The 56,458-nt window shown below is 54.3% G+C and carries 58 protein-coding genes (2 of these 58 only partly in view); 14 read left to right on the top strand and 44 right to left on the bottom strand.

Translation table 11 applies throughout. The annotated features are described in order from the left end of the window. Nucleotides 1-2,014, bottom strand: the 5' portion of a protein-coding gene (helD, locus tag V4835_RS15645) for a DNA helicase IV (RefSeq protein ID WP_331412748.1). Its footprint begins 41 nt before the window's first position; only the first 2,014 of its 2,055 coding nucleotides appear in the window; it begins with the start codon at nt 2,012-2,014; the stop codon falls past the left edge of the window. Between the two features lie 122 nt (nt 2,015-2,136). Here helD and V4835_RS15650 point away from each other — a divergent pair, with 122 nt between their 5' ends. Together V4835_RS15650 and yccS are read left to right on the top strand one after the other, a co-directional pair. Next, nucleotides 2,137-2,583, top strand: a complete 447-nt coding sequence (locus tag V4835_RS15650; RefSeq protein ID WP_023311032.1) for a YccF domain-containing protein — start codon at nt 2,137-2,139, stop codon at nt 2,581-2,583. 19 nt (nt 2,584-2,602) lie between these two features. Further along, complete coding sequence (yccS, locus tag V4835_RS15655; protein ID WP_331412749.1) at nt 2,603-4,765, top strand: YccS family putative transporter; 2,163 nt, start codon at nt 2,603-2,605, stop codon at nt 4,763-4,765. Here the strand turns inward: yccS and V4835_RS15660 are convergent. Continuing rightward, complete coding sequence (locus tag V4835_RS15660) at nt 4,722-5,348, bottom strand: TfoX/Sxy family DNA transformation protein (RefSeq protein WP_063143981.1); 627 nt, start codon at nt 5,346-5,348, stop codon at nt 4,722-4,724. The two genes, yccS and V4835_RS15660, sit on opposite strands and share 44 nt — an antisense overlap. Before the next feature lie 217 nt (nt 5,349-5,565). On the opposite strand from V4835_RS15660, the gene sulA reads away from it, so the two are divergent. Together sulA and ompA are read left to right on the top strand one after the other, a co-directional pair. Further along, nucleotides 5,566-6,075 carry an SOS-induced cell division inhibitor SulA gene (sulA, locus tag V4835_RS15665; protein WP_032638797.1) on the top strand — a complete coding sequence of 170 codons (510 nt, stop codon included), beginning with the start codon at nt 5,566-5,568 and terminating at the stop codon, nt 6,073-6,075. Nucleotides 6,076-6,429: 354 nt separating this feature from the next. Continuing rightward, the gene (gene ompA / locus V4835_RS15670; protein ID WP_331412751.1) at nt 6,430-7,485 is read left to right on the top strand and encodes a porin OmpA; all 1,056 of its coding nucleotides are present in this window, start codon (nt 6,430-6,432) and stop codon (nt 7,483-7,485) included. Between the two features lie 63 nt (nt 7,486-7,548). Here ompA and matP read toward each other — a convergent pair whose 3' ends face one another. Beyond that, on the bottom strand, nt 7,549-8,001 hold the full coding sequence (matP, locus tag V4835_RS15675; RefSeq protein ID WP_063143983.1) for a macrodomain Ter protein MatP: 453 nt from the start codon (nt 7,999-8,001) through the stop codon (nt 7,549-7,551). A gap of 186 nt (nt 8,002-8,187) precedes the next feature. On the opposite strand from matP, the gene V4835_RS15680 reads away from it, so the two are divergent. After that, nucleotides 8,188-9,948 (top strand): Lon protease family protein, encoded by a 1,761-nt coding sequence (locus V4835_RS15680; protein WP_331412752.1) that lies wholly within the window; start codon nt 8,188-8,190, stop codon nt 9,946-9,948. A gap of 68 nt (nt 9,949-10,016) precedes the next feature. Next, the gene (gene fabA / locus V4835_RS15685; RefSeq protein WP_047347377.1) at nt 10,017-10,535 is read left to right on the top strand and encodes a 3-hydroxyacyl-[acyl-carrier-protein] dehydratase FabA; all 519 of its coding nucleotides are present in this window, start codon (nt 10,017-10,019) and stop codon (nt 10,533-10,535) included. A gap of 71 nt (nt 10,536-10,606) precedes the next feature. On the opposite strand, the gene rmf is transcribed toward fabA, so the two are convergent. The 6 genes from rmf to rlmKL form a co-directional block, all read right to left on the bottom strand. Next, nucleotides 10,607-10,774, bottom strand: coding sequence for a ribosome modulation factor (rmf, locus tag V4835_RS15690; RefSeq protein WP_013097261.1), 168 nt, complete (start codon nt 10,772-10,774; stop codon nt 10,607-10,609). A gap of 255 nt (nt 10,775-11,029) precedes the next feature. Beyond that, nucleotides 11,030-11,596, bottom strand: coding sequence for a membrane integrity-associated transporter subunit PqiC (gene pqiC, locus V4835_RS15695; RefSeq protein WP_063143985.1), 567 nt, complete (start codon nt 11,594-11,596; stop codon nt 11,030-11,032). Continuing rightward, on the bottom strand, nt 11,593-13,233 hold the full coding sequence (pqiB, locus tag V4835_RS15700) for an intermembrane transport protein PqiB (protein ID WP_213328359.1): 1,641 nt from the start codon (nt 13,231-13,233) through the stop codon (nt 11,593-11,595). The genes pqiC and pqiB overlap by 4 nt, the downstream gene beginning before the upstream one ends. Before the next feature lie 4 nt (nt 13,234-13,237). Beyond that, on the bottom strand, nt 13,238-14,491 hold the full coding sequence (pqiA, locus tag V4835_RS15705) for a membrane integrity-associated transporter subunit PqiA (protein ID WP_063143987.1): 1,254 nt from the start codon (nt 14,489-14,491) through the stop codon (nt 13,238-13,240). A gap of 13 nt (nt 14,492-14,504) precedes the next feature. Next, nucleotides 14,505-16,412 (bottom strand): ABC transporter ATP-binding protein, encoded by a 1,908-nt coding sequence (locus V4835_RS15710; protein ID WP_063143988.1) that lies wholly within the window; start codon nt 16,410-16,412, stop codon nt 14,505-14,507. A gap of 12 nt (nt 16,413-16,424) precedes the next feature. Then, complete coding sequence (gene rlmKL / locus V4835_RS15715; protein WP_331412755.1) at nt 16,425-18,533, bottom strand: bifunctional 23S rRNA (guanine(2069)-N(7))-methyltransferase RlmK/23S rRNA (guanine(2445)-N(2))-methyltransferase RlmL; 2,109 nt, start codon at nt 18,531-18,533, stop codon at nt 16,425-16,427. Between the two features lie 98 nt (nt 18,534-18,631). Between rlmKL and V4835_RS15720 the strand changes: the two genes are divergently transcribed. Then, a complete protein-coding gene (locus V4835_RS15720; protein ID WP_331412756.1) occupies nt 18,632-19,741 on the top strand; it encodes a YcbX family protein in 1,110 nt (369 codons plus the stop codon). Here the strand turns inward: V4835_RS15720 and zapC are convergent. Together zapC and pyrD are read right to left on the bottom strand one after the other, a co-directional pair. Beyond that, a complete protein-coding gene (gene zapC, locus V4835_RS15725; RefSeq protein WP_023311020.1) occupies nt 19,738-20,280 on the bottom strand; it encodes a cell division protein ZapC in 543 nt (180 codons plus the stop codon). The two genes, V4835_RS15720 and zapC, sit on opposite strands and share 4 nt — an antisense overlap. 165 nt (nt 20,281-20,445) lie before the next feature. Continuing rightward, on the bottom strand, nt 20,446-21,456 hold the full coding sequence (gene pyrD / locus V4835_RS15730) for a quinone-dependent dihydroorotate dehydrogenase (protein ID WP_063143992.1): 1,011 nt from the start codon (nt 21,454-21,456) through the stop codon (nt 20,446-20,448). Between the two features lie 248 nt (nt 21,457-21,704). Between pyrD and ssuE the strand changes: the two genes are divergently transcribed. The 5 genes from ssuE to ssuB are packed head-to-tail and all read left to right on the top strand — an operon-like array spanning nt 21,705 to nt 25,945. Next, complete coding sequence (ssuE, locus tag V4835_RS15735; protein WP_331412757.1) at nt 21,705-22,280, top strand: NADPH-dependent FMN reductase; 576 nt, start codon at nt 21,705-21,707, stop codon at nt 22,278-22,280. After that, entirely contained in the window at nt 22,273-23,235 is a 963-nt protein-coding gene (locus V4835_RS15740) for a sulfonate ABC transporter substrate-binding protein (protein WP_331412759.1), read from the top strand. Before ssuE ends, V4835_RS15740 begins: the two co-directional genes overlap by 8 nt. Next, entirely contained in the window at nt 23,232-24,377 is a 1,146-nt protein-coding gene (gene ssuD / locus V4835_RS15745) for an FMNH2-dependent alkanesulfonate monooxygenase (RefSeq protein WP_331412761.1), read from the top strand. Before V4835_RS15740 ends, ssuD begins: the two co-directional genes overlap by 4 nt. 9 nt (nt 24,378-24,386) lie before the next feature. After that, entirely contained in the window at nt 24,387-25,178 is a 792-nt protein-coding gene (ssuC, locus tag V4835_RS15750; RefSeq protein ID WP_023311016.1) for an aliphatic sulfonate ABC transporter permease SsuC, read from the top strand. Then, entirely contained in the window at nt 25,175-25,945 is a 771-nt protein-coding gene (gene ssuB / locus V4835_RS15755) for an aliphatic sulfonates ABC transporter ATP-binding protein (RefSeq protein WP_331412763.1), read from the top strand. The genes ssuC and ssuB overlap by 4 nt, the downstream gene beginning before the upstream one ends. A gap of 51 nt (nt 25,946-25,996) precedes the next feature. Here the strand turns inward: ssuB and pepN are convergent, their stop codons facing one another. Continuing rightward, nucleotides 25,997-28,609, bottom strand: coding sequence for an aminopeptidase N (gene pepN / locus V4835_RS15760; protein WP_331412765.1), 2,613 nt, complete (start codon nt 28,607-28,609; stop codon nt 25,997-25,999). A gap of 424 nt (nt 28,610-29,033) precedes the next feature. Between pepN and V4835_RS15765 the strand changes: the two genes are divergently transcribed. After that, nucleotides 29,034-29,300 carry a DinI family protein gene (locus V4835_RS15765; RefSeq protein ID WP_058671334.1) on the top strand — a complete coding sequence of 89 codons (267 nt, stop codon included), beginning with the start codon at nt 29,034-29,036 and terminating at the stop codon, nt 29,298-29,300. A 131-nt stretch (nt 29,301-29,431) separates the two neighbouring features. Here the strand turns inward: V4835_RS15765 and V4835_RS15770 are convergent, their stop codons facing one another. Next, nucleotides 29,432-30,721 carry a tail fiber domain-containing protein gene (locus tag V4835_RS15770; protein ID WP_331412766.1) on the bottom strand — a complete coding sequence of 430 codons (1,290 nt, stop codon included), beginning with the start codon at nt 30,719-30,721 and terminating at the stop codon, nt 29,432-29,434. A gap of 126 nt (nt 30,722-30,847) precedes the next feature. On the opposite strand from V4835_RS15770, the gene V4835_RS15775 reads away from it, so the two are divergent. Beyond that, entirely contained in the window at nt 30,848-31,210 is a 363-nt protein-coding gene (locus V4835_RS15775) for a hypothetical protein (protein WP_331412768.1), read from the top strand. Here V4835_RS15775 and V4835_RS15780 read toward each other — a convergent pair. The 31 genes from V4835_RS15780 to V4835_RS15930 form a co-directional block, all read right to left on the bottom strand. Beyond that, nucleotides 31,175-31,816: a hypothetical protein gene (locus tag V4835_RS15780; protein ID WP_331412770.1), complete on the bottom strand. Its 642-nt coding sequence runs from the start codon at nt 31,814-31,816 to the stop codon at nt 31,175-31,177. The genes V4835_RS15775 and V4835_RS15780 overlap by 36 nt on opposite strands. Further along, nucleotides 31,813-32,115 (bottom strand): hypothetical protein, encoded by a 303-nt coding sequence (locus V4835_RS15785; protein WP_016042153.1) that lies wholly within the window; start codon nt 32,113-32,115, stop codon nt 31,813-31,815. Before V4835_RS15785 ends, V4835_RS15780 begins: the two co-directional genes overlap by 4 nt. Then, nucleotides 32,109-35,645: a host specificity protein J gene (locus V4835_RS15790; RefSeq protein WP_331412772.1), complete on the bottom strand. Its 3,537-nt coding sequence runs from the start codon at nt 35,643-35,645 to the stop codon at nt 32,109-32,111. The genes V4835_RS15785 and V4835_RS15790 overlap by 7 nt, the downstream gene beginning before the upstream one ends. A 52-nt stretch (nt 35,646-35,697) precedes the next feature. Then, complete coding sequence (locus V4835_RS15795; RefSeq protein WP_000005717.1) at nt 35,698-36,297, bottom strand: tail assembly protein; 600 nt, start codon at nt 36,295-36,297, stop codon at nt 35,698-35,700. Nucleotides 36,298-36,352: 55 nt separating this feature from the next. Continuing rightward, nucleotides 36,353-36,688: a hypothetical protein gene (locus V4835_RS15800; RefSeq protein ID WP_139946175.1), complete on the bottom strand. Its 336-nt coding sequence runs from the start codon at nt 36,686-36,688 to the stop codon at nt 36,353-36,355. A 6-nt stretch (nt 36,689-36,694) separates the two neighbouring features. Next, nucleotides 36,695-37,042: a hypothetical protein gene (locus V4835_RS15805; protein ID WP_063132024.1), complete on the bottom strand. Its 348-nt coding sequence runs from the start codon at nt 37,040-37,042 to the stop codon at nt 36,695-36,697. 32 nt (nt 37,043-37,074) lie between these two features. Further along, nucleotides 37,075-37,785, bottom strand: a complete 711-nt coding sequence (locus tag V4835_RS15810; RefSeq protein WP_059290922.1) for a C40 family peptidase — start codon at nt 37,783-37,785, stop codon at nt 37,075-37,077. A 1-nt stretch (nt 37,786) separates the two neighbouring features. Then, nucleotides 37,787-38,545: a phage minor tail protein L gene (locus V4835_RS15815; protein ID WP_045407314.1), complete on the bottom strand. Its 759-nt coding sequence runs from the start codon at nt 38,543-38,545 to the stop codon at nt 37,787-37,789. Beyond that, on the bottom strand, nt 38,542-38,880 hold the full coding sequence (locus V4835_RS15820) for a phage tail protein (RefSeq protein ID WP_331412778.1): 339 nt from the start codon (nt 38,878-38,880) through the stop codon (nt 38,542-38,544). Before V4835_RS15820 ends, V4835_RS15815 begins: the two co-directional genes overlap by 4 nt. 2 nt (nt 38,881-38,882) lie before the next feature. Beyond that, nucleotides 38,883-42,164 (bottom strand): phage tail tape measure protein, encoded by a 3,282-nt coding sequence (locus tag V4835_RS15825; RefSeq protein WP_331412779.1) that lies wholly within the window; start codon nt 42,162-42,164, stop codon nt 38,883-38,885. A gap of 34 nt (nt 42,165-42,198) precedes the next feature. Next, a complete protein-coding gene (locus V4835_RS15830; RefSeq protein ID WP_331412780.1) occupies nt 42,199-42,462 on the bottom strand; it encodes a phage tail assembly protein T in 264 nt (87 codons plus the stop codon). A gap of 23 nt (nt 42,463-42,485) precedes the next feature. Continuing rightward, nucleotides 42,486-42,887, bottom strand: a complete 402-nt coding sequence (locus tag V4835_RS15835) for a phage tail assembly chaperone (RefSeq protein ID WP_001135721.1) — start codon at nt 42,885-42,887, stop codon at nt 42,486-42,488. A gap of 54 nt (nt 42,888-42,941) precedes the next feature. Then, entirely contained in the window at nt 42,942-43,412 is a 471-nt protein-coding gene (locus V4835_RS15840; RefSeq protein WP_000202242.1) for a phage tail tube protein, read from the bottom strand. A 54-nt stretch (nt 43,413-43,466) separates the two neighbouring features. Further along, the gene (gp17, locus tag V4835_RS15845; protein ID WP_331412782.1) at nt 43,467-43,814 is read right to left on the bottom strand and encodes a tail completion protein gp17; all 348 of its coding nucleotides are present in this window, start codon (nt 43,812-43,814) and stop codon (nt 43,467-43,469) included. Beyond that, nucleotides 43,811-44,260 (bottom strand): HK97-gp10 family putative phage morphogenesis protein, encoded by a 450-nt coding sequence (locus V4835_RS15850; protein ID WP_331412783.1) that lies wholly within the window; start codon nt 44,258-44,260, stop codon nt 43,811-43,813. Before V4835_RS15850 ends, gp17 begins: the two co-directional genes overlap by 4 nt. Beyond that, complete coding sequence (locus V4835_RS15855; protein WP_331412785.1) at nt 44,257-44,595, bottom strand: phage head closure protein; 339 nt, start codon at nt 44,593-44,595, stop codon at nt 44,257-44,259. The genes V4835_RS15850 and V4835_RS15855 overlap by 4 nt, the downstream gene beginning before the upstream one ends. A 9-nt stretch (nt 44,596-44,604) precedes the next feature. Then, nucleotides 44,605-44,931: a head-tail connector protein gene (locus tag V4835_RS15860; RefSeq protein WP_331412787.1), complete on the bottom strand. Its 327-nt coding sequence runs from the start codon at nt 44,929-44,931 to the stop codon at nt 44,605-44,607. Then, nucleotides 44,931-45,131, bottom strand: a complete 201-nt coding sequence (locus tag V4835_RS15865; RefSeq protein ID WP_045619486.1) for a DUF7210 family protein — start codon at nt 45,129-45,131, stop codon at nt 44,931-44,933. Before V4835_RS15865 ends, V4835_RS15860 begins: the two co-directional genes overlap by 1 nt. A gap of 40 nt (nt 45,132-45,171) precedes the next feature. After that, a complete protein-coding gene (locus tag V4835_RS15870) occupies nt 45,172-46,383 on the bottom strand; it encodes a phage major capsid protein (protein ID WP_046091695.1) in 1,212 nt (403 codons plus the stop codon). A gap of 9 nt (nt 46,384-46,392) precedes the next feature. Then, nucleotides 46,393-47,241: a head maturation protease, ClpP-related gene (locus V4835_RS15875; RefSeq protein ID WP_063217331.1), complete on the bottom strand. Its 849-nt coding sequence runs from the start codon at nt 47,239-47,241 to the stop codon at nt 46,393-46,395. A gap of 13 nt (nt 47,242-47,254) precedes the next feature. Continuing rightward, nucleotides 47,255-48,559 (bottom strand): phage portal protein, encoded by a 1,305-nt coding sequence (locus V4835_RS15880; protein WP_071283826.1) that lies wholly within the window; start codon nt 48,557-48,559, stop codon nt 47,255-47,257. Beyond that, nucleotides 48,559-50,295, bottom strand: coding sequence for a terminase large subunit (locus V4835_RS15885; RefSeq protein ID WP_069732454.1), 1,737 nt, complete (start codon nt 50,293-50,295; stop codon nt 48,559-48,561). Before V4835_RS15885 ends, V4835_RS15880 begins: the two co-directional genes overlap by 1 nt. Next, complete coding sequence (locus tag V4835_RS15890; protein ID WP_331412794.1) at nt 50,295-50,768, bottom strand: phage terminase small subunit P27 family; 474 nt, start codon at nt 50,766-50,768, stop codon at nt 50,295-50,297. Before V4835_RS15890 ends, V4835_RS15885 begins: the two co-directional genes overlap by 1 nt. Before the next feature lie 156 nt (nt 50,769-50,924). Continuing rightward, nucleotides 50,925-51,275 carry an HNH endonuclease gene (locus tag V4835_RS15895; RefSeq protein ID WP_194386065.1) on the bottom strand — a complete coding sequence of 117 codons (351 nt, stop codon included), beginning with the start codon at nt 51,273-51,275 and terminating at the stop codon, nt 50,925-50,927. Further along, nucleotides 51,275-51,865: a hypothetical protein gene (locus tag V4835_RS15900; protein WP_442877316.1), complete on the bottom strand. Its 591-nt coding sequence runs from the start codon at nt 51,863-51,865 to the stop codon at nt 51,275-51,277. Before V4835_RS15900 ends, V4835_RS15895 begins: the two co-directional genes overlap by 1 nt. Next, nucleotides 51,846-52,358 carry an HNH endonuclease signature motif containing protein gene (locus tag V4835_RS15905; protein ID WP_182931751.1) on the bottom strand — a complete coding sequence of 171 codons (513 nt, stop codon included), beginning with the start codon at nt 52,356-52,358 and terminating at the stop codon, nt 51,846-51,848. The genes V4835_RS15900 and V4835_RS15905 overlap by 20 nt, the downstream gene beginning before the upstream one ends. A 40-nt stretch (nt 52,359-52,398) precedes the next feature. Continuing rightward, a complete protein-coding gene (locus V4835_RS15910) occupies nt 52,399-53,856 on the bottom strand; it encodes a glycosyltransferase family 2 protein (protein WP_331412797.1) in 1,458 nt (485 codons plus the stop codon). Between the two features lie 22 nt (nt 53,857-53,878). Next, complete coding sequence (locus V4835_RS15915) at nt 53,879-54,115, bottom strand: hypothetical protein (protein ID WP_223603701.1); 237 nt, start codon at nt 54,113-54,115, stop codon at nt 53,879-53,881. A gap of 3 nt (nt 54,116-54,118) precedes the next feature. Then, on the bottom strand, nt 54,119-55,981 hold the full coding sequence (locus V4835_RS15920; protein ID WP_318155188.1) for an SGNH/GDSL hydrolase family protein: 1,863 nt from the start codon (nt 55,979-55,981) through the stop codon (nt 54,119-54,121). A 2-nt stretch (nt 55,982-55,983) separates the two neighbouring features. Beyond that, complete coding sequence (locus tag V4835_RS15925) at nt 55,984-56,289, bottom strand: hypothetical protein (RefSeq protein WP_331412801.1); 306 nt, start codon at nt 56,287-56,289, stop codon at nt 55,984-55,986. Beyond that, a protein-coding gene (locus tag V4835_RS15930; RefSeq protein WP_202773277.1) for a hypothetical protein crosses the window boundary here: on the bottom strand, nt 56,286-56,458 show its 3' portion. It continues 49 nt past the right edge of the window; only the last 173 of its 222 coding nucleotides appear in the window; its start codon lies beyond the right edge, outside the window; it ends in the stop codon at nt 56,286-56,288. The genes V4835_RS15925 and V4835_RS15930 overlap by 4 nt, the downstream gene beginning before the upstream one ends.

The raw sequence follows: 56,458 nt of genomic DNA on the forward strand, positions 1-56,458 counted from the left end.
TATCGACAAACACGGATGGCTCCTCTTTATTGAACAGCAGCCACACGCGATGCCGCGCGCGGGTGATGGCCACATACAGCAAACGCCGCTCTTCGGCATCCGGGAAGTCTTCCGGCACCGGCAGTAAGGCCTCTTCCATTACCGACTCGCGGGCCGGGGCCGGGAAACCGTCACTGCCCTCTTTCAGCCCCACCACAATCACATAATCGGCCTGCTGCCCTTTGCTGGCGTGAATGGTCATAAATTCAAGCTGCAGCTTCGGCCAGCGGGTGGCGGCTTTTTCCAGCGCCACAGGTTTAAGGTGATGATAGCGCGCCAGCACCAGAATACGTTCATCGGGCTTTGCATAGCCGCTGAGCTTGTCCAGCAGCGGTTCCAGCTGGTCATCCGCCAGCAGGGTGACCGCTTTTTTATCTCCTGGACGCAGGCTATTGAGCGGCTTTGCCAGCTGATGCGGGTTCTGCTGGATAAAGCGGTTGGCGATCTCACCAATGCGTGAATTGAAGCGGTAGGTGGTGTCCAGATCGCTGCGGTCGCCTTCGCCAAAATAGTGGTGGAACGCGGTCGTCAGGGAGAGCTGCGCCCCGCTGAAGCGATAGATGGCCTGCCAGTCGTCACCCACCGCAAACAGCGACGTATGTTTATTTTGCGCCCGCAGCGCCGAGAGCAGTGCAGCACGCTGCGGTGAGATATCCTGGAACTCATCCACCAGAATATGTTTCCACGGGCTGACAAAACGTCCCTTTTCAAGAATGATGATGGCCTGATGGATTAAACCGGAGAAATCGACGGCATTTTCCTCCTTCAGCGCGGTTTTCCAGGCTTTCAGCAGCGGAGCCATCAGCTTGACCCGCTTCGAAAACAGATCGCGGATCGCCTCCGGCGCGCTTTCAATCATCTCTGCCTGCGTTCCACCGTGCATTCGCATCAGGCTGACCCAGCGGTCAAGGCGCGAACCCAGCCGACGCGCCAGTTTGTCATCTTGCCAGAAGCCGCCCTCTGGCACCTCCCAGTTGAGCTCCTCCTCCAGCCACTGACGCCACCCTTTCGCCTGCGCTTTTTTCTCACTGCACTGCTGGCGCCACGTTTTGATGAACAGCGCCTGACGCGCCTGCGCGTCGTTTTCCAGCTTACTGATGGAAGGCACTTTTTTACTGCCCTGCTGAATAATATGCAGCGCAAGGGCATGGAAGGTTCTGGCCGTGATGTCCCGGGTGTGCAGGCGCTCCTGGATACGCTCGTCCATCTCCTGGGCAGCCTTGCGGCCAAAGGCCAGCAGCAGAATTTGATCGGCTACCGCTTCCCCGGTCGTCAGCAGCCAGCCGGCACGCGCCACCAGCACCGACGTTTTACCGCTACCGGCCCCCGCCAGCACCAGCAGCGACTGCTCGCCGTTGACCACCGCACGCGCCTGGGCCGGATTGAGCGGTGAAGATTCCACCGTACTGAAAAAGTCGGCGTATTGGGTGAGCATGGCATCCGTCCAGGCCTGATTATGGGCGAGACGGCTTTTATCCATATCATTCAGCCAGGCCTGACACTGGCGCCAGGCGTCACGACAATTGTCAAACTCGTCGAGACGCGTCACGGAGAGCGGCAGCGCCGAGAGTGCCTGTCGGATCTTTTGCTGCAGCCCGGCGGTCTGCTGACGGGTCAGCCACGTGTGCTGCGCGTTGCTTTGCGCGATATCGTCCAGCACCTGCTGGAGCACCTGGGCGGCAATCACGCTCATATCCTGGCTCCACTGCTGCCAGAGCGCATTCAGGTGATGATGGAAACGCTGAGTTTCCGCCCACTCGGTGCCGTGAAGACGCACGACTTTATCCTCAGGCAGAACGAACTCCAGTTCGCCCCACACCAGCCCGCGCTTGCAGTGGATAGCCAGAAGCTGGTTAAACGGAATAAGGTATTCGTGGCGTTCCCCGGAGACTTTCACCCCGGCATTAAGGAGAACAACCCTGTCGTAAGGGTGTTGCGCCAGGCGTTTGCCTAACGACGTTGCTTTCAGTTCCATGTTCCGCCAAATCCACGAAGAGATAATTTACCTGACAGTTTAACTGCCAGTTTTAAGGTGCTCCAGCCTAAAAAACGTTACAATCATTAGGCGTTAATTTTATCGAAAGGAAGTGAGAGTTTATGCGTACCGTTCTGAATGTGTTGAATTTTGTGCTGGGCGGTTTTGCCACCACCCTTTCCTGGCTTTTTGCCACGCTGGTGAGCATCGTCCTGATTTTCACGCTTCCCCTGACCCGTTCCTGCTGGGAAATCACAAAACTCTCCTTAATCCCCTACGGGAATGAAGCCATCCACGTTGACGAGCTGAATCCGGAGAGCAAAAACGCCCTGATGAATACGGGCGGAACCCTGCTGAACATTCTGTGGCTGATTTTCTTCGGCTGGTGGCTGTGCATCATGCATATTTTTGCCGGTATTGCACAGTGCATCACGATTATTGGTATTCCGGTGGGGATCGCGAACTTTAAGATCGCCGCCATCGCCCTTTGGCCCGTCGGTCGCAGGGTTGTTCCGGTAGAAGTGGCCCAGGCGGCGCGTGAAGCAAACGCTCGTCGTCGTTTTCAGTAAATAAGGACCGGCCGCGTTTATGCTAAGCCCACTGCTTCGCCGTTATACCTGGAACAGCACCTGGCTATACAACGTCAGGATATTTATCGCGCTTTGCGGCACGGTTGCCCTGCCCTGGTGGCTGAATGATGTCAAGCTCACCATTCCGCTCACGCTGGGGGTGGTGGCCGGGGCGCTGGCGGACCTGGACGATCGTCTGGCCGGGCGTTTACGTAACCTGGTCATTACGCTTGTCTGCTTTTTTATTGCGTCAGCGTCCGTTGAGCTGCTTTTCCCGTGGCCCTGGCTGTTTGCCCTGGGCCTTACGCTCTCAACAAGCGGATTTATTTTGCTGGGCGGCCTTGGGCAGCGCTATGCCACCATCGCTTTTGGGGCATTGCTGATCGCCATCTACACCATGCTGGGCGTTTCCCTGTACGACCAGTGGTACCAGCAGCCGGTTCTGCTGTTGCTGGGTGCCATCTGGTATAACCTGCTGACGCTAACCGGTCATCTGATCTTCCCGGTTCGCCCTCTGCAGGATAACCTTGCCCGCAGCTTTGAGCAGTTAGCCCACTATCTGGAACTGAAGTCCCGGCTGTTCGACCCGGATATAGAGGAAGAAAGCCAGGCTCCGCTCTACGATCTGGCGCTGGCAAACGGCCAACTGGTCGCCACCCTTAACCAGACAAAAGCCTCTCTGCTTACCCGTCTGCGCGGCGATCGCGGTCAGCGCGGAACCCGAAGGACCTTACACTACTATTTTGCCGCCCAGGATATTCATGAACGCGCCAGCTCCTCGCACGTTCAGTATGCTGCCCTGCGCGAGAAGTTCCGCTACAGCGACGTCATGTTCCGCTTCCAGCGCCTGCTGTCCATGCAGTCCCAGGCGTGCCAGCAGCTCTCGCGCTCCATTCTGCTGCGCACGCCCTATCAGCATGACCCCCGCTTTGAACGCGTATTCAGCCATCTTGATGCGGCGCTCGATCGCGTTCAGGCCAGCGGAACGTCACCGGAGCACATCAAAGCGCTGGGCTTTCTGCTGAACAACCTGCGGGCGATTGATGCTCAGCTGGCGACAATTGAGTCCGAACAGGCGATGGCGCTGCCGGGCAGTGAGGTGGAAAATCAGCTTGCTGATGACAGCATGCACAGCGTTAGCGATATGTGGCTACGGCTGAGCCGTAACTTTACGCCTGAGTCGGCTCTCTTTCGCCACGCGGTGAGAATGTCGCTGGTGCTGTGCGTGGGTTATGCCTTTATTCAGATAACCGGGCTGCACCACGGCTACTGGATCCTGCTGACCAGCCTGTTCGTCTGCCAGCCGAACTACAACGCCACCCGACACCGTCTTGCGCTGCGTATTATCGGCACGCTGGTTGGCGTCGCGATCGGCCTTCCGGTGCTCTATTTTGTGCCCTCCGTTGAAGGTCAATTGATCCTGATTGTGATCACCGGCGTGCTGTTCTTCGCGTTTCGCAACGTGCAGTATGCCCACGCCACCATGTTCATCACGCTGCTGGTGCTGCTCTGCTTTAACCTGCTGGGTGAAGGGTTTGAAGTTGCCCTTCCCCGCGTGATCGATACCCTGATTGGCTGCGCGATAGCCTGGGCCGCGGTCAGCTTTATCTGGCCGGACTGGCGTTTCCGCAATTTGCCGCGCGTGGTAGACAGGGCGATGAACGCCAACTGTCGATACCTTGACGCTATCCTGGAGCAGTACCACCAGGGGCGCGATAACCGCCTGGCTTACCGGATAGCACGTCGCGACGCGCACAACAGTGATGCAGAACTGGCTTCCGTTGTCTCTAACATGTCAACGGAGCCTCGCGCCACGGCGGAGATCCGTGAGACCGCGTTCCGCCTGCTCTGCCTGAACCATACGTTCACCAGCTATATTTCGACGCTGGGTGCCCACCGTGAAAAACTCACCAACCCGAGTATTCTCAACCTGCTCGATGACGCGGTCTGTTATGTCGATGACGCACTTCATCACCGACCGGCCGATGAGCCCCGCGTTGAACAGGCGCTGGATGAACTGGCGCAGCGCATTGCGCATCTTGACCCAGGAAACGACAGCAAAGCGCCGCTGGTTCTTCAGCAGATAGGCCTACTTATCGCTCTGCTGCCTGAAATTTGCCGGCTGCAACAGCAAATCGCTACCTGGAGGAGTGATTCTCCTGTGGTTCAGGCAACGCATTAAACCACTCCGTCAGCTCCCGGCGAATACCTGCCGGGAGTGCCGCCTCATGCAGCCCTTCGATAGCCCCTTCCAGCGCAAAGAGAACTTTGATACTGAGCGCTTTGTTTTTTGCCCGCATCTTTAGCCAGCTCGCTCTGGCCCCCAGCGCCCGCAGCGTTTCCTCATTGGTGATGCCAGCTTCTAAGAGCAAGACCTCAAGCTGAAAGGTCAGGTTTGGCAGATCCTTGAGTCGGTTTCGCTGATGGCGCTGATAGCGCTCTTTTCTTGCCGCACTGAGCGCAAACGAGGAGAGCTGAAGCAATCGCTCCCTGTCCTGCCATAATCCGTCATCCACACGATAATAGTTAAGCAGCACCGGTCGGCCTCGCTTCATCAACGTCAAAAATGAAGAGGCATTCTTTACACAGTATTTCGCACTCTCCTCGCAAGCGCGAAGATAAAGCTCGCCATCGGACACCATGGCAAAAACCGCATCATCCACCGCCAGGGTATAGCCTCCAAACAGCGCGCGATGATGTATTTCGCCCAGCGGGGAGAGGTATTCCTGGGATTTATAAATCCGTTCATAAGATATCTTTTTCATGATATTTCCCTTCAAAATCATAAAGTAACAACGAATTTTCTTACTACCGGATCCGTTAGCAGGAAAATAGGCAACTTATCGCCGTTGAGCAAGATGATTTTACGAGGGGCATCAAGATTGAATGAATTTTGCGAGTCGCTTTCCGAAAATGAGGTTGATCTTTATGCATACAGGGGTTACTGTATATCCATACAGTAACTACAGGGCTGGAATGAATATGCACACTTCAGGCTATGCAAATCGCTCAACCTCTCTCTCTTCTACCGCAGGCAATGTCGCGCAGAATTCCGTCGAGCGTGTTTCCACGGGGCTTATCAGTGAAGTGGTTTATCGTGAAGACCAGCCCCTGTTGACGCAACTTCTGTTGTTGCCGTTATTGCAACAGCTTGGTCAGCAATCGCGCTGGCAGCTTTGGCTCACGCCTCAGCAAAAACTAAGCCGTGAGTGGGTTCAGTCCGCTGGCCTTCCACTCACCAAGGTTATGCAAATTAATCAGCTCTCGCCTTGCGATACCGTTGAGTCGATGATCCGCGCGTTACGCACCGGAAATTACAGCGTGGTGATTGGATGGTTATCGGAAGAGTTGACGGAAGAAGAACATTTCCGTCTGACTGAAGCAGCTGAAGAAGGGAATGCGATCGGCTTCATTATGCGTCCGGTTCGATCGGATTCTTACCGCAAAGGACAACATTCTGGGTTAAAAATTCACTCGAATTTGTATCATTGAGTGAAATTAAGATTTTTCCTGGAATTTTTTTTGACCTCAAGATGCGGTTTTAGTTCCCGCCCTTAAAATTGCGGCAAGGCTTGTCTGGTGCGGTTCTCCTTAATTTTATTGCACAAAATTCGTTCAGAAAATGTTAAATAATCGGTATACGGAACTTTTTTTTTCATATGCCTGACGGACTTCACACTTGTAAGTTTTCAGCTACGTTGTAGACTTTACATCGCCAGGGGTGCTCGGCCTAAGCCGAAGATATCGGTAGATTTATATTTGACCACGCCCCCCGGTGAAGGATTTAACCGTGATTCTCTCTTGAGACTTTCATGGCGAATTTTGGATGATAACGAGGCGCAAAAAATGAAAAAGACAGCTATCGCGATTGCAGTGGCACTGGCTGGCTTCGCTACCGTAGCGCAGGCCGCTCCGAAAGATAATACCTGGTATGCAGGTGGTAAACTGGGCTGGTCTCAGTTCCATGACACCGGCTGGTACGACAGCGCAAACAACAATGATGGCCCTACTCACGAGAGCCAGCTTGGTGCAGGTGCGTTCGGTGGCTATCAGGTTAACCCGTATGTTGGTTTTGAAATGGGTTACGACTGGTTAGGTCGTATGCCATACAAAGGCGACAACGTAAACGGCGCTTTCAAAGCACAGGGCGTTCAGCTGACCGCTAAACTGGGTTACCCAGTAACTGACGATCTGGACGTGTACACCCGTCTGGGCGGCATGGTATGGCGCGCTGACTCCAGCAACAGCCGTGCTGGCGACGATCATGATACCGGTGTTTCCCCAGTATTCGCTGGTGGCGTTGAGTGGGCTATGACCCGTGACATCGCTACCCGTCTGGAATACCAGTGGGTTAACAACATCGGCGACGGCAACACCGTTGGTGTTCGTCCAGACAACGGCATGCTGAGCGTAGGTGTTTCCTACCGCTTCGGCCAGCAGGAAGATGCAGCACCAGTTGTTGCTCCAGCGCCGGCTCCAGCTCCAGAAGTACAGACCAAGCACTTCACTCTGAAGTCTGACGTTCTGTTCAACTTCAACAAAGCGACTCTGAAACCAGAAGGTCAGCAGGCACTGGATCAGCTGTACTCTCAGCTGAGCAACCTGGATCCTAAAGACGGTTCTGTAGTGGTTCTGGGCTTCACCGACCGTATCGGTTCAGACGCTTACAACCAGAAACTGTCTGAGAAACGTGCTCAGTCTGTTGTTGATTACCTGATCTCTAAAGGTATCCCAGCTAACAAGATCTCCCCACGTGGTATGGGCGAATCTAACCCAGTTACTGGCAACACCTGTGACAACGTGAAAGCTCGCGCTGCACTGATCGACTGCCTGGCTCCAGATCGTCGCGTAGAGATCGAAGTTAAAGGCATCAAAGACGTTGTAACTCAGCCAGCGGCATAAGTTATCGTCTTATAAAAAAACCCCGCCATGCGGGGTTTTTTATTGTCTGCAGAAAAGAAAAATCTACTTTTTACCCAACAGAGCCTGAAGGTCGTTCTTCAGCGTTGACATCTGATTGGCGTACTTCTCTTTATGTTCGGCATCCTCAATCAACTGTACGATGGTTTCCGAAAGCGTTTTCCCCCGTCGTTGCGCCAGCCCAGCCAGGCGTTGCCAGACGACGAACTCCAGATCGATTGATTTTTTGCGAGTGTGCTGATGCTCAGCATTAAAATGCCGTTTGCGTCGCGCGCGGATAGTTTGCTTCATCCGGTTTAACAACGCGGGATTGATGTGTTTCTCAATCCAGCTGTTAACCTGTACCGGTTCATTTTCGAGGGTCAGCAAAATATCCACGGCTTCTTGCGCAGCGCTGGCTTCGATGTAGCAGGTGATCAGCTCCCCTTCACGGTGCTTTTTGACCAGGTACTTCCATTTCCAGCCGCTTTCAAGATTTTCCAGTTGTTGATATTTCATTGCGATCTCAGTGTTACCACGTAACTCTGTTCAGAATATCAGTTTTTTAGCAATCTGCTGAAAAGAAATCATATCCTGTGAGTGAATGCAGCCAATCGTCCTCTCGAAATACCCAATCCTGCTTGGGTACAGCCCCCCGCTTACGGTATACTCCACGCTTTTACATCTGACTAAAAAACATCAACTTTGACCATTACGAAACTTGCATGGCGTGACCTTGTTCCGGATACCGAAAGTTACCAGGAACTGTTTGCACAGCCCGAACTCGCAAAAGAACACGAATTCATCCTTAGCGATACGCAGCCTCGTTTGCATTATGCGCTGGAGCAGGTGTTAAGCCCATGGGCAACAGCGCCTTTCATGCTGCTCAAGGCTCCGGAAGAAGCGGAATACCTGACGCTGCTCGGAGATGCCGTGCGCCAGCTGAAGCCCGAAGCGAACGCAGTTTTTGGCGGCCAGTATCGTATTACGGGACATGATGTCACTTTCGAACCGGTGGCGCAGGCCGATGGTCGTTTTGCCGTTAAGGGCGAAGTGATTACCGCTAACTGGGCCGAGGCGGAACAGCTCTTTGGTTGTCTGCGCCAGTTTAACGGTGAACTTTCGCTGCAGCCGGGGCTGGTACATCGCGCAAATGGCGGTGTTCTCATCATCTCTCTGCGTACCCTGCTCTCGCAGCCGCTGCTGTGGATGCGTCTTAAAACCATCGTGCACCAGCAGCGTTTCGACTGGGTCGGCTACGATGAGTCTCGTCCCCTGCCTGTCTCCATTCCGTCTATGCCGCTGTCGCTGACCGTCGTGCTGACGGGCGACCGTGAATCGCTGGCGGACTTCCAGGAAATGGAGCCAGAACTCGCTGAGCAGGCGGTGTATAGCGAATACGAAGACAACATCCAGATTGCTGACGCCGACGATATGGCACAGTGGCGTCAGTGGGTGATGGCCGTTGCTGAACGTTTTGCGCTGCCAACCCCTGCGGCTGACGCGTGGCCGGGTTTAATCCGCGAAGCGGTACGCTACACCGGTGACCAGGAAACGCTGCCGCTTTGCCCGCTCTGGATCGGCAAACAGCTGCGTGAAGTGGGTGCGATCAGCGGTGACGGAGCGTTCACCGGCGAACAGCTCACTCAGATGCTGGCTCAGCGTGAGTGGCGAGAAGGCTATCTTGCCGACCGTATGCAGGATGAAATTCTGCTGGAACAAATTCTGGTGGAGACCGAAGGCGAACGCGTCGGGCAGATCAACGCTCTGTCGGTGATTGAATTTCCTGGTCATCCGCGCGCATTCGGGGAACCGTCCCGTATCAGCTGCGTTGTGCACATTGGCGATGGTGAGTTCACCGACATCGAACGGAAAGCCGAGCTGGGCGGCAACATTCACGCGAAAGGCATGATGATCATGCAGGCGTTTTTGATGTCAGAGCTGCAGCTTGAGCAACAGATCCCCTTCTCCGCCTCGCTGACGTTTGAGCAGTCCTACAGCGAAGTGGATGGCGATAGCGCCTCTATGGCCGAGCTGTGCGCCTTAATCAGCGCCCTGGCGGAAGTGCCCATCAATCAGAACATCGCGATCACCGGTTCGGTGGACCAGTTCGGTCGTGCCCAGCCAGTGGGAGGCCTCAACGAAAAGATTGAAGGCTTCTTCTCTATCTGTCAGCAACGCGGTTTAAACGGCAAACAGGGTGTGATTATTCCCGCTCCCAACGCACGCCATTTGAGCCTCAGTCAGGACATTCTGGATGCGGTTGAGCAAGAGCAGTTCACCATCTGGGCCATCGAAGGGATTGAGGATGCGCTACCCTTACTGACAAATCTGGTTTGGGATGGCGAAGGGCAAACCACCCTGATGCAGACCATCCAGGAGCGCATTGCTCAGGCGACGCAGCAGGATGCTCGTCATCGTTATCCATGGCCGTTACGCTGGCTGGGCTGGTTTAGTTCGAACTGATCGGACTTGTTCAGCGTACACGTGTTAGCTATCCTGCGTCCTTCACTAAAATAAGGCTTACTGAGAACATGGTAGATAAACGCGAATCCTATACAAAAGAAGATCTTCTTGCCTCTGGTCGCGGCGAACTGTTTGGCGCAAATGGCCCACAGTTGCCGGCCCCGAACATGCTGATGATGGACCGTGTCGTGAAAATGACCGAAACCGGCGGCAACTTCGATAAGGGTTACGTAGAAGCAGAACTCGATATCAACCCGGACCTGTGGTTCTTCGGTTGCCACTTTATTGGCGATCCGGTAATGCCTGGCTGTCTGGGCCTGGATGCCATGTGGCAGCTGGTTGGCTTCTATCTGGGCTGGCTGGGCGGCGAAGGTAAAGGCCGCGCACTGGGCGTGGGCGAAGTAAAATTCACTGGCCAGGTTCTGCCTACAGCGAAGAAAGTGACCTATCGTATTCACTTCAAGCGCATCGTTAACCGTCGCCTGATTATGGGCCTGGCAGATGGCGAAGTGCTGGTAGACGGCCGTCTGATCTATAGCGCAAGCGACCTGAAAGTTGGCCTGTTCCAGGACACTTCCGCGTTCTGATTGTGCTTTTCGCACCTCCAGAAAGGCGAAACCTCCGCATTGCGGAGGTTTCTTTTTTGAAAGAGACGTTATCAGGCTATGAGTGCCCTGTCGCCGATGGCTTCTCGCCAGCCTCCAAGCCATTGTGACCTTTGATTTATCGTCTGATAAGGACACATTTCTTTAGAACGTCCAGCGATGCCGGCCTGATAACCACGTTGATGAGCCCGTTCCAGGCGATCTCGTTTCTGTCTCTTCATGCCTCGTTTCCCTCATTCTTTTGTCTGGTGGAAAGAAAACAGTGTCTGCACTAAATGCACAGGCACAGATAACGAATACCCCGAATTACTCGCAGCGTCAATGTTCAAAATTCATACGGGTGTCATATTTGTGAGCTACCTGGAAGTTCATTTGTACAAAAATTGTGACGTGGCACAAGTAACGATCTGAAGTGAAAACGAAAAAAAACCGCAATCAGCGACAGGCCAACTGCGGTTTTTGATGATGAATTTTACTTATGGCAGCCGGGAAATTTCTCTCGCGATGCTGGCCGACTCCTGTGCCCAACCCTGAGCCAGGACTTTCACCATTTCGTCATAGCCATCTTTCTGCTGCTTCAGCTCCAGATGGAAAGGACGCTTAATTAGCTGCCCCTGATGATTCAGCAACCACTCCCCGCTGATCACCACCGCACCGTCGTAACGGCCGTGGAAGGCCGTTACCGTGACGTTCAGCGTATCCTGGTCGTTACCCAGCGGCTGCGACGCGACAACCCAGCCCGGAAGCTGGCTGCCCAGATTAGCCACCAGCGTGTTGCGCAGCTGCTGATCCAGCGGGCTGGCCCACAGGTTATTCGTCGCAATCACGTATTTAACGTCGCTGGTCTGATAGACCACGCCGTTTCCTGCCAGATAATCCGGCACGGTAACCTGCTCAACCCACAGCTGACGGTTTCCCTGGCTGGCCGTACTTTGCCCACCGCTGTGGGTAGCCACAGGCAGCTGATAGTAACTTTTATTATCTACCCCTGAACTGCACGCCGTTAACAGCAGAGCGCCAACCATCAATAGCCACTTTTTCATTCTTTTGCCCTCTTCGGCTCAGGATCCTTTTTATCTTTCGCTTCGAACACCAGCGCGTTGCTCTTCTCGTTGAGCGTTTTCAGCACCGGCTGCAGTTCGCGCAAGACCTGATCAAGACGCTGCATATCTGCCACCATCTTGTTGTAGGCCGCTGAACCCGGCTGGAAGCCCTGCATACTGCGGTTCAGCTCACGCAGCGTTTTCTGCATGTCCTGCGGCAGCTGCTGCATACTCTGGCTCGCCGTGATCTTGTTGATGTTATCCAGCGTGGTTTGCAGACGACGCATCGTTGCCTGGCTTTCGCTCAGAGAGTTCGTCGCCGCTTCAATCATCGGATTCAGCGGTAGATTGTTGATCTTATCCAGCGTCTCCATCAGGCGCTGCTGGATCTGAGCCAGACCGCTGCTCACCGTTGGGATGATCTTGTAGCCACCAAATTCACGAATACCGGTAATCGGCGGTGCTTTCGGGTAGAAGTCCATATCCACATACAGCGCACCGGTCACCAGGTTACCCGTCTTCAGCGATCCGCGCAGACCGCGTTCCATCAGTTGACTGATATGGGCGGCAATATCCTGATTCTCACCAATCTGATTAAGCAGACGTTCCGGCTCGATGCGGATCAGCACCGGGATACGATAATCATCGTCCAGCATCTGGCTCAGGCCAGGTACAAAGAACGGAACTTGTCCCACCGTACCAAGACGAATACCGCGGAACTCGACAGGTGCTCCCGGCTGCAGACCGCGGACGGAATCTTTGAAGAACATCAGGAAGTCGATGTGATCGGTATAGAGCGCGTCCTGAATGCTTCGCTGATCGTCAAAGAGTCTGAACGCCGTTTTCTCGGCAACCGGCTGCCCCAGATCCTGCCCTTCCGGGACATCAAAGCTCACCCCGCCGCCAAACAGCGTGGTTAATGATCCCATTTCTACGCGCATGCCCGCAGAGGTAAGATCCACCGCGATCCCGCTGTCCTTCCAGAAGCGAACGTTGCTGGTCACCAGACGATCGTTTGGCGCATTGATGAACAGCTGATAGCTGATGGTACGCTTTTGCGCATCGAAGGTACTGGTTTCAACAGAACCCACGCGGTAGCCGCGGAACAGTACCGGGTCACCCGCCGTAAGCTGGCCCGCTTTTTTGCTGTCGAGGATCACGCGGATACCCTTGGCATCAGGCGGCGCAAGCGGCGGTGAGTCGAGAAGCTGATATTGCCCAGGCTGGCTGCCCTTCGTGCCGGGCTGCAGTTCAATGTAGGCCCCAGAGAGCAGCGTCCCTAAGCCGCTGATCCCTTCGCGCCCCACCTGCGGTTTAACCACCCAGAAAACGGAATCGCCATGCAGCAGTTTTTCCATGCCGGCATTAAGGCGCGCCTTAATCTCCACATGGGTTAAATCGTCGGTCAGGGTTGCGCTTTCGACCACGCCCACGTCCACGCTACGGCTTTTGATGGTCGTTTTACCGCCCTCAATCCCCTCGGCATTGGTGGTTATCAGCGTGACTTCCGGTCCCTGATGGCTGTAATGATAAAACAGGATCCATGCACCGATCAGCGCGGTCACGATGGGAAAAATCCACACTGGCGACCAGTTTTTGACCTTCTGCACTTTCGCCTCTCCACTCTTATTTTCCATGCTCTTACTCTTCCTCATGGCTTGATTCAGGCTCACGATCCCACGATAAACGAGGGTCGAAGGTCATGGCCGCAAACATGGTCATAATCACAACCAGTGCAAACATTAAAGCCCCCATCGCGGGATAAATACTCATCAAACCGCCCATCCGCACCAGCGCAGAGAGAACGGCGATGACAAACACGTCAATCATTGACCAGCGTCCGACAAACTCGACCACTTCATAAATAAGGTGCATACGTTCGCTGTCGCGTTTCCCATGACCTTTCGCATCCCAGCAAAGCCAGGCGATGGCGATCATTTTTAGGGTTGGCACCATAATACTGGCGATAAAAATGACGCCGGCGACCGGATAAGAACCTTCGCCCCACAGCAATACCACCCCGGCAAGGATCGTCGAGGGCATTTTGTCGCCAAGCAAATCGGTGATCATGATCGGCAGAATATTGGCGGGCAGATACAGCATGATGGACGTGACCAGCAGCGCCATCGTCCACTGCAGGCTATTTTTACGGCGTACGTGACCTTTTGTTTCGCAGCGTGGACAAACGTCGAGATCGGCGGGCAGCACGGCGGTGCAGCAGGGGCAAGAACGCAGCCCCTGACGAATACCGGGCACGCCAACCTTCACCGTCTGCGCAAGCGTCGGTGCCGGGGCGATATCATCCCACGCCCAGCGCCTGTCCACGCACTGAAACGCGCGCAGCTGCAGGACGCAGTACAGGCACCAGGGAACAAAGCTGCTGCCGATCCCCACATCGCCGTACGCCATCAGCTTCACGAAACTGACCAGAATGCCCGCCAGAAAAATCTCGGCCATGCCCCAGCTTTTGAGCTGAAAAAGGATACGCGCAAGCCGGATTTTCAGTGATACCGGCATCCTAACGCGGTTCACCAGTAAAAGGATGGCGACCAGGCACAACGCCGGGACTATCTGGACAAACAGGAGAAAAAAGGTGCCGAGGCTGGCGTAATCTTCCGAGAACATCACGCCCGGGATTTCAAGCAAATCCACCTGGCTGGTTATCCCCCCCACCTTCATATAGATGAAGGGGAAGAGATTGGAGAGCAGCAGCATGAACAATGCTGCGAGAGCGTAAGCAGTGGGACGCTGCCGCGGCGCGTCCCACTCGGTTGTCAACGTCGCACCGCAACGTGGACACAGGGCTTTATGTCCGTGACCAAGCTCTGGCAACGCCACGAGCATATCGCATTGCGAGCATAAAATATGCCTGTCGGCATGGTGCTGGTCACACATATGTTATCCCTGTTTATGCGCCGTTCTTCAGAGACTCAAGGTACTCCCAGCGCTCAAATGCTTCTTCCAGGGCCTTTTCAGCCGCGGACAGTTCAGCCAGTACTTTCTGAGTATAGTCATGCGATTGGGTAAAGAATGACGCATCAGCAACCTGTTTTTGCAGATCCTCAAGCGCATTCTCCAGCTCTTCCAGACGCTGAGGTAGCCCCTCCAGTTCGCGCTGCAGGTTATAACTTAGTTTAGCCGAGGTTTTCTTGACAGTTTCTGCTTTTGTTACAGCAGGTTCAGAACCTGTTTTGGACTTTGACTGTTTCTGCGCCAGAGACTGCGATTGCTGCCCTTTTGCATCGTGATAACCGCCGACGTACTGTCCAATTCGCCCTTCACCTTCGAAGATCCAGCACTCGGTCACGGTGTTATCAACGAACTGACGATCGTGGCTGACCAGCATCACGGTACCCTGATAGCCGTCAATCAGTTCTTCGAGCAGTTCCAGCGTTTCGACATCCAGGTCGTTCGTTGGTTCATCGAGAATCAACAGGTTACTCGGTTTCAGGAACAAACGCGCCAGCAGCAGACGATTTCGCTCCCCGCCTGACAACGCACGCACCGGGGTCATTGCACGTTTCGGATGGAACAGGAAGTCCTGCAGATAGCCCAGCACGTGGCGCGGTTTACCGTTAACCATCACCTCTTGCTTACCTTCAGCAAGGTTATCCATTACCGTTCTGTCTGGGTCCAGCTCTGCACGGTGCTGGTCAAAGTAGGCGACCTCCAGCTTGGTCCCGCAGTGAACACGGCCGCTGTCAGCCTGCAGCTGACCGAGCATCAGCTTGAGCAGCGTGGTTTTACCACAGCCGTTCGGGCCAATGAGGGCAATTTTATCGCCACGCTGCACCTGAGCGGAGAAGTCTTTCACCAGAACTTTTCCATCGACCTGGTAATCGACATTTTCCATTTCAAAGACGATCTTACCGGAGCGGGATGCCTCTTCGACCTGCATCTTCGCGCTGCCCATCACTTCACGACGAGCGCTGCGCTCGTTACGCATCGCCTTCAGGGCACGCACGCGGCCTTCGTTACGAGTACGGCGGGCTTTGATACCCTGACGGATCCAGACCTCTTCCTGTGCCAACTTGCGGTCGAACTCCGCATTTTGCAGCTCTTCCACGCGCAGGTTTTCTTCTTTTTCCAGCAGATAGGTATCGTAATCGCCAGGATAAGTCACCAGCTTGCCGCGATCGAGATCGACAATACGCGTCGCCATGTTGCGGATAAACGAACGGTCGTGTGAGATGAAAATAATGGTGCCGTTAAAGGTCTTCAGGAACCCTTCCAGCCAGTCAATCGCTTCAATATCCAGGTGGTTGGTCGGTTCATCCAGCAACAGCACCTTCGGGCCGCTGACCAGCGCGCGGCCAAGAGCCGCTTTACGCAGCCAGCCGCCGGAGAGCGCCGACAGCTCCATATCCGCATCCAGACCTAACTGATCCAGCACTTCGGTGATACGGCTTTCAAGCTGCCACAGACCGTGATGATCCAGAAGCTCCTGCAGACGCGCCATCTCATTGAGATTTTTTTCACTTGGGTCGGTCATCACCAGATGTGAAATTTCGTGATAGCCCTTCAGGTATTCAGCCTGCTCAGAAATCCCTTCTGCAACGAAATCATAAACGGTACCCGCCACGTTACGAGGAGGGTCCTGCTGCAGACGGGAAACAATCAGATCCTGTTCGTAAACAATGCGCCCGTCATCCAGGCCCTGTTCACGGTTGAGGATTTTCATCAGCGTGGATTTACCCGCGCCGTTACGGCCTACAAGACAGACGCGTTCGTTGTCTTCAATATGCAGTTCAGTATCATCGAGAAGTGGCGCATCGCTAAAAGAGAGCCACGCGCCGTGCATGCTAATTAATGACATTTATTTTTCCTTTCAGACCGCGGTAATCAACCAGCAGTTATGAATTTGACGGTTACGGGCAAAGTCCTGAGACAGCGTTTTTTGGCTGATTTCTTGTGCTTTCAGTCCCAGGGCTGCTAAACCGTCATGATCCATACGGAAGCCGCGTTTGTTGTTCGAGAACATAATGGTGCCGCCCTTGCGCAGCAGGCGCTTCAGGTCGGTCATCAGGCGCAGGTGATCGCGCTGTACGTCAAAGCTATCTTCCATACGCTTGGAGTTAGAGAAGGTCGGCGGATCGATAAAGATCAGATCGAACTGCTCGTCGGTTTCACGCAGCCAGCCCAGCACGTCGGCCTGCATCAGGCGATGCTGACGTCCGGTTAAACCGTTAAGACGCAGGTTGCGCTCCGCCCATTCCAGATAGGTGCGGGACATATCCACCGTGGTGGTGCTCCGCGCGCCGCCCAGACCCGCATGCACGCTCGCGCTGCCGGTATAGGAGAACAGGTTGAGGAAATCTTTGCCCTTGCTCATCTGGCCCAGCATGCGACGGGCGATACGGTGGTCCAGGAACAGGCCGGTATCCAGATAGTCGGTCAGGTTTACCCACAGGCGGGCGTTGTACTCGCCCACTTCGATAAAATCGCCCTTCTCATTCATCTTCTGGTACTGGTTTTTCCCTTTCTGCCGCTCGCGGGTTTTCAGCACCAGTTTGTTTGGCGTGATGCCGAGCACGGCGATGGTCGCCGCAATGACGTCCAGCATGCGCTGACGCGCTTTTTGCGCATCGATGGTTTTCGGTGGAGCATATTCCTGAATCACCACCCAGTCCGCGTAGCGGTCAACCGCCACGTTGTACTCCGGCAGGTCGGCGTCGTACAGGCGGTAGCATTCAATCCCTTCCTGCTTCGCCCACTTCTCATATTTCTTCAGGTTCTTGCGCAGGCGGTTGGCGTAATCCTCCGCCACGCCGGATGGCTTGCTGTCTGCCGCTTTCTCCGCCAGATGGTAGTTCTTCTGCACGCAGTCCAGCGGGCCGTTTTTCGCCTTAAACTGGCGATCGGCACGCAGCTGCAGGCAGCTCAGCAGCTCCGGCGAGGCGCTAAACAGAGACAGGTTCCAGCCGCCGAAGTAGTCCTTCATATTGCGGCCCAGCAGGCTGTGCAGGGCAATCAGCGCCGGCTCGCTGTCCAGACGCTCGCCGTATGGCGGGTTGCTGATCACGGTACCGTACGGGCCTTTTGGCAGCGGGTTGGTCAGGTTCGCCACGTCTTTCACCTCGAAGGTGACCAGCTCGCCGATACCGGCGCGACGGGCGTTGCTGCGCGCGCGTTCAATGACGCGCGGGTCGCTGTCCGAACCGTAGAAGTGGGAGGTGTAATCTGCCAGACCTTTGCGCGCGCGGGTCTGCGCGTCGTCTTTGACCTCTTTCCAGATCGCTTCATCGTGCTGTGCCCAGCCTTTAAAGCCCCAGTGACCGCGATGCAGGCCCGGCGCGCGGTCGGTTGCCAGCATGGCCGCTTCAATCAGCAACGTACCGGAACCACACATCGGATCGAGCAGCGGCGTGCCCGGCTGCCAGCCGGAGCGCATGACGATGGCGGCGGCCAGCGTTTCTTTAATTGGCGCCATACCGGTACGATCGCGGTAGCCGCGCAGGTGCAGGCCCGCGCCGCTCAGATCGAGAGAAATACTCGCCGTGTCGCCGTTGAGCCAGACGTTAATACGCAGATCCGGATTTTCGCGATCGACGTTCGGACGTTCCTTATTTTTACGCGTGAAGCAGTCCACAATGGCGTCTTTTACGCGCAGGGCACCGTACTGGCTGTTGCGGATCTCGTCGTTCACGCCGTTGAAATGCACCGCAAAGGTGGCATTTGGCGTGAAGATCTCTGTCCAGTCGATCATCTGTACGCCGGTATAGAGGTCCAGGTCGCTATAGACCTTGCACTCCTTCATCGGCAGCATGATGCGCGACGCCAGACGGCTCCACATCAGGCTCTGGTAAATAAGCCGCGTGTCGCCCTCAAAATGGACACCACCCTGAACCACCTGACACTCTTGTGCGCCCAGGCTTTCCAGTTCAGTTTTTAACAGCTCTTCCAGCCCACGGGCCGTACTGGCAAACAGAGAATTCATATCGTCACTTTTACTCTTAGAAAATTGTCGCGCATTATAGCTAATATGGCGTGTATGTCATAAAGTTGAAGGCTTATTTTCACTTGTGGGAGTGTGCAGTGGCGACGTTATCCAGGCTTTTTATTCATCCGGTGAAATCCATGCGCGGAATCGGCGTCTCTCACGCGCTGGCCGACATGAGCGGATTTGCCTTCGATCGTATTTTTATGGTCACCGAGCCTGACGGCACGTTCATTACCGCACGCCAGTTCCCGCAGATGGTTCGCTTTACCCCTTCCCCGCTTCATGACGGTTTGCATCTGACCGCGCCGGACGGTTCCAGTGCGGTCATTCGCTTTGCTGATTTTGCGCCTGTCGATGCGCCAACGGAAGTGTGGGGCAATCATTTTACCGCGCGCATCGCCCCGGATGAAATTAACCGCTGGCTGAGCGGTTTCTTCTCCCGCGACGTGCAGCTGCGCTGGGTTGGGCCTGAACCGACGCGTCGCGTGAAGCGCCACGACGCCGTTCCCCTCTCCTTCGCCGATGGCTTCCCTTTCCTGCTGACTAACGAAGCCTCGCTGCGTGATTTACAAGGCCGCTGCAAAGCCAGCGTTCAGATGGAACAGTTCCGCCCTAACCTGGTGGTGACGGGTGTCGACGCCTGGGAAGAAGACACCTGGAAAGTGATCCGCATTGGCAGCGTCATTTTTGACGTCGTTAAACCCTGTAGCCGCTGCATTTTCACCACGGTGAGCCCTGAGAAAGGCCAGAAGCACCCATCCGGCGAACCGCTGAAGACGCTGCAGTCGTTCCGCACCGCGCAGGACAACGGCGATGTGGATTTCGGCCAGAACCTGATCCCGCGCTCCAGCGGTGCAATTCGCGTCGGTGATGAGGTAGAGATCCTTGCCCGCGGGCCAGCAAGAGTGTACGGCTCAGGTCAGGAAGAAGAAATGGTCGACGTTGTGACGAATGTCGCTTCTGCGGTAGATATTCACTGGCAGGGCAACGTCATCCGTGGCAACAACCAGCAGGTATTACTGGAGCAACTGGAGCAGGCAGGTATTCGCGTACCCTATTCCTGTCGCGCAGGCATTTGCGGATGCTGCCGCATCAAGCTGGTGGATGGAGAGGTCAGTGCGCTGAAAAAATCGGCAATTGGAAATGACGGCACAATCCTGTGCTGTAGCTGCATACCGAAAACGTCCGTACAGCTGGAAGCTTAAACCGCCTGTTCGAGGCTGAAGGAATCTACGCGCAGCTGTGGCTTCAGCCGGTCGTTCATCACTTTAATGGCATCGCCAAGCTGCATCGTCCGCCCGGCAATGGTTACGCCGGGCTGTGCCAGCAGGCAGAGCGCAGCATTTTCGCCTGGCTCAACCACCAGCAGGCTTACCTCTTCTGCGGTATCGCTCAGATTTACGCTGGCCGCGTCACCCGTTGCCGGGGTCCAGCTCATACCGTGCGCAAGAAAATGCCAGCTTTTTGGCATTTGCGGTTTCAGGAAGCGGATAGCCACCAGCGCATTTAATACCAGCTCGGCACGCTGCTCTTTCGAGAGCACCAGATCGCGGCATTTTTCTTCAAAAGAGAAATAAAGCGCCGCATCGTCAACGCAAAAGCCCGACGGGGAAAACGCGTCAGGGGTTAACATTCGGCGGGCAAAACGAGAACGAAACAACATGCCATTGGCTAAATCGAGCATCATTCGATCATGCTCGTCGCAAAAATACCAGCGCCAGTTATCGTCAGGTTTAATTCGCATGTGTCTCTCCCGTCCCCAAACATCCTGTACTAAAATTGTCCTGATCGCCGCTTCGTTTATAACACCATTAATAAAAGACTATAATGTTTAAATAAGCAACAGTGACGGAATATAAAACAACCAGGGCTGGAAATAAAGCCCTGGTTGTCTGATTAAGAGAAAAGATTAGATATGAGTAACGATTTCTTTAATCAGCGGTGGTCCTTTAAAAATAAAGCCGGAATAGATTTGCACCAGTGACGCACCCGCCGCCATCTTCTCGCGTGCAGCAATCACTGAGTCAATGCCACCGACGCCAATAATCGGCAGACGTCCTTTTAATTCCACAGACAGGGCGCGAATAATTTCGGTGCTTTTTAATTGTACCGGACGTCCACTTAACCCACCCGCTTCGTCACAGTTTTTCATTCCCTGCACGAGGGAACGATCGAGGGTGGTATTGGTCGCAATCACACCATCAATATTATGGCGAACCAAACTGTCAGCAACCTGGATCAATTCTTCGGCAGAAAGATCCGGGGCGATCTTAACCGCGACCGGAACATATTTATGGTGGATCGTCTGGAGTTCATTTTGCTTATTTTTAATGGCACTCAGAAGATCGTCCAGCGCTTCGCCATATTGTAAGGAACGCAGCCCCGGGGTATTGGGTGAAGAAATATTCACCGCAATATAACCGGCATAGGCGTAGACTTTTTCCATACAAATCAGATAGTCATCTTTACCCTGCTCTACCGGCGTGTCTTTATTTTTGCCGATATTGATGCCTAATATCCCGTCAAAATGGGCTTTTTTTACGTTCTCAACAAGGTGATCAACACCGAGGTTATTAAAGCCCATGCGGTTGATCAGCCCTTCGGCTTCAACCAGGCGGAACAGGCGCGGCTTGTCATTTCCCGGCTGCGGGCGCGGCGTGACGGTACCGATTTCAATGGAGCCAAAGCCCATAGCGCCCAGGGCATCAATGCACTCGCCATTTTTGTCCAGACCCGCCGCCAGACCCAGCGGATTTTTAAAGGTCAGACCCATGCACTGCACAGGTTTTTCCGGCACATTCTGACGCACCAGAGCGGCCAGAGGCGTTCCGGTAATACGACGTAATTGCTGGAATGTAAATTCATGAGCGCGCTCAGGGTCGAGCTGGAAAAGGGCTTTACGAACGAAGGGGTAGTACATGAACTCTCCTGGATTCCCGGTGTGCAAACCGGGAGGGGATTATGGGCGATCCACGCGCGAAAGGGAATTGACCTGCGGCAAAAAACCAGCGTAAAACGCAATCGTTTACCTCCCTGTCTATTTCTTATGCACTTTTTCGCATTTTAATTGCAGATAAATCATTTAGTGGAATAACCGCGCGGTGTCACACTCCTGAAAATTGTTATGAATGTTAGATAAAAGCAAACAATTAGTTATAAGGAGGAAGTATGCGCGTCATTACCCTGGCCGGAAGTCCACGATTCCCTTCGCGCTCCAGCGCCCTGCTGGAATATGCCCGCGAAAAACTCAATGCCCTGGATTTGGAAGTGTGCCACTGGAACCTGCATAACTTCGAACCTGAAGATCTGCTCTATGCCCGTTTCGACAGCCCTGCGCTTAAAACGCTCATTGAGCAGCTTAACGGAGCTGACGGCTTAATTGTGGCAACGCCCATTTATAAAGCCTCTTTTTCCGGGGCGCTGAAAACCCTGCTCGACCTGCTTCCTGAACGCGCGCTGGACGGCAAAGTCGTGCTGCCGCTGGCAACGGGCGGTACGGTTGCCCATTTACTGGCCGTGGATTATGCCCTGAAGCCGGTGCTGAACGCGCTGAAAGCGCAGGAGATCCTCCACGGCGTTTTCGCAGATGACTCCCAGGTTATCGATTATCAACATAAACCTCATTTTACGCCGAACCTGCAAACCCGCCTCGATACTGCCCTGGAAACCTTCTGGCACGCTCTGCACCGCAGGGATATCCAGGCGCCGGCGTTTGGTCAGCCTCAAGGAGTCGCACATGTTTAAAACGTTAACCCGCATCGGCCTGGCAGGTCTGATGGCGCTTACCTCGCTGGCCCATGCCGCAGAAACGGCTCCGGAAAGTTTACGCATTGGCTACCAGAAAGGCAGCGTCAGCATGGTGCTGGCGAAAAGCCACCAGCTTCTGGAAAAACGCTTCCCGGACACCAAATTCTCCTGGGTGGAGTTCCCGGCTGGCCCGCAGATGCTTGAGGCCCTGAACGTTGGCAGTATCGATCTCGGCAGCACGGGTGATATTCCGCCGATATTCGCCCAGGCGGCGGGAGCGGACCTCGTCTATGTTGGCGTTGAGCCGCCCAAACCAAAGGCCGAAGTGATTCTGGTGCCTGAAAACAGCGATATTAAAAGCGTCGCCGACCTTAAAGGGCATAAAGTTGCTTTCCAGAAAGGTTCCAGCTCACACAACCTGCTGCTGCGCGCCCTGCAAGAAGCCGGGCTCAAGTTCACTGACATTCAACCTGTTTACCTGACGCCTGCCGACGCCCGCGCCGCGTTCCAGCAGAAGAACGTTGATGCCTGGGCTATCTGGGATCCGTACTACTCCGCCGCATTACTGCAGGGCGGCGTTCGCGTGCTGAAAGACGGTACCACGCTGAAGCAGACCGGCTCGTTCTACCTGGCCGCGCGTCCTTATGCGGAAAAGAACGGCGCATTTATTCAGGGCGTACTGAATACCTTTACCCAGGCCGATGCGCTGACCCAGACCCAGCGTCAGGAGAGCATTGCCCTGCTGGCGAAAACCATGGGCTTACCTGAGCCGGTGATTGCGAGCTATCTCAACCACCGTCCGCCGACCACCATTAAGCCCGTGGACGCGCACGTCGCCGCGCTTCAGCAACAAACGGCTGACCTTTTCTATCAAAACCACCTGGTGCCAAAACAGGTCACTATTCGCGAACGCATCTGGCAGCCCGCTGGCAAAGAAGGAGCTAAATCATGAGTCTGAATCTTTTCTGGTTTTTACCCACCCACGGTGATGGACACTATCTTGGTACAGAAGAGGGCTCGCGCCCGGTTGACCATGGCTATCTGCAGCAGATTGCGCAGGCGGCGGACCGAATCGGTTTCACCGGGGTGCTGATCCCGACCGGACGTTCATGTGAAGATGCCTGGCTGGTGGCCGCGTCGATGATCCCGGTCACCCAGCGCCTGAAGTTCCTGGTTGCATTACGCCCGAGCGTAGTCTCCCCCACCGTGGCGGCGCGTCAGGCGGCAACGCTGGATAGGCTGTCCAACGGTCGCGCCCTGTTTAACCTGGTGACGGGCAGCGATCCGCAGGAGCTGGCGGGCGATGGGGTGTTCCTCGACCATACCGAGCGCTATGAAGCCTCCGCCGAGTTCACCCGCGTCTGGCGACGTCTGCTCGAAGGTGAAACCGTCACCTTTGAAGGCAAACATATTCACGTTCGCGACGCGAAGCTCTACTTCCCGCCGGTGCAGCAGCCGCGCCCGCCGCTCTATTTTGGCGGATCGTCGGATGTGGCCCAGGATCTGGCGGCAGAGCAGGTCGATCTCTATCTGACCTGGGGCGAACCGCCTGAGCTGGTGAAAGATAAAATTGCCCAGGTACGCGCTAAAGCGGCCGCCCATGGCCGCAAGGTGCGCTTCGGCATTCGCCTGCACGTGATTGTGCGTGAAACCAATGAAGAAGCCTGGCAGGCCGCCGACCGCCTGATTTCCCATCTGGACGATGAGACCATTGCGAAGGCCCAGGCCGCGTTTGCCAAAACCGACTCCGTCGGACAGCACCGAATGGCGTCCCTGCACAACGGCAAGCGTGAGAATCTGGAGATCAGCCCGAACCTGTGGGCGGGCGTCGGCCTGGTGCGCGGCGGTGCGGGTACGGCGCTGGTCGGCGACGGACCGACCGTAGCCGCCCGGATTAACGAATACGCTGAACTGGGTATCGACAGCTTTATTCTCTCCGGTTATCCGCATCTGGAAGAGGCGTACAAGGTGGGCGAGCTGTTATTCCCGCATCTGGATGTCAACATTCCGGAAATTCCGCAGCCGCAGCAGCTTCAGCTTCAGGGCGAAGCCGTGGCGAACGAGTTTATTCCACGCAAAGCCGCACAGAGCTAAGGAGTGACCATGTCTGCCACCTCACAAAAATGGCTGCTGCGCGCCGCGCCGTGGTTTTTACCCGTCGGCATTGTGGCTCTCTGGCAGCTCGCGTCGTCCACCGGCTGGCTGTCGAGCCGCATTCTGCCCTCTCCGGAGGGCGTCGTAGAAGCGTTCTGGTCGCTGAGCGTGAGCGGTGAGCTGTGGCAGCATCTGGCGATCAGCTCCTGGCGCGCCGTGATAGGGTTTTCCATTGGCGGCAGCATCGGTCTGGTTCTGGGCTTGATCAGCGGCCTTTCCCGCTGGGGCGAGCGGCTGCTGGATACCTCCATTCAGATGCTGCGCAACGTGCCGCATCTGGCGCTGATCCCGCTGGTTATCCTGTGGTTTGGTATTGATGAGAGCGCCAAGATCTTCCTCGTGGCGCTGGGCACATTGTTCCCGATCTACATCAACACCTGGCACGGCATCCGCAACATCGATCGCGGTCTGGTCGAGATGGCGCGCAGCTACGGCTTATCGGGTTTTTCTCTCTTTATACACGTGATCCTGCCGGGCGCTCTGCCCTCCATTATGGTCGGGGTGCGTTTTGCGCTCGGCCTGATGTGGCTGACGCTGATTGTGGCGGAGACCATCTCGGCCAATTCAGGCATTGGCTACCTGGCGATGAACGCCCGCGAATTCCTGCAAACGGACGTGGTGGTGGTTGCCATCATCCTGTATGCCCTGCTCGGCAAACTCGCCGACGTTAGCGCCCAGTGGCTGGAGCGCAGCTGGCTGCGCTGGAACCCGGCCTACACCCTTCAGGAGGCGAAAGCATGAATACAGCACGACTGAACCAGGGAACACCGTTACTGCTGAACGGCGTGACCAAACGCTACGGCGAAAACACTATTCTTAACGGGCTGGATCTGCATATTCCCGCCGGACAATTTGTGGCCGTTGTCGGGCGCAGCGGCGGCGGCAAGAGTACTCTGCTACGCCTTCTGGCCGGACTCGAAGCCCCCAACGGCGGTGACATTCTGGCAGGAACGACGCCGCTTTCGAATATTCAGGACGATACCCGCATGATGTTTCAGGACGCGCGCCTGCTGCCGTGGAAAACGGTTATCGACAATGTCGGGCTCGGTCTGAAGGGCAACTGGCGGGATGAAGCCCGCCAGGCGCTGGCCGCCGTTGGGCTGGAAAATCGTGCGGGTGAATGGCCGGCAGCCCTCTCGGGTGGGCAGAAGCAGCGCGTGGCGCTGGCGCGCGCGCTGATTCACCGTCCGGGCCTGCTGTTGCTTGATGAACCGCTCGGCGCGCTCGATGCCCTGACGCGGATCGAAATGCAGGATTTGATTGGTTCCCTGTGGCAGGCGCACGGCTTTACGGTACTGCTGGTCACCCATGACGTGAGCGAAGCCGTCGCGATGGCTGACCGGGTGCTGCTGATAGAAGACGGGAAGATTGGCCTGGATCTGACGGTGGATATACCGCGCCCTCGCCGCGTGGGGTCGGCAAGACTGGCGGAGCTGGAGGCTGAGGTGTTGGATCGGGTGATGAAGCGCGGGGGTACGGAGTTAGAACGAGCTAAGGCTAATGCCTGATGCCCTCACCCCGGCCCTCTCCCACAGGGAGAGGGAGGGTTAAGCTTTCTATCAGGCCAGTGCCTTAGCAATCTTCTCGTACAAATCACCAGAAAGATTTTCCAGCCCTTTCAGCTGCTCAAGCGCGGCACGCATCTTCGCCTGACGCTTCGCGTCGTAGCGTTTCAGACGGATTAGCGGCTCAATCAGGCGGGACGCCACCTGCGGGTTACGGCTGTTCAGCTCGGTCAGCATTTCCACCATGAACTGATAACCGCTGCCGTCTTCGGCGTGGAACGCGGCCGGGTTGCTGCTGGCAAACGCGCCAATCAGAGAACGCACGCGGTTTGGGTTGCTCAGGGTGAAGGAGCGATGCTTCAGCAGGCTGCGCACGGTGCTGAGCGCATCTTCCGCCGGGCTTGTCGCCTGAAGGATGAACCACTTGTCCATCACCAGGCCATCCTTATGCCACTTGTCGTCGTACTCCTGCATTAGCGCATCACGGCACGGCAGTTCGGCGGCAACGCTTGCAACCAGCGCGGCCAGGGCGTCGGTCATGTTATCCGCTTCGTGATACTGCTTGCTCACCAGGGTGTTCGCCAGCTCGGTTTCACCAAACGCCAGATAGCGCAGGCAGGTATTGCGCAGAGAACGCTTACCAATGTCGGCGTGCTCAACGCGATAAGCGTCAAGCTTGTTGGCGTTATAAATCGCCAGGAACTCATCGGCCAGTTCTGCAGCCAGCGTACGGGTCAGCGCTTCACGCACCGCCACGATGGCAATCGGGTCGATGATATCAAACAGCTCGGCGATTTCAGTCGCTGACGGCAGGGTCAGAATTTCAGCGGCCAGCGCCGGGTCAATCTTCTCATCCAGCAGGATCGCGCGGAACGCGTCAGCCACATGGACAGGCAGCGACAGCGGCTGGCCCTGCTGATGACGGTTTACGTTGAGCTTAATGTAGGTCGCCAGCAGGCTTTGCGCCGCATCCCAGCGGGAGAAGTCGTTACGCGCGTGACGCATCAGGAACGTCAGCTGCTGATCGCTCCACTTGTACTCCAGCTTCACCGGCGCGGAAAATTCGCACAGCAGCGCAGGCACCGGCTGGAAGTAGACGTTATCAAAGATAAAGGTCTGCTCGGCCTGGGTCACGTTCAGCACGTGGTGTACCGGGTGGCCGCCCTTCTGGAGCGGGATGACTTTGCCTTCGTTATCGTACAGCTCAATGCTGAACGGAATGTGCAGCGGATGTTTCTCTTCCTGCTCGGCCGTAGGCGGCGTGCGCTGGCTGATGGTCAGCGTGTACTGCTCGGTTTCCGGGTTGTAGTCGTCTTTAACGGTCACAATCGGCGTACCGGCCTGGCTGTACCAGCGGCGGAAGTGAGAGAGATCGACGTTAGAAGCATCTTCCATCGCCTGCACAAAATCGTCGCAGGTGGCCGCGCTGCCGTCATGACGCTCGAAGTACAGCTGCATCCCTTTCTGGAAGTTCTCCTCACCCAGCAGGGTGTGGATCATGCGGATAATTTCAGCACCCTTCTCGTACACCGTCAGGGTGTAGAAGTTGTTCATCTCGATGACTTTATCCGGGCGGATCGGGTGCGCCATTGGGCTAGCATCTTCCGCAAACTGCAGACCACGCATGGTGCGCACGTTGTTGATGCGGTTCACCGCGCGTGAACCCAGATCGGAGCTGAACTCCTGATCGCGGAAGACGGTCAGGCCCTCTTTCAGGCTCAGCTGGAACCAGTCGCGGCAGGTGACGCGGTTACCGGTCCAGTTGTGGAAATATTCGTGGCCGATGACGCGTTCGATATCGAGGTAGTCTTTATCCGTTGCGGTATCGGTACGCGCCAGCACGTATTTGGAGTTAAAGACGTTAAGGCCTTTGTTCTCCATTGCGCCCATGTTGAAGAAATCGACGGCGACGATCATATAGATGTCGAGGTCATATTCGAGGCCGAAGCGCTCCTCGTCCCACTTCATAGAGTTGATGAGGGAGGTCATCGCCCACGGCGCACGGTCAAGGTTGCCGCGGTCAACAAACAGCTCCAGCGCCACTTCGCGGCCAGAGCGCGTTTTGAAGGTGTCGCGCAGAACGTCGAAGTCCCCCGCCACCAGCGCAAACAGGTAGCACGGTTTCGGGAAGGGATCCTGCCACTGTACCCAGTGACGGCCATTCTCCAGCTCGCCTTCGCCTACGCGGTTACCGTTGGAGAGCAGGAAGGGATACAGGGTTTTATCGGCGATGATTTTGGTGGTGAAGCGCGCCAGAACGTCCGGACGGTCGAGATACCACGTAATGTGGCGGAACCCTTCCGCTTCACACTGGGTACACAGCGCCACGCCTGACTGGTAAAGCCCTTCCAGCGCGGTGTTGGCGGCTGGGCTGATTTCATTCACGATGCGCAGCGTAAACTGTTCCGGCAGGTTGTCGATGACCAGCTGGTTGTTTTCTTCTTTATAGTCCGACCAGGCTTCATCATTAATATGCAGGGAGACCAGCGTCAGGTCTTCACCATCCAGACGCAGCGGCACCGCAGTTGCGCTGTGACGCATCACCTGGCTCACCGCCGTGACAACGGTTTTAGTGGCGTCCAGGTCAAAAGTCAGATCGATTTCGCTAATCAGGTAATCCGGCGCACGGTAGTCGTGGCGGTATTTGGCTTGTGGCTGTTGTGTCATAGAAAACCTTATGCATCGTTTGTCGAGTAACGTTTCAATATATTCCTGTTGCGCAAAACGCGCTATGCAGAATGTTCATCTTTTCAGGTACAAAACCTTTTTTTGCTACATTTGTATAATATGAACTCATAGTTTTTAAAATCGATAAAGATCGTCCAGGAGCGCTTTAAACAAGGGATGAGCGAGATCGAGATAAAGCTTGATTAACGAACTTTAACGAACTTCACAAACCACTTTTGCCCCACCCATGCCCCACAGAAAATTTTAGCCAACCTCAGGCAGCATAGGCCCTGCATGCCAAAGAGGCAGCATGCTCACCCGCAATAAGCTCCACAAAATTAAAAAACAAATGGCTCATGCCTTGACAGACAAAAAAGCCAAAGCAAAAATACTGTATATTCAAACAGTGATTGGCGGAGCACGTATGTTCGTAGAACTGGTTTATGACAAGCGAAATGTTGAAGGGCTCGAAGGGGCCAGAGAAATCATTCTGGCCGAGCTGACGAAGCGGGTGCACCAGATTTTCCCTGATGCCGAAGTGAAGGTGAAACCGATGCAGGCAAACGGTTTAAATAGCGATGCCAGCAAAAGTGATAGAGAAAAGCTGAACCGTATGCTGGAGGAAATGTTTGAAGAGTCTGATATGTGGCTGGTATCTGAATTCCCTTCAGTACGCCAAGTTGGCCTTTAAATTTTACTCGGTTAATATTCCCCATGTTTGCTCGGGCATGAACACTGAGCAACCAGCCGCCGCTCGTTCTTTCTTAAGACGGACGGCGGTTTTCTCAGAGAATTCGTTTCAATATGCTGTCTTCAGGTATATCAAGATCCACCCTGTTTCAGCTCACTAACCTGTTGACGGAGTTCGACTACCATTGCGTTAAGTGCCTTTATGGCTGCCAGAGCATCCATAAGCAGAGGTGTCGAATCAAGAGTCATTATTCCTGTCATTTCCGCCGAGTGCACATACTCAGGATCTATGGTTTCAATCTGCTGGGCTACTACGCCTCGGCGCGATGTCTTGTTTTCATCATCGTTATAAAAGAATGTTTTAAACTCCATTTTTAAAATATTGCTTAGTGACTCATTTAAATCCAGGTCACCAGTCAATGTCTTAAAGTTGATGTCAGATGTTCCAGAGTTTTGGAGGGTTATCCACGGCGTAGTCGATGGCAGAGTTTCTGACCCATTTTGCACCCATCGAAACACAACGCTTCCATTTGGCTGCACAACCAATTGACCGGTTCGAGCCGAATCGTAAGAAGCCTGGAATCCTGCCCCCCCCGGCATCCATCCCAATGATGAACCAGCAATGAACGAAGATTCTGGTCCATGGTTGCTCGGCGTTGAATAAGAAGAACCTCCAGCTCCTAAACCAAAATCTCCATTAGTTACTATCGTTCGGTCTGTGTTTGTTGTCCCATGCCTGTACTGGTCTGCAAAAAAGTAGCGTTTGCGATTACCCGCTGAATCGTATGTATGGATCTGACACGTACCATCAGCAAGACTAATGAGCTGCATTTTGGGATTATCATCGGTGCCGAACGGCCTGATATTCACGATGCCAAGCCCACCACTATTAACGGCTCTGATATTTAGTGAGTTGAATGAGGGGGTATTATTCGCTCCCAGCTCAAGATTTTTACGAGCGTCGGAGGCATTCTTTGCACCAGTCCCACCGTCAGCAATTGCAAGCGTACCATCGTTCCCTTTCTGCGCCAGTTTCCCGATGCCGGGGATCGTTACAGCAGTGCCGTTGATGGTTACGGTAATGCTCTGGTTCGCTGAGGTAGTAGCAAACGTCTCCCATGCGCCAATATTCTCGTCATACTCTTTGATGAGCTGCGACATCGCCTGTGCCAGCCCATCAACCGAAATAATGTCAGATACAAGAATTCCATACTTCTGCCCGCTCAGCGCAGGGGAAGCAGCAGGCGTAACCGTCATTGACGTGGCACTGTTCACGGATGAGATCTGGAATAACTGCACCGGGTTAGACATGACAATAATCGTCTGGCCAGCGCGAACCTGACTGGCGGGCGCCGTCCAGTTTGTGCCTGTGCCGTTTGCGGTATTTCCGTTAATTGCGATGGTACCAGTGTTATAAAGCATGAACTACCTCACGATAATAACGATCGATATAAGCGATCAATCATGTAAAATTGATCGCTTATATCAATCTGACTATTTTTTAAACTCTAATAAAATGGAAGTTCCCGCATAAACAGGAATGTCGAAATGAAACTTTTATTTGCTGCAGCGCTATTGCTGCTGGCTGGATGTACTAACAAACACACAGATCACGCATTCCAGATGGATTACCCGGTTGATGCCGCTCGTTTATCACTGGGTGGTGATATTCACGTCAATATCGACTGTGCCACAAGAAAGGTGGAAGTTATTTCAGACAGTAGCAACGGAATATTCAGCCGCCATATCAATAAACGATTGAGTAATATTTGCTATAAAAAAACGGATAAGCTGGATGTGGTTTATCGCTTTAATTCATCAAAAGGTGTGAAACAAGATATGATCTCGACTCATTACCCGCGCGTTCCTCCTGCATCAAATTCCTACAAACTGAGCGATGGGGATTCTTAACCCCCGCGTCTGAAATGTCTGGCTCCAGTTACGCTGATTATTTGAAATGTACCTGCCCTGCAGCTGAGAGCCAGTCCATTTGAGCACCACCCCTGAATACCCAACAGCCGTACCATCATCGCTGAGATTTCCAGGGCAGTTGTTAACCAGTATCCAGGGGCTGAAGCCAAGACTTACTGAAAAGGTATTGTTCTGCAGGTCAAAGTTCGCTGGCACATCAAAAAATCCAACCACTCTCGGCATCCTGGAGGCCGAAGCAGCGCTCCAGATAAGGGTTCCGGCACTATCAAACACATCGAGATAACCACTCTGCATGCTAATATTTCGTGCAGTTCGGATCATGCTACCCGCATTATCTTCAAGCATATCAGCACCAGGAAAACCGTATTTGTTCGTGCCCAACTGCAGCCACCTTAAACGGCCGTCATTCCAGAATGACTGCGGAGTAAAGCCGAGAGTACTACCATCACCAAACGGGCTGTTAACGCGGTAGGCGCCTTTATCGGTGACGGCACCCAACGTGCGCTGATCATAAAACAGGGTCGATCTGTTTTGTGAATCCACCAGCAGTTTTCCGTCGCTGTTGTAAACTTCAAATCCGCTCATTGAAAGTTATAAACCTCAACATTGAGAGTGATTGCGGCACTTCCGCCTGTGGGGAGATAGTAGAGAGTAAAGCCACCGTTATAAGCGCGGCAAAAATACTCGTTTACAGTTACGCCGGTTGAAACGATTGTGACAAACGTCCCGTCCTGAGTTGCGCCAGAAAAAGCGACATTTTTTGACGTCTCTCCTGAAGCAAGCGAAACCGTTGCGCTGCCCATGTAACGGATCGCGTAATCACTTAAATCCACTGCAACCCGACCTGCACTGTCCCAGCATTGCAAACCCTGTGGCATTACCATAACCCCATTCTGACGCGCAGCACGTTGTTGCTGTCATAGATACGAATGAGAGTGCTCGATATCAGCATCCTCCCGCCCCCGGCCACACCGTTGATTTCGAACGTTCCCCCTTTATCAAGCTTCCAGCCAGCCGATCCAGCCACATAGTTATTCGACTGGATATAGTTGCCAATTTTGGCGTTCTCAATGGTGCCGTCCTGGATGAAGCTGGCCCGGATGAATGTCTGCCCGTTCTGGATCACGAACGGCAAAGCTACGCTATTTCCGGCTGCCGTGGTGACGGCGAAGCGGTCAGCCAGGAAGATAACCTGCGACTGCATGCCGGATGGCGTATTCTCCACGCCGATCCCCATCCCAGCGGCGTAATACTGCCCATTGCTGGAAACGCCAACCTTGATGTTATACATCGCGCTGAGGTCGCCATTAACGTTGGCTATCGCCTGAGCGTTAGTGGTGATGGCGGAGGTATGCCCGTTCACAGTCGCCGTAATGCCGTTTATCTGCGTGGCCGTTGCCTGCTGATAGTCGGAGAACGTCTGATTAAGGCTGTTTATGGATGCCTTGTTGCCGTTGACATCCGTCTGCAGGCTCAGCAGAGAGCGCGCCGTTGCCTCCTTCTCGTTAACGATTACCTCATCAATACGATCCAGCTGCGCACTGTTACCGGCGACCGTCGCGGAAAGCCTTTTGCGTGTGGCCACTTGCGCCAGCCCGTTCTGGATAATGGCAATGGCTGAGTTCTTAACCCCGCCCGTCATGCCGTCCATAGACACGCTGATGCTGTCGATTCGCTGGCCAAGCGCGGTATCAGCCGTGGCGACGGTCTGCTCAAGATCTGATAGAGAGGACGACACATCACCAACCGTGCTCGAAAGCTCATTAACGCTGGTCTGAACCTCCCCGATGTCCTGAGCGTTTTTTGCGATTTCCTGCGCCTGCAGCTCAAGTTCATCGTTGGCCTGCTTGATGTCGTCAGCCATGCCAGCAATTTTTTCGTTGCTGTCCACCGCGTTCTCGATCAGGTCCTTGAAGGTATCGGAGTCTTTAATTTCCTCCAAGATCACGTCTGTGATGTCGGAAACATCGATGCTGGCCTGTCCTCGCACCCATTCTGTGTACCCTGATTCGTTGCCGCTGCGGTCCACCAGCTGCGCGCGGTACCAGAAAATCTGCCCAGCCTTAAGGCCCATCTGCTGATATTTGCGCTGCGGGTAAGGCACATCGGCCAGCAGCATTGCATCGTCCTCGGTACCGGTCAGGCTATACTGAATTTCCGTCTTCAGCGTGTCGTCGGTATTCGCCGGGAATCCCCAGTTCAGCTCGATGCCGAAAACCACATTTTCAGAAGCGATGAAGCCAACCGGCTTCGGTGGATTGCCCACTTTACCCGTCAGCGTTTTCTCTTCTGAATAGCCCCATCCGGATGAAATTTCTGCGGCATTGATTGCGCGCACGCGCACCAGGTAGCGCCCGGCATAAATCCCCGGGACGTCGAATGACGTGGTTGAGCTGCGCGGCACGTTAACCCAGTTCCCGTCGTTGCGGCGCCACTGCGCTTCATAGGCGATAGCGTTCTGCGCCTGGTCCCAGCTCACGCGCATCGTTTCGACGCTGATATTTTGCTGCACCACGGAAAACGAGCTGATCACGATGTTGTCAGGCGGCGACTGGTTACCAGGCGGGATCACGCTCACCGGCCGCTGGTCAATGATGGCTCCGGTATCGATACGGGCATATTTATCCGGGTCGTGCCATGCGCCGGTAATCGAGAAAGTGCCATCATCGTTATCGGAAACGCTGACAACACGATACTGCTGCGCGTAAAGCTCGTCAGATTCAACCACCCAGACAGCTTCGGCCTGTGGCGTCTCACTGTATGCCGTGGTGACTGTGACTGATTCCCCGTTCACGGCCTGAATGGTCCTGCTCTGCGAAGCTCCGGAAGGCAGGTTGAGAATAAGGCGATAACCTGCTGCTGCATCTGCCACGCGGTCAAGTTTGATAACGCGACCGTTAACAGCGCTGATACGTCCGCCCATAACTTTTCCGGAAAGCAGCTCGTCTGCCACGGCGATGATGTAGCCCGGCTGCGGAATGTTTCCGTCCAGCCCGACATCAAACGAAACAACGCGATCCTTGTTGTTGGTGAGAATACCCCAGCGCCCCTTTCGGTTCGCCTCTGACTGCCTGGTGCAGCCGATGGCTGTCATTTCCAGCTGATTGAAGCCGTACCGCGCCACCAGCGCCTGCTCAAATACCGGCTCCATCGCGTCGGCATAAGCGTTCCCCGGATCTGACCATGAAACCAGTGCTGTGGTGTAGCGGCTTTTCGTGGTGCTGCTCGAATAGGTGAAGCGACCGCCAACAACGTTAGCGCGCGTGTAGCTGTAATCAACATCGCGCGGCATGTCAGCCAGGGCCACAATCTGATCCCCACCCCAGTAGGTCATGCCACGGAAGATAGCGGCAAAATCACGCAGGACTGTGTAGGCGTCATTCCGGTCCTGAATGTACACGTTGCAGGTATAACGTGGTTCGGTACCGTTGCCCCCTTTGCCGTCTGGTACCATCTGATCACAATACTGGGCAACCTGATAAAGCGTCCATTTATCAATATTCGCAGCGGTCAAACGGTGCCCGAGGCCGAACCGGTCAGAAACAACCAGATCGTAAAAAATCCACGCAGGGTTATCCGTCCATGCCCACTTAAACGCACCGGTCCATGTACCGCTATAAGTGCGGGTTTCAGGGTCGTAGGTATCTGGAACGCGGATAACGCGGCCGCGGGGCTCGCAGGAGATCTGCGGGATAGAGCCGTTAAACTGGCTTGAGTCGAATTCGATGTAAAGCAGCGCGGTGTTCGGGTAGCGCAGTTTGGCGTCAATCACCTCGGTGAAGCTCTGCAGCGTCATCGTGTCGCCGATCTTCGCGCTGTTGGCGTCAGAGGTAATCTTACGCAGACGTATTGTCCAGGTGCTGCCAGCCTGCGGTAAATCGATACGGTGGCTGCGCTCATAACCAGACGTCGTTTTGCCGGTCACGCTGGTATTGAGTACCGTCTGCCATGTGCCGCCGTCCGTCTGCAGGTCAATCGCATAATTGACCGAGTAACCCACCAGATCACCGTCGTCCTCCTGTTTGAAAAGCGAGGGCCATTTCAGACGCAGGCGAACTGCTGAAAGCTGCGTATTGGTAAAGGTGCGCGTCCATGCTGTAGCGCTTGATACCTCAGTTCCCACGCTGATTTCGTTTTCGGTACCGGGAATACCCTGAATATATTTTTGCGCCTGCGTTCCCGCGCGAAACTCCCACGTCACGCCGCTAAAGTTTTGAGAACCGTCGGCATTCTCCAGCGCCGTTCCGTCCAGGTAGATATCTTTGCCGGTTAGCTGCCCTGCAAATTCCCCTTCCCCAAGCGCAACGAGGATTTTTGCCTTCGCTACAGATTGCAGATCATCAGGCTGTTCGGTAGGGGTTCGTGAACTGGAGCTGCCGCCCTTGCGGCCCTTTAACACTTTATCTGTAGCCATATTGCGCCCATAAAAAAGCCACCCGAAGGTGGCCAGAAAAAAGGTTAGTTATCTACTGCTGATCTTCGACATAAATTCCGGCAGAAATAATCGCTCCGCCTATCCGCCGGCGGCCATATAGGAGCGGTACCGGATAGCCTTGCGCTGCGGTGTTTGTTACACCACCGAATGCGTAGGAAGCACGGTTATCTGCACTTTGTTTGCTGGCCAGACCTGCAGGTTGAGGCGATAGCATTTGGACAACACCTCCCAGCATCATGGCTGCACCGAATTTCGCAGCCCCGTATCCCACTGCTGATAGAGTGCCACCTGAGAAATAGCCAATGGCTACCCCAACAACGACGAGCACGGCGCCAAGAATTGTCTGTAATACCCCAGCTTTTTTACTTCCGATTACAACCGGGACAATTCGAATAACTTCACCGGTTACGGGAAAACCAAAATCATCTTTTCCGATATTTTTTTTATCTTTAAAGACGGCGTAAGTCAGTCCCCTTGCTTTGCTGGTGATCAGGAATTTCTCTAGCCCGTTTATAGTTTTTGTAAGAGAATTGATCGCCTCAGCCGTTGTGCGTATTAATCGATGGTGAACCTTTCCGTAGGTTTTACCCAAAACACCGCCAAGTTCAATTCGGGTCATTACCTCTGACATTTTCTTTCTCCATAAAAAAAGCCACCCGAAGGTGGCTTAGCTTATTTTTAACTTTTCAAAGGCATGATCTGGCAGCCGTGGCCCAGTGATCGTTCCATCCTTTTGCGACGGCGTAAACTTTTACATCGCTTCCGCCTGCTTCTGATTTATCGATATTCACTACTGAAAGAGCCCCGAATATATCGTCTGATGCTGTGATTTTGTACCCTGACTCAGTGGGTATGCTGGAGCTTGAATATCGTAGCTCTACCCATTTAGGAGCAAGGCAACGGTTAACCTCATCAACAGTTTTTGTTGAATGCTCTGATAGAATAGGTTTTTGTTCTTCCAGTGAGGAAACAGAACACCCCATCTGCAGGAAGATAAAAATTGAGAGGATAATCTTTTTCATCGCACATCAGTCCTTTTGACAGATTGACTCATAAGAATCAATTTTCTTTTGGTCTTGGTCATTAATAATGATGATTGGTCCATGATTATTGACCTTTCCATCTTTGACCTCAATCCGCACATAATATGGTTTTTTACCCGTGTATGCGCCGTATGAATTTTTAGCATTCACATAACCGCAAACATATCCAGTATTTTCACCGAAATCACGGAAGAATGATTCAAATTTAGCGCTATCCGGATCTTTTAGGGTGTCTTTAACTAAGGACTCCCCCATGTCAATAAAATCCTTTTCCGAAGGTGAGCAACCAACAATAATCAGGCTACACGCCAATATCGAAAGAAATTTCCTCATATCCCTAACCCCTTTTTTCGTTTTACAAAAGGTTAGCACAGAGATTTGTAACGGAGAATCTTCATCGTTCGTTCCTGCCAGTAGCCACCATACGGCACGCGCTGGCTCAGATGTCCGTACAGGTGGTGCAGCAGCATATTACCCTCCAGCAGAATTCCCGCGTGATTCCACTTATCGGCCTGGACCTGCATGATCACCATATCGCCGGGTTTCGGTGGCCCGTCGAATTCACGGAATCCGCACTCATACCAGCAATCCTGATAGAAGTTGTCCGGATAGTCGTTTTCCCACCAGGGATAATCGACGCGGTAATCATGGAGTTCGATGCCATGCGTTTGCCGGAAATAGCTCATTACCAGCCCCCAGCAGTCGAAGTGTCCAAGCACAAACGGACGCTCCAGCAGCGGCAGTTCTCCGCGCGGCTGGATGGTGCGTAAATCCCCCTCCGGCCAGCTCACAATATGCCAGGGTAAAAGCGTTGCGTCGCATTGCGCTTTATCCAGTTCGCTCGGTTGCGTTGTGGCGTCAGGGTGACTGTGAACGATGGCGATCACCGTTCCCCAGTCCTCAGCAGCTGCGTAGTCTTCGGGGCAGAGGACAAAATTGTCCTCCGGCGCCGCGGCAAGATTCCGGCACGGGAAATAACGTTCAACGCGGCTTTTCTGCGCCACCACGCCGCAACACTCATGAGGATATTCAGCTGCAGCATGCGCCATAATCGCATCGATGGTTTTCTGACGCATATCAACTCCTGATCAAAGACGTGCCCGGGAAGCCACCAAACGAGAGTTCGTTATTTTCGCCGAATCGGAGTTTGCAGGCCGTCAGCGTGCCGTTGCATTCATCCAGCGACGGATCGCTTACCGGGTTGTTGTTTTTGTCGAAATAGCGGGTGCCGGCATAGTCGCAGCCGTCGCCGGTACGATATTTATTCCGGATGCACCAGGTACACAGGGAATGAAGCTGTCGCGTCGGGATCATTTGCCCCTGCAGATCCATCGGGCTGGACAGAACAAATTCAACGGTTTCACCGGCAAGCTCGCCCGTTTTCCCGTCGATATACCAGACCTGCAGCTTTTCCTGAGTCGGGTCTGCTGTGGGGTTGCCGTCTGCGAAATTTCTGGCATCGAGATATTTCTCTTTTGTGTCGTGAATAGTGACTTTCGCCTGCAGCAGATCGTCATACGCAAGACACAGGGCAGAAATGGAGCTTTCGATGTTCGCAACCGTCAGGGATGGCGTTGCATTGCTTCCACTGGTTGATTTCTCCAGACCTTCCAGTTGATATGGCCAGGCGGCATATTCATTTCCCTGCCACCAGATTGGTTTCGCCGGAAGCTTGGACTCATCCCCACCAGCGGCGATGATTTCCGCTTCTGTGTGGGGAATGCTGTAATTGTGAAAGCGGAGAACGTCCGTAAGCCCAAAGGAAGAACCGTCCACCTCAATCAGACGAACATCGTTTCCGGATTCCAGCTTCTGATAATCTGCGTTTAAGCTCATGGTTTAAATGCCTGGATGAATGTTGCTTCAAGGTTGAATTTCCCCGCGCCAAGCCCGGTGGGTTTATACGTTTCGCAACGATACAAACCCAAAGGTTCGAGCGGTGGCTTCCATTGAAAGGCTTTCGTTCCTTCATGCCTGTCGAGAAAAGATTTAATGGCCGAAATGTAGTTTTCGTTGCCAGTGAAGTTGAGCGTCCATTGCTGGGTTCTGGTGTTCAATCCATCCCCTGAGACCTGCTCATATCCATCGCCAAACTGGGCTTTTCTGACGCGAAAACTTGTATCAGCCTCCGCGTTAATCCGTGGGCACCATGTGAAAGTTTCGATGGCCATAATTATCGGTTTCCTTTCATTGCGTTCCAGATGTCACCGCCGGGGCGGATATCACGCATTACATTCTGCTTATATCGCTGATCAACAAATTTTCCGACCTCAGCGCCAAATTGCTCAAGGCCAGGTGAGGTTTGCGTTGAGGTGTTGCCGTTACCATCGATGGTGATATAAACCTGTGGCGCCGAAGATAGAGACTGACCGCCGCCACCTCCGACCGCACGAACACCGAGAGAACCATCCGGCGCGCGGGTAAGCGGCATGATCGCCTCCGGCCCAGCCTCGCCCATGATTCCGGCCCCGCCTTTTGCGAAAGCGAACATGGTGGGGTTTCTGACGATCCCATTACTGAAAGCGCTCAGGGATGGAGAGTCATAAACGCCGCCTTTGGCATTAAACTGGAAGCTCGAGCCGTAACTGGAAACCGCTGTACCGGTGCTGGCTGATGCTCCCGCCCCGCCCCCGAAGAAGCTGCCTACACTGCCGATGAGAGAGCCAAAGATGCCAGAACCGGAAGAGGCCCCACCCATCGCGCTAACCACCGCCATCTGCAGAGCCACTTTTTCGATAATCTGCAGGACAGAAATACCCCACGATTTCCAGCTAACCTTATTGCCTTCTAGCATTGAGGTGACATTACTAAACGCGCTGTCGAGTGTGGTTTTCACCCCGTCAGAAACCGTGCCGGATACATTACTGATTTCATCAAACCAGTTTGCATAGCCGCGTGATACTCCGGACATCCAATCCGCTTCAGCTGCTGCTATAGCCTTGTATTTCTTATCCAGAGCATCGAGGGCTGCGGCGCGCTGCGCGATGGCCTCGGTACCGCCGTCCGTTTTAGCAAAAACACGGTCGATCTGTTGCGTCTCGTCGAACCGGCTGCGCTGGCGATCACTCATGCCTGCGGTTTCGGTTGTCAGCGTCGCCTCATCCCTGAACTTTCTGGCCGCTTCAGTTAAATCCTTCAGGGCATCAGCTTGTTCGCGCTGCTTGCGCACGTTCTCGTCGGCTTTTTGCGTCCATTTTGCCAGCTCTGCTGATGATGCCTGGATCGCCCTGCGCTGCTCGTCGGTCCATTTAGTGCCTGCCTGGTGCGATGCCGCGTAAAGCTCGGAGGCTTTTTCGCCTTCCGTCGCCCTGACGCGTTGCACGTCGATAGCCACACTCAGATCGGCCATTTTCCGTGAATACTGTTCGGCGGTGCTGGCCGCTTCGCGCTCGGCTTTACTCTGCGCATTTGAGGCAGCAGTGGAGGTTTTTTTTGCTTCTGCAGCTGCTGCATCCTTTTTGGCTGCCTGATCCTTGTTGTAGATGTACTTGGTGTAAAGCGCCCCCGTCAGCTGCAGGTCTTCTGCTTCATAGACGTGCTGCTGATGGAGTTTTTCTAATCCGCTGAGGCTGGCCAGCTCGTTATCGCGGCGTGAGCGCTCCAGTGCGGTTTGCTGTTGAGGCGTCGCGTTCGCCAGAGAGACAACTGGCCCGGCATATTGTGGCGGCTTGGCGCCAGCAGTCGCTGACATTGAGCGGTTAAGCAGGTCATACGCACCTTTCAGGATTGAGACAGCGCCAGCCTGTTCGATAGCCTTTTGCGTGGCCAGGTCACTGGCATTGTTTACCAGCTTCTGCGTTTGCTCGACTTTTGAGGCTGCCTGTTCGCGCTGGTACTCCAGCTGGTTCAGCTTGTCGGTCAGCTCGATGTTTTTGGCCGTGATGTCGGCCTGGTCCATGAAGGTGTTGATCAGGGTCAGCGTCGGATGGCGGTTGTAGTCCTGCTGGATTTGGTCAACCGCCTTAAGGCTGTCTTTCACCTTCGCGATCTGAGAGTCGAGGTCGGCCAGGTCCTGTTTTTGCGCCTGTAAAGATGTACGGGCATCGGCCGCGGTCGAACGCAGGCCAAGCACCGACATCTGCTGGAGCTTGGTGTTGATCTCGTCGAGGTTGTTGGCAAAACCTACCGCCTCACGGTGCACCTGCTGGGTATGCTGATAAAGGCCATACATCGCAGCGCCGGCACCGATAATCACTCCAGGCCAGCCACCGAGAATACCCAGCACCCCGCTCCCCAGCCGGGACATTACCGAGGCTGTATTGGTGAGGTTGTTAGCGGCAGAAGTCCTGCCAGCAAGCGCCGTATTCAGTGATGCCTGAGCAGCAGCAAGATTACGCTCAGCGACAATCTGAGCCTCAATACTCGTCGCCGCTGCGCGCGCCTGTTGAGCGCGGTAAACAGCCTGGCGACCAGCAGCAACGCTAACCTGAGCGCCGCGAACCTGAGCCTGCGCCAGCGCGACCTCGGCGGCCGTATTAGCGAGAACTGCCCGGGTTGACTGAGCAACGCTGCCGACCATGTTGCCAAAATAACGAGCGAGGCCAACACCAACCAGAATACCGGCTGTATTTGCCACATCATCGATGTTATTCGCCAGACCATCCAGCACGCCGGAAAGCGTTGATGATGCGCCGACCGCATCGTTCGCCCCGCCAACCCATGCAAGGAAGGCGTTTTGCACTTTCTGTGCAGATCCGCTGATGGATGCAGGAAGGGTGTCGAATTCTTTACGCAGGATCTCGACATTGGTCAGCAGCGGGACGATCTTGTTTGTCGTCAGTTCGCCGTTGTTAGCCATATTTCGCAGGCCGCCAACAGTGGTACCCAGCCCATCAGCCAGCAGTTTCGCCAGGCGGCCGCCGTTCTCCATGATGGAGTTAAATTCTTCGCCTCGCAAAACGCCTGAGCCAAGCGCCTGGCTAAGCTGGGTGATAACAGAGCTCGCCTCTTCGGTACTGGCGCCAGACAGCTTCAGTGAGGTTGCTACGGTTTCCGTAACTTTTGCGACGTCAGCAGAAGCGTAACCGGCATCACGCAGGGACTGTGCAATTCTGCTGTACAGATTGCTGTTTGCCTCGAGGGATGTTCCGGTGCGCTGGCTAATTTCCATCAGCACGCGCTGGGATTGCACGTAATCCTCACTGGAAGAGGACGCAAGGCGAAGACGCCCATTCAACTGGTTCCACGTGTCGGCAAACTGAATCAGCTGATGTGTGGCAAATGCACCAGCCCAAGCACCGGCAAGCCCGGCAGCAGAAGATCGCACGGTTGCAAGCTGAGAATTCAGGTCAGCCAAAGACCGCTGAGTTTCACGCGTGGCCGCTGCAGCTTTTTTCCCGCCCTGTTCCATAGTGCGGTAGTAATCGGTTCCCATGCGGGACGCTCTGGCGATCTCTGACTGGAAAGAAGAAGAGTTCGCCGAAATTTTGATGATTAGCTCGCGCAGCGTTGCCATATTTCACCCATAAAAAAGCCCGCAGCCGCGGGCATCAAAGACTGGACATCCATTCTTCAAGTTTAGAGACTTCAGCGCCTTCTTCCTGCTCACCCCATTTCAGCATCACGTCAGGAATGGTGAATTTCCCGCCCTGAGAGTTCAGCATTGCAACGGAGATCTGCGCCGCCTGAGCATCGGCGCGCCAGTCACCAATCGGACTGATGCGGTCGAACTCGATCCACATTTTGAGCTCGCTGGCGGTCATGGTCTGGCGCAGTTCGTGGAGAGTACGCCCCAACCGGAGCGCCAGCGACATCAGGAAGAAGGTCAGCGGCTGCTTTACGGCTTTCCCGCTTCTTCCTGGCTCATGCCGAGATTGAGGGCCTGAGCCAGCAGGCGGGAGTGCACAGGACCATAAATTTTAGATACCTGCTCCTGATCCTCATCGCTGAATACTCGCTCGCCGTTTTCATCCAGCAGAACGTCAATAAACAGAACCACATCAGCCTCTTTGTTACGCAGAAACTTTTCCGCCTCCGTCAGAGTCGGTGCCTCTTCGCCCTCGGCGAGCTGGGGATTAACGATCTCCCGGAATTTCACCCAGGCATCGCCAGAGGGTTCACGCAGCGTTACCTTTGCGCCATCCCATTCAGGGACCGTGATACCTTCTTTGGTGCGATAGGCTTTCGATGCTGTAAGCGCCACGTTGCGTAATGAATTCTGTGATGTTTTTTGCGGCATTTCATTTTTCTCTTGTTACATGATCGGAGGGATAAAAAAAGCGGCCGAAGCCGCTCAGGAACCAGACGCGTAGATGCGTTTAGGTTTGCCGCGTACACGCAGAGAATAGGTAGCGCCAACAACGGAAGAGGTTGCAGCAGACCATGAGCTCTGGCGTACCTCCACCAGCACGTAGAAACCGTTGCCAGACGGGAATACCACGCGCAGCGCGCGCAGTTCGTCATTTTCGTAAGCGGTCTGTAGTGCCTCCTGTGCTGCTTCATCGCCAACCCAGTTACGGGTAATGCTCATTTCAGCAGGCGCGGCGAGGCCGTTGGTTTGCTCCTGTTCAGTTGAGCACAGCGTGGTTACGTCGATATCCCCTTTCTGTCCGCCGGTGAAGGTGATCTCCTTTGTTGCACAGGCTGCTTCCAGCCAGGTAACACCAGCCCCCGGGAAACCTGAGGCGTTAAAATCCTCGGCGGTTACGGGTGCGTCGGAGACGGCAAAGGTCATCCCCTTTGTGACTTCATACTTACTGGTCATGGTTTCTCCAGTTAAAAAAAAGACCGCCGGAGCGGTCTGTTATGGTGGGTAAGGTTAAACGGTTACCTGAAATTCGAGCGTTGCCCGGTGATAGCGCAGATCAGGCTCATAGCCCGGTGTTTTCACAATGCTTTTCGGCTTCAGCACTTGCAGGGCATCAAGCGCCATATTCCTGATCGTGCGCGCTTCAGTGATGGTGCTGGAATAAACATCAACCTGCACAGAAACGGCTGATTCAGCCTGACCGCAGAGAACGTCAGCGGCCACGTCGGTAATAATCGAGAAAATTACCCAGGGCGGCGAGACTGAAGGCTTCCCGTCACTGCCGAGCGGCGCAACGTAGGGATAAACCTGCCCTCCGGCCAGCGGCGCCAGCAGAGGATAGAGATCTTCTTCCGTCATTTGCTTAATGCCTCGTCAATGGCCTGGTTCATGCGCCTGATCGCAACCTCCGTCGCCTGCTCCTGGCGAACATCGAACGCGGGACGAATGAAAGGGTGCGGTGGCATGTTAACGGTTCCCATTTCAACGAATCGCCAGTAAAAGGCGTTTCTCGGGTTCTTCGCCTTCATCGTGGTATCGCTGTTGCCGGTGCGCGGGTTAACGCCACGAATATGGACGCCGGAAGAAATTTCCCCGCGGCGACGGCTTTTTTGGGTCACCACCACCACGTTTTTTTTCAGTTTCCCGGTACGCACCGGAGCGCGGGCGATCACTTCTTCCTTAAGCACTTCGGCGCCAGCGCGCGTGGCATCACGCAGAACCTTGTTGTTTTCAGCGCGGCTAAGCGCCTCCAAATCCTTTGCGATGTCATTCAACCCGGAGAAATCGAGGCTCGTTTCAATCATTTTTCGGCCCCCTGCTTGCATAAAATTTCGAGCTGAACACCGCGAGAATCTGGAATCGGTGGGCCAATGATATTCAAAATAGCGCCTTTGAACGGCCCTGTTTCAACCATGAGTCTGGAAGCTGCAGTGATATCACGGCGAAATCGAGTCCATACCCTGATGGTGGCAACGGCGGTTTCAGCGCCTGAGGCTACCTGTTCACGGCCACTGATACCTTTTACTTCTGCCCAGGTTTCTGCGCCGTCATGCCATGTTTCAACAGGCTGACCAGAAGGATCACGCGATGTTGTGATGTTCTGAATTACCACCCTGTCTCTTAGTCTTCCGGCCTGCATAAAGTCCTCCTATACCCCGTAAATTCGGTATGGCTGCAGCAAGGCTTCAACTGCAAACGGGACCTCTGCAACGGTCTGACCGACGGAAACTGATTCTCTGTTGGCATACCAGTGACCTATCAGCAATAACATGGCCGCTTTAACATCATCATTCAGTAGAATCGGGGCCGGGTCGTCTGCGTAGCCAGGGGAGCTTTGGTTTTCATAGAGCGTTCGCCTTGTCCATGTCTGGACGTAACGCGCCGCCGCACCAGTGTATAAAGTCAGCAGGGCATCGTCTCCGGAAAAATCGGTATCAATGCGGCAGTGCTGTTTCACCACATCAAGGTCGACCATTATTTTTTCGCCTTCTTGTCCGCTTTTACTTCCGGCTGTTCCTGCTGCTGTTCCTGCTCCGCAGGATTTTCAGATTCATCAAGCATCGCATAGCCTTTTTTGATGAGCTCGCGACCGTGCTGTTCCAGAGTTTCCAGCGGAAGCCCTTCTGTAACGACGGTACCGCCGAAATAAATCGGTTTGAGTGCGATCAGTTTCATTTTCCCACCTGTGAAAGCGGCCCGAAGGCCGCAGTGTTTATTAGCTACCTGAGCCAGTGCTGAAAGAGCCATACACGAACGCTTCAGGGCGTTTGACGGCCAGCGCCAGACGTTCCTCGCAACGGATGGTGATCATGTTTTTCTCGAAGTCGTCGGCGTTCTCCGTGGAGATAACCACGTTCGCATCTTCGCGGTCGAAGATTTGCGCCCCAGCGTTGAAAGCACCAGTCAGGAATTTACCCTGGAAGGCCGCCGCTTCCGTGGCTACAACCGGCAAGCCCCAAAGCGTCGGCCCAGTCAGCGCCGCAGGGTTAGCCAGAATGTATCGGCCCAGGCTGTCTTTGGTCAGTTCGATCCGCGCCCAGTCAATGAAGTGAAGAACGTGGCCGGATGCCGGGAAACGCGCCAGTTGCGCCTGCAGCATTGCCAGACGCAGATCGTCAATACCGCTCTGCTGTTCTACAGTAAACGCCGGGTTAAATGCTGACGCCTGAGGAACAATGCCATGCAGATGCACGCCGGTACCATCACCGAAGAGAATTTCCTGCTCTTCCGCGTACTTCAGTCCGTAGCGCATTTCTGCATCAACGGTTGACTGCAGCTGTGCGAAGTCATCAAGGATCTGCTTTGAGGCTTTGAACAGGTGAGCGATGGTGCTTACGCCAGTGATTTTCGGCGTAAACTCAATTTCGCTGTATGGTTTCTGTGTATTTTCAGGAACCACTTTCGCGTTGTTGGTAAAGCCAGTCTGTTGCACCCAGAAAATAGCAGGGGAGGAAGTGCGACCAGGCGCAATCAGATCGCGGATGAACAGGCGCTGCTTCGGTGCCGTATCGATGCCCGGAATTCGCTGGGGTTCGATAACGCCATCAGGCACATCAGCAGAAGTCAGTGCCGCCTTAACCGGGATACTGATACGTTTGCCACCTTCCACCCCGGAGGCAAAGGTTTTCAGCGCTTCAGCAGAGATCACCTGCTGGCCGATTGACTCCACAACATGCTTCGCGTTTGCCAGCGGCATCTGGGCAACATGTTGCTCCAGTTCGCCCATAGCTGCCTTCAGCGTTTTTTCTGCCTCACGCAGGGCGTTGAACTCAGAAGCCATTTTATCGACGGCTGCCTTTGTTTCTTCTGACAGCTTGCCGGACTTCTGCGCCTCCTTCACTGCTTCTTCTGCTTTCGCGTTGAACTTGCCGGTTGCCTCTTCAATGCTGGCCGTGACTTTTTTCAGAATATCGTTTACTTCAGACATAAAGGGTCCTTATTTGACTAACGCCGCCAGGGCGCTTTCAAGTGAATTGATGGTTTCAGGTTTGATGTCTTCGGCAGCGCCCGGCGTACCGTCGTTGGTGGTGACAGCGCCAGGCATGCCACCGGATAAGGCTTTAATCAGTTTTCTGCGCTCAGAGCGCGGGGTGTTGGTCTTGGCCAGCAATGCATCAAGTTTGCGAAGCGCGGCTGCAGGCGATTCGTCGCCGTCGCTGACCGCATCAGCAGAAAGCAAGCTGTCTGCCAGTCCCTTCGCTACTGCATCACTGCCGCCGATATAGCTTTCCGCGTCCATCAGCTTCTGCACAGCGGCCATATCAAGGCCGGAGCGCGCCGCGTAGATGTCAGCCATAGCGGTATCGAAGGGTTCCAGTGACTGTGCCAGTTCAGCAAAATCATGGCGGTTTCCCATCGCGTATACCCAACAGTTGTGGATCATCAGGAAGGCACCGCGGCCAATCTGAATATCATCCCCGGCCATCGCAATTATCGAGGCGGCGCTGGCGGCAATGCCCAGCACCTTCACCGTTACACGGCCTTCGTATTCTCGGAGCAAGTTATAAATAGCCAGACCTTCGAACATGTCGCCGCCCGGTGAGTTGATATTCACCGTAACGTCGGCGCCGTTCATAGCCCGAAGCGCACCGGCAATACGTTTAGCGGTTACCCCTTCGCCCCAGTAGTCCTGCCCGATAACATCAAAAACAGAAATGCTGTTATCGTCGGTGGCCGCCGCTTTGATCCCGCCGTCCCAGCGGTCCAGTGCGGACGGTAATGTTTCACAGGTAACGCGCGCGCAGGGGCGACCCGCCGGTGCTACCGGAAGTTGTTTTTTGCTCATCAGGAAAGTGCTCCTAAGCGGCCTGTTTCAGCGGAGATTGTTCAAAGGAAATATCGGGGAATACGTGGTTATGCAGCTCTCGCAGGGCCAGTGCCTGAACAGCAGGGTTGCTGCTTTCGAGATTTTTCAGTTGCGTCAGGTTGAGCTGAACGGTGTAAATATCTCCTCCTTCAATTGGCGGCATGTTCTCAAGACGACGAACGTCATTACGGGACATCCAGCCATTTTGAAGCGCGCTGGTATAGTATGCCGCGCGACCGGCACTATCGGCTCGCAGTAGACCTTCAACAGAGAACTCTGCAAACACTTCATCATCGCTGTCGAGTAAGCACCGGCCAATTTCCTGCTCAATATTCACCAGCAGCGGTCGAAGGGTATGAGTCAGAAACTGCAGGTTCATCCCTTCCAGGCTGGATGCCCAGCTGCTTTGTTTCGTGGTGTGACCAACCATGAAAGGCGGCACGCGAAACCAGCGGCAGATCTCCTCAATGCTAAATGCGCGGCTTTCGAGCATCTGAGCATCTTCCGGGTTCATGGTCACGCCCTGATATTTCAGGCCGCCTTCAAGAACCATAATTTTTCCGGCGTTTTTGGAGCCGGTGAATGATGCCATATAGCCACGAAGTCTTTCACGTTGATCGTCTGTCAGCGCATTATCAGCGGAGAGAAAACCTGAGCTCTGCAGACCCTGCTCGAATATTTTCGCCGCGGACTCTTCAACGGCCATTGCTGAACCGATGACATCCCGGCCAGTCTTCATCGGCATCATGCCGCAAACACCGTCCAGACCGAACCCGCGAATGTGCATGATGTTTTTGACCGGAATGACGCGCTCGTTTCCGTTTTCAGTGTATTTGTATTCCAGCGCCCCGGTAGTGAGACGTTTAACCACCATGTTCTGCGGCAACAAAGGCACCAGAGAAACCAGGCGGTTTGCGATGAATTTCTTCTCAATAAAGGCGTTCCCGCGCAGACAAATACTGGCGACCACCATCAACATAAAGCGTGATGGTGTCATTTCTGAATTGGGTCGGCGGCACAGTATCGAATAGGCCGGATGATCGGTTGCCGCTTTACGCGAACCGTCAGGCTGTCGAACGTATATTTTCAGCGGAAGGGTTGAAATAGACTCGCTTAACAGTCTTACGCATGCCCACACAGCCGATAGCTGGATGGCTTTATCGGCCGTGACCACCTTTCCGCTGCTGCTGGTGCCAAACCATTCCTCCCAGAACGTGCCGGTAGTCAGGCTGATAGGCACACCAAGCCAGTTAAGCAGAGCGCTTTTCACCCTGCCTGGCTGTTTGTTTTTTTTCATCAGAAACCTACCATGATGGGATTATTGAAGAATCCGGAGAGATCCTGCTGGTCGTTGCCACCGTTAACCAGAACTCGGCTCATTGCTGTGAACAATGCCGCCGGGCCATCAATCTTGGCCTCTGGTGTGGACTTGTTCGGGAAAATGTTCTCGTTCCGGTCAGGTTTGACGGTTACGTTGGACATCATCCAGTTCATTACCGGGTGATCGCTGTGATGGAACCGGCCACCGTATACCAGTGCTTCGACCTCTTTCATCGCCTCAGAGAAATTGCGAACCGTCTGCGGTACCTCCACCAGCGGCAGCCCTTCTTCTGCCAGCGCAAGGCTGAACTGCGTAGCACTCCACGGGTCGAAGCCAATTTCTTTCAGACTCTCGCCAGCAACCCACACCTGCAGCTCTTCCTTAATCTGAGCATGGTCGATTACATCCCCGTCGGTAAGGATCAGCTTGTCCATCTCGGCCCACTTACGATACAGCTCTGCCATCTGGCGTGAACATTTCTCAAGACGTCCTTCCGGCAGCCAGAATTTAAAATCCGCATGAACGTGGCCACCTGGCGCGCGCCAGACTTTAGCAGCTGCACAGATATCAATTTTGTTTGAAAGGTCAACGCCCACCCAGGAGGGATAGGTTTTAAGTTCGTGCTGCGGGGCGATAAAATCGCATTTTTCCCATTTCATCATGTCCATCCAGGCAGACTCAGCGGTAACCCAGATATTCATGTGTTTGGTGAAGAAGTTAATCCTGGCCGAAACCTGCTCTTTCGCCTTTTTAGCCAGGCGGCGCAGGTCATCCCAGCGCTTACAGATACCCAGCCCCGGATTCGCCTTCTGCCAGACTTTTTCATCAAAGGGATCGTCACCTTCATCTAAGGTGTAGATGATGGCAAAAAACGTATCGTCTTTAACCAGGCCGCGCAGGACCTTGATTGCGTAATCGCGTAGTTCGTAACAAATGCCTTCTTTGTTGAAGCCGGCGGTGGTGATACCGAAAAGCAGCGATTGAAGGCGCGCGCCGGTGGCCGTCTCCAGAACGTCCCAGACGTCACGGGTTTTATGAGCATGCAGCTCGTCAACGATGGCACAGTGGATGTTCAGGCCGTCGAGGTTGTTCGCATCTGATGATAAAGGCTCGAATTTGGAAGCCGTTTGCTCCTGGTAGATAGCGAGCTTGTTGAATTCGAAGATTCGCCCAAGAGTGGCCTTCGCCTTCTTGACCATATTTTTCGCGTCTTCAAAAACAATTCGCGCCTGGTCACGGGTGGTGGCAGCAGAATAAACCTCCGCCCCGCCCTCGCCGTCAGCGCCAGCCATATAGAGCCCCACGCCGGAGCAAAGTGTTGATTTGGCATTTTTACGGGCCACCTCAACATCTGCTGTACGGAAACGCCGAACCATCACCGGCCGACCGCTGCCGTCGTTACGCAGGACGGTTTCCCCCGTCTCTTCGTTCACCAGCGGGATAACAAAGCCAAAAATATTAATCAGGATGAAAACATGCCAGTCCATCAGCTCAATAGCCTGGCCTGCCAGAGCGCCTTTTACGTGAGGCACAAAATTATAGAAATTCAGAATGTGCTGCGCGCGCGGCTCACTGAAGAAAATACCGCGCTCTTCGCCGTGTGCCAGATCGTCAAGAAAACGCTGGCAGGCAAGGCGCACATACTCACAGGCAATAATTTCCCCCGCCACCACCCTCTCGGCGTAGCGGATGCCTTCTGCAACCTTAGCCATTAATCCCTCGCTTTCATAAACTCGGCCAGCGGGTCAACCGCATCAGGACCTTTTGCATTCACCTTAGAGCGGCTTGCTGGCGTCATGCCGAACTCACCGAGCATGGCGCGCAGTCGTTTCCAGGCATCAGCTTTCATGATGGCCGCCGGGTGAGCCTTGATCAGCACATCCCCGCTCTGTGTTTCGGTCCGGTAGGTGTAGCCCTCAACTTCAAGCGTGTCGCAGTGATGCCGGTATTCGGTATAGGCCTCAACCAGCAGCTCAAGGGCTCTGGCGTCCAGCTGAGACATCACACCGATAGCATCAAGCTCGTCGGCCATCCGTTTAAACCAGTATTTCCCCTGCTTGTCGAAATGCTTCGGCGTTGGGGGTACCCCTGAAGTGGGTTTTGGTTCGTTCTCATTGATCGGGCGTTTTGATGGGTTACCCCTCACCAAACGTAGATGGGTCGGGGTTTTCGGTGGTCCAGACATAATCGAAAACTCCTATTAATCATCGAATGGGGGATCCCATAAAAAAGTTTTCTAACCTGCGGCGATGTGAAAAGAGGTTAGGCGGCGGTCCTTTGGCGCGTCGTTCCTGAACTTTCAACCCGCCCTCCCCTCTGTCGATTCAAATGAGAATTCATGTCATTTGAGTCTTTCGACCGCTGTCTTCGCCCTGTGGCAAGGCTTGCAGAGGCTTTCGAGGTTGGACAGGTCATCGGTCCCCCCATTTGCTTTGGCGGCGATGTGGTCCACCGTCTCAGCGGGTGTATACCTTCCATTTCGCAGGCATTCCTGACAAAGGTGTTTATCTCTGTCGAGAACGATTGGGCGCAGCCTGTCCCACTTGCTGCCATAACCTCGCTGATGCCTGCTCTGTCCTCGCTGATGCTGCTGCCAGCCTTCGTTAAGGTGCTTGGGACAATAGCCTGAGCGGTCTGTGGTTGTGCCAGGGCAGCCACGCTTGCGGCATGCTCTCGGTATTAACGCAGGCATCAGGCTAACCTCCACGCCCGGCGGCGTTCTGTGCGTGGCGCTGAGTCAGGGTGACGCTCAACTGTCGGCATGTCGGCGTGATCCACCAGCGAGTAACACGGATAAATCACCCGGCCACCGAATGCCTCACCGACGGCGTAATCAGCTGCCAGCGTTTTATTCCAGGTGCTGAGCATGCGTCCCAGCCTGCCCTGAGGAGGGCTGTAACATACGCCGTGAATCAGTTTGCTTAATACGATGTGGTCACCACAGACGCGATCAGCATCCACCAGCATTCCGGCAATCTCTTTCTGATACTGCGGCGGTCGGCCAGTACCGAGATAAAAGCTCAGCATGTCGTCAGGGAAGCGCACCAGCCAGTCAGTTACCTTATCGGTGAAGCCCTGCACAGGAAGCGCGTCGTCTTCCAACACTACTACCCGGCAAGGTTGCTCAGCAGCCCATTCGATAGCGCGACGATGATTCCAGTTAGCGCCGCGGTTACCTTCATCAATAAGCAGGTGAGCATTCAGCAGCGCAGCAAGACGTTGTGCATGACCTATGCGAGAGACATGGCCAACAACGCAGAACTTAATATCTGTCAGCATCATTATGGGTAAACACCTTGTTGCGGGCTCGACGTGCAGCTTCAGCTGCCAACTCTGCTGTTTCATGGAACCCAGCGTGATAACGCTTTCCTTCATGATTGCAGTAAGCAAGCCATTTATTTTTTTGTTTATTCCACGATACGCCGCGATATCCAGAAGTTGAGCGGGAATCAACAACACATTGGTTCTCTGCGTTTTGCTTTGGTGATACGAGTCGGAGGTGATGAGGATTTACACATAAGGTGTTGTGACAGATATGGTCTATATACTTACCTTCCGGTATTGGCCCAATATGCATCTCCCAAGAAACCCGGTGGGCCAGAAGAACCTTCGGGTTACCTGAGGCATTTCGATCTGTACCAATAACCCCATAAGTTAACTTTCTTTCTCCGCTACCGCCCTTCACTGTTGCGGCACACCAGCACCAACAATCATCTTCACCTTTTTTATCAACCTTTATCCAAAATCTCTCTTCAATCGTCTTTCTTGCGGCCATGACAATGCCTCCCGGTTAAAGGATTTTCAGGATAATGAAATTATTTATGGCGCCAGAAAGCGTACTCTTTACCGACACCATCGGACTTAAAAATAGTGTGGATGCGCGGGCCGGTGACAATGCGATCGCCAAACGATTTAGCAACAATGCCAAAAGCGATCATATCCCCCACCGCGGCGCCAGCCTGTTCTTTCTTCCAGAAACGATAACTCTCTATCCGGTAGTAAAGACGGATGATGCCGTGAGCGAACGCCATGACATCAGCACGGGAGCCACCCAGCAGGCCAGCATTAAGCATCACATCGTTGCGGTGCGCTTCGATGAACTCCTGATAGATACGCTCAGGATGATTCTGCTTTGCCCATGCGTCGGCGTATGTCTTCGGTTCTGAACCGACATAAACCTTGCCGGGCTGCATTTCTTCCCACGGTGCGCGAAGCATTTCGACATCGGTCCCATCGGTACACCAGACGAAACGGTATTCAGGATGATCGCGCAGGTGCTGCCAGATGTGCAGCCAGCGCCGGAAGTAGACATTCATCTTCACGTCAGTGACGCGATACAGCTCAACGTCTGCCGGTGCCGTCTGCAGCTCATCCACCAGCGCGATACGGCCACAATTCCGAAGCGATAACGCCCACCTACTCAACATGTCAGGAGAGGTGGTCATTTTCGTACCGCGCTGCGGGTCAGGCTGACTGGTGAGCAGCGTTGTGATAACCACGTCGCGCTGGCGCCGGTACTCCACATAACCGGTAAACCCGGTATCACGCCGTTCGTTGTGGATTTTAACGTTACGTTCCACCAGCGCCTGCCTGTCTGGTTTCGGTACCGAACGCTCCACTGCCTCATGCTCATCGAGAGAATGAATCAGCTTTTCTGAACCGACGACATCAGCGTAAGCCCACGTAGTCAGTCCTGCGTTATGGATGCGCAAGGCGAGGTCGCTGTGCTCGTACATGCCGCGACCATAAACCGGATCGAATCCGCCCACCTTCTCGATCGCGCTGCGGTGGTAGTACAGCATCACGCCGCGCTGCCCGGTGTACGCCACATGCTGATCGTCACGGTAAAGCACCGAAAGGTCATTCAACTTATTGCGGCCAGCCAGATCGAGAAACTGGTAAGCCAGATGTGGCTCGGGTGATTCGATGTAGGGAAGATGCCAGTTATCGGCGATGGGCCAGGCGTCATCATCCCATAAAAACAGATGCTCGCACCCAGCATCCATAAGGACTGACAGGCTGGCGTTCTTCGAAGCAACAATCCCGAGTGATGTTTCATGGCGATGCAGTTGTACGCTGTCGGGCGCTATCGCTGCAGGTTTTGAACCATCATCGACCACCACCACCAGCGCGCCGGCGGGAAGATGCTTCATGTGCTGTTCGAGTGCTCGTTTTAATACGTCTGCGCGCTGATGTGTCGAGATGGCAATGCCGATGCGAGAGGAAGTGACGCTAGCGGGAACGTATGGGGTACCATTAATTGTAACTTGCATATATACCCACTTTATAAATTAACTACCAGCGTGTTACCGCCACTTTAACTTTCCATGGATTTGTGCACCACAACCAGATTTTATTTGGCGGTGTCACAATTAGCCTGTCTCTCACATAATCCCCAGAATTTTTATCTGGCGATATTTCTGAATCTGCAAAACTAATCGCATCACTACCTAAAACACTTATTAGCGCGCTGTTTGCACCATTTGTAATCTGAACAGGAACAGAGCCAATAGTAATAATCTCAGTAGCCATAATTCACTCCGCGTTAACATTTCTTTCCACCCGAATAATTACTGATGTCAGCGTTATTGTCTGTCCACTGTCATTTTGCAGACCAACCATCACTCCCTGAGTTGTGAATGGGTCTGCCACGCCTGATGTATATGAACGCAGAACAGTATCGCGATTACTGATATCCGTTCCCGACACCTTTACCGTGGAGGCTGAGCCTATCACCGTCACCGCATCCGGGCGGCGAGTCTGTATTTTCCATTCGCGAGCTGTACCCGCAGCGCCACCTACCGTTCCCGTTATACGAATAGTAAATGTCACACCAGACGGTTTAATACGCGCCGGAAATTTCAGTAGACCAGCCGACAGACTCAGGCCAGCTGTACCACCCGTCTGCTGAGTAATACCAGCGAGGGAAAGGAAATTCAGAAACGCGGCGTTGGCTACAGTCTGGCTTCCTGACCAGTTGAAAATATCCAGCTGGAAACCATCCGGCGTATCGCGGTAAGGCGTCGCGATGCCGAAACCGGTAATTTCCGATATTGCACATGCCAGCCGGGAACCACGGAACCAGTGCCCGGCATCGTTCGGATGCACTAAATCGCCGTCAGTGTACAGCTGCTTATTGTTAACGTTGATCCAGTCATTAACATCAATGAACGGAACAGCCGCTTCTGAGCAGAGATTCATCAATGCAGTACGCACAGCAGAAATCTGAGTTGTCGATCCAACTGGCGTTGCCGGGCCTATCTGAATGATTCTGGCAAGAGGGCAGAGCTGACGAATGAGCGCCACGGATGCGCGCCAGTTCGTTTGCAGCAATGTGATATTCCCACCGGGTGCGTCGTTATAGCCGAGCGCGAGCGTGATAATCTCGGGCTTGTACGTGATGCTTGTCAGCTTGTTCTGAATGCGTTGCTGCGGCTGAGTGGAGCCTGATGATGTCCAGCCAGCGCCGCCGATGCCGTCTGCGATGCCATCAAGCCCAAGCGAATCGCACATGACACGGAACTCAGCAAAGTTAGCCTGCCCCGCCCCGTTGCCGAAAGTGTACGAATCGCCCAGCTGCCAGATGAACGGCCTGTTACTGCCGGCCGGATACCATACGCCGTATTTACTGCCTGTATTCACCCCGCCGAACGCCATGTTTAACCCGCTCAGGCGATACGTGCGAGGCTTTGCAACACCCGACCAGTCAATAGTGTAAATATATGGCTGACCCGACGCGTCTGTTCTCACGCTTTTGTTTGCGATTCGCTGCCCATCTACAAATAAATCGTACTGCGAGTTAAATCCTGTGAATCGAAAATCCAGCGCAGGGGCATCGCTGACAAACTCGATAATCGCCTGTGTATCCACACCCCAGGACGTATTTCCGCGATAGCCAGAGGCTACGTCTTTTGGTGAGTAGCCGATGAATTTGAATGCGGCGTCAGTGCGCCCCCACGTCACACCACCCATGGAGCGCGCAACGCTGGCATTCCATGTCAGCGTGAATGTCGCGCCAGTACCTGTTCCTCCAGTTACTGAAACAGGGTTGACTGGCACTGTTGAATACACGCCCGCTGTATCAACTGCAACGGCTGTGATGGTTCCGTTCGCGTCAACAGCAGTGATTTTGAGTTTTGCTACTGCAGCAAACACGCCGCCGGAAACTGTCAGTGTTTCGCCGGAAACATACCCCGCCCCACCCGCTGCGATAGTCACACCAGATACACCAGTTCCCTTTGTGAGGGTAGCTATCGGTGGGCTGGACATGACAGGTACTGGCCCCGTCATGACGGGTGCTTTTTGCATCTGCCTGACCTGCGACATCCATTCTGCAAGTGGGCGCTGTGTCGCTGTTCCGACTGCGGCAACGGAAACCGTCTGGTTATTCATCGGCATAATCAGTACCTCGCTGCGCTGAATGGCACGGCAGCCGCGCAAAATACAGAAACCGCTTTGGTTGAACGGCCTTCGTAGTAACCCAGCGGAGAAAGTGCGTAGCTACCCGGAGCGAACGCGGCAGCGGCCCCACCGGTATCGTTGAACCACAGCATTTCGGTCTGTGACAGGTTCTGTAGTCTGTATTCAGTTGCATCTGCCTTTTCAGGCATGATCGTTAATGCAGTTGCGGCGGTTGTTGTGCCGCTGAAATCAGTCAGGCCAACTGCGGGGGACGGTTTATTATCGACGGGGAAACGCGTTGTCATGAGTCTTTCACCATTGCGAGCCAGTAGCGGGTGCCGCCAGTTAACAGATAGAGCTGAGAGTCGCCCTTCTCACTGGCGGTAACAAAATAAAATCCCTGCGCAGAGGCCGGGATATCGGCTTCGGTGGGTACGGTGGTTATCACCGGTACAGGGGTGCCACCGCCACCTC

Origin of the sequence: Enterobacter cloacae complex sp. CARB60, assembly GCF_036487345.1 — a bacterium.
GTDB lineage: Bacteria > Pseudomonadota > Gammaproteobacteria > Enterobacterales > Enterobacteriaceae > Enterobacter > Enterobacter asburiae_D.

Bases quoted from the DNA above. Each gene is read 5' to 3' on its own strand.
- fabA (WP_047347377.1), top strand. From the start codon at position 10,017: ATGGTAGATAAACGCGAATCCTATACAAAAGAAGATCTTCTTGCCTCT.
- pqiC (WP_063143985.1), bottom strand. From the start codon at position 11,596: ATGAAAAAGTGGCTATTGATGGTTGGCGCTCTGCTGTTAACGGCGTGC.
- sulA (WP_032638797.1), top strand. From the start codon at position 5,566: ATGCACACTTCAGGCTATGCAAATCGCTCAACCTCTCTCTCTTCTACC.
- V4835_RS15865 (WP_045619486.1), bottom strand. From the start codon at position 45,131: ATGAAACTGATCGCACTCAAACCGATTTATTTCGGCGGTACCGTCGTT.
- V4835_RS15830 (WP_331412780.1), bottom strand. From the start codon at position 42,462: ATGTCGCTGGCGCTCCGGTTGGGGCGTACTCTCCACGAACTGCGCCAG.
- V4835_RS15765 (WP_058671334.1), top strand. From the start codon at position 29,034: ATGTTCGTAGAACTGGTTTATGACAAGCGAAATGTTGAAGGGCTCGAA.
- ssuB (WP_331412763.1), top strand. From the start codon at position 25,175: ATGAATACAGCACGACTGAACCAGGGAACACCGTTACTGCTGAACGGC.
- V4835_RS15710 (WP_063143988.1), bottom strand. From the start codon at position 16,412: ATGTCATTAATTAGCATGCACGGCGCGTGGCTCTCTTTTAGCGATGCG.
- V4835_RS15915 (WP_223603701.1), bottom strand. From the start codon at position 54,115: ATGGCTACTGAGATTATTACTATTGGCTCTGTTCCTGTTCAGATTACA.
- V4835_RS15815 (WP_045407314.1), bottom strand. From the start codon at position 38,545: ATGAGCTTAAACGCAGATTATCAGAAGCTGGAATCCGGAAACGATGTT.
- pyrD (WP_063143992.1), bottom strand. From the start codon at position 21,456: ATGTACTACCCCTTCGTTCGTAAAGCCCTTTTCCAGCTCGACCCTGAG.
- pepN (WP_331412765.1), bottom strand. From the start codon at position 28,609: ATGACACAACAGCCACAAGCCAAATACCGCCACGACTACCGTGCGCCG.
- V4835_RS15780 (WP_331412770.1), bottom strand. From the start codon at position 31,816: ATGAGCGGATTTGAAGTTTACAACAGCGACGGAAAACTGCTGGTGGAT.
- rmf (WP_013097261.1), bottom strand. From the start codon at position 10,774: ATGAAGAGACAGAAACGAGATCGCCTGGAACGGGCTCATCAACGTGGT.
- V4835_RS15785 (WP_016042153.1), bottom strand. From the start codon at position 32,115: ATGGTAATGCCACAGGGTTTGCAATGCTGGGACAGTGCAGGTCGGGTT.
- V4835_RS15910 (WP_331412797.1), bottom strand. From the start codon at position 53,856: ATGCAAGTTACAATTAATGGTACCCCATACGTTCCCGCTAGCGTCACT.
- V4835_RS15790 (WP_331412772.1), bottom strand. From the start codon at position 35,645: ATGGCTACAGATAAAGTGTTAAAGGGCCGCAAGGGCGGCAGCTCCAGT.
- V4835_RS15650 (WP_023311032.1), top strand. From the start codon at position 2,137: ATGCGTACCGTTCTGAATGTGTTGAATTTTGTGCTGGGCGGTTTTGCC.
- V4835_RS15840 (WP_000202242.1), bottom strand. From the start codon at position 43,412: ATGACCAGTAAGTATGAAGTCACAAAGGGGATGACCTTTGCCGTCTCC.
- zapC (WP_023311020.1), bottom strand. From the start codon at position 20,280: ATGCGAATTAAACCTGACGATAACTGGCGCTGGTATTTTTGCGACGAG.
- pqiB (WP_213328359.1), bottom strand. From the start codon at position 13,233: ATGGAAAATAAGAGTGGAGAGGCGAAAGTGCAGAAGGTCAAAAACTGG.
- V4835_RS15925 (WP_331412801.1), bottom strand. From the start codon at position 56,289: ATGACAACGCGTTTCCCCGTCGATAATAAACCGTCCCCCGCAGTTGGC.
- V4835_RS15835 (WP_001135721.1), bottom strand. From the start codon at position 42,887: ATGCCGCAAAAAACATCACAGAATTCATTACGCAACGTGGCGCTTACA.
- yccS (WP_331412749.1), top strand. From the start codon at position 2,603: ATGCTAAGCCCACTGCTTCGCCGTTATACCTGGAACAGCACCTGGCTA.
- V4835_RS15920 (WP_318155188.1), bottom strand. From the start codon at position 55,981: ATGCCGATGAATAACCAGACGGTTTCCGTTGCCGCAGTCGGAACAGCG.
- gp17 (WP_331412782.1), bottom strand. From the start codon at position 43,814: ATGACGGAAGAAGATCTCTATCCTCTGCTGGCGCCGCTGGCCGGAGGG.
- V4835_RS15770 (WP_331412766.1), bottom strand. From the start codon at position 30,721: ATGCTTTATAACACTGGTACCATCGCAATTAACGGAAATACCGCAAAC.
- pqiA (WP_063143987.1), bottom strand. From the start codon at position 14,491: ATGTGTGACCAGCACCATGCCGACAGGCATATTTTATGCTCGCAATGC.
- V4835_RS15860 (WP_331412787.1), bottom strand. From the start codon at position 44,931: ATGGTCGACCTTGATGTGGTGAAACAGCACTGCCGCATTGATACCGAT.
- V4835_RS15900 (WP_442877316.1), bottom strand. From the start codon at position 51,865: ATGATGCTGACAGATATTAAGTTCTGCGTTGTTGGCCATGTCTCTCGC.
- V4835_RS15880 (WP_071283826.1), bottom strand. From the start codon at position 48,559: ATGAAAAAAAACAAACAGCCAGGCAGGGTGAAAAGCGCTCTGCTTAAC.
- V4835_RS15855 (WP_331412785.1), bottom strand. From the start codon at position 44,595: ATGCAGGCCGGAAGACTAAGAGACAGGGTGGTAATTCAGAACATCACA.
- V4835_RS15875 (WP_063217331.1), bottom strand. From the start codon at position 47,241: ATGAGCAAAAAACAACTTCCGGTAGCACCGGCGGGTCGCCCCTGCGCG.
- V4835_RS15885 (WP_069732454.1), bottom strand. From the start codon at position 50,295: ATGGCTAAGGTTGCAGAAGGCATCCGCTACGCCGAGAGGGTGGTGGCG.
- ssuC (WP_023311016.1), top strand. From the start codon at position 24,387: ATGTCTGCCACCTCACAAAAATGGCTGCTGCGCGCCGCGCCGTGGTTT.
- V4835_RS15890 (WP_331412794.1), bottom strand. From the start codon at position 50,768: ATGTCTGGACCACCGAAAACCCCGACCCATCTACGTTTGGTGAGGGGT.
- ssuD (WP_331412761.1), top strand. From the start codon at position 23,232: ATGAGTCTGAATCTTTTCTGGTTTTTACCCACCCACGGTGATGGACAC.
- V4835_RS15660 (WP_063143981.1), bottom strand. From the start codon at position 5,348: ATGAAAAAGATATCTTATGAACGGATTTATAAATCCCAGGAATACCTC.
- V4835_RS15775 (WP_331412768.1), top strand. From the start codon at position 30,848: ATGAAACTTTTATTTGCTGCAGCGCTATTGCTGCTGGCTGGATGTACT.
- V4835_RS15850 (WP_331412783.1), bottom strand. From the start codon at position 44,260: ATGATTGAAACGAGCCTCGATTTCTCCGGGTTGAATGACATCGCAAAG.
- V4835_RS15810 (WP_059290922.1), bottom strand. From the start codon at position 37,785: ATGCGTCAGAAAACCATCGATGCGATTATGGCGCATGCTGCAGCTGAA.
- V4835_RS15825 (WP_331412779.1), bottom strand. From the start codon at position 42,164: ATGGCAACGCTGCGCGAGCTAATCATCAAAATTTCGGCGAACTCTTCT.
- matP (WP_063143983.1), bottom strand. From the start codon at position 8,001: ATGAAATATCAACAACTGGAAAATCTTGAAAGCGGCTGGAAATGGAAG.
- rlmKL (WP_331412755.1), bottom strand. From the start codon at position 18,533: ATGAATTCTCTGTTTGCCAGTACGGCCCGTGGGCTGGAAGAGCTGTTA.
- V4835_RS15740 (WP_331412759.1), top strand. From the start codon at position 22,273: ATGTTTAAAACGTTAACCCGCATCGGCCTGGCAGGTCTGATGGCGCTT.
- V4835_RS15800 (WP_139946175.1), bottom strand. From the start codon at position 36,688: ATGAAAAAGATTATCCTCTCAATTTTTATCTTCCTGCAGATGGGGTGT.
- ompA (WP_331412751.1), top strand. From the start codon at position 6,430: ATGAAAAAGACAGCTATCGCGATTGCAGTGGCACTGGCTGGCTTCGCT.
- V4835_RS15905 (WP_182931751.1), bottom strand. From the start codon at position 52,358: ATGGCCGCAAGAAAGACGATTGAAGAGAGATTTTGGATAAAGGTTGAT.
- V4835_RS15870 (WP_046091695.1), bottom strand. From the start codon at position 46,383: ATGTCTGAAGTAAACGATATTCTGAAAAAAGTCACGGCCAGCATTGAA.
- V4835_RS15895 (WP_194386065.1), bottom strand. From the start codon at position 51,275: ATGCCTGCGTTAATACCGAGAGCATGCCGCAAGCGTGGCTGCCCTGGC.
- ssuE (WP_331412757.1), top strand. From the start codon at position 21,705: ATGCGCGTCATTACCCTGGCCGGAAGTCCACGATTCCCTTCGCGCTCC.
- V4835_RS15805 (WP_063132024.1), bottom strand. From the start codon at position 37,042: ATGAGGAAATTTCTTTCGATATTGGCGTGTAGCCTGATTATTGTTGGT.
- V4835_RS15795 (WP_000005717.1), bottom strand. From the start codon at position 36,297: ATGTCAGAGGTAATGACCCGAATTGAACTTGGCGGTGTTTTGGGTAAA.
- V4835_RS15820 (WP_331412778.1), bottom strand. From the start codon at position 38,880: ATGGCCATCGAAACTTTCACATGGTGCCCACGGATTAACGCGGAGGCT.